The organism is Vreelandella sp. EE27, assembly GCF_968206495.1.
Genome location: NZ_OZ309109.1, coordinates 1,685,801 through 1,742,703 on the forward strand (window position 1 = coordinate 1,685,801; position 56,903 = coordinate 1,742,703).

General features: G+C 60.0%; 47 protein-coding genes, 2 tRNA genes and 3 rRNA genes (2 of these 52 running past the window's edge). 31 read left to right on the forward strand and 21 right to left on the reverse strand.

The window, feature by feature from the left end:
* Positions 1 to 2,004: the 3' portion of an AAA family ATPase gene (locus ACWHVV_RS08145; RefSeq protein WP_447928883.1), read on the forward strand. It extends 1,896 nt beyond the left edge of the window; 2,004 of the gene's 3,900 nt are visible here — the last part of the coding sequence; the start codon falls outside the window, past its left edge; the stop codon is at positions 2,002 to 2,004.
* 13 nt (positions 2,005 to 2,017) lie between these two features.
* On the opposite strand, the gene ACWHVV_RS08150 is transcribed toward ACWHVV_RS08145, so the two are convergent.
* Genes ACWHVV_RS08150 through queC form a run of 4 tightly spaced genes read right to left on the reverse strand, consistent with a single transcriptional unit; the run spans position 2,018 to position 4,501 of the window.
* On the reverse strand, positions 2,018 to 2,308 hold the full coding sequence (locus tag ACWHVV_RS08150; protein ID WP_447928884.1) for a YkgJ family cysteine cluster protein: 291 nt from the start codon (positions 2,306 to 2,308) through the stop codon (positions 2,018 to 2,020).
* Positions 2,309 to 2,311: 3 nt separating this feature from the next.
* Positions 2,312 to 3,145, reverse strand: coding sequence for a 6-carboxytetrahydropterin synthase (locus ACWHVV_RS08155; protein WP_447928885.1), 834 nt, complete (start codon positions 3,143 to 3,145; stop codon positions 2,312 to 2,314).
* Positions 3,145 to 3,789 (reverse strand): 7-carboxy-7-deazaguanine synthase, encoded by a 645-nt coding sequence (queE, locus tag ACWHVV_RS08160; RefSeq protein ID WP_447928886.1) that lies wholly within the window; start codon positions 3,787 to 3,789, stop codon positions 3,145 to 3,147. The genes ACWHVV_RS08155 and queE overlap by 1 nt, the downstream gene beginning before the upstream one ends.
* Positions 3,776 to 4,501: a 7-cyano-7-deazaguanine synthase QueC gene (gene queC, locus ACWHVV_RS08165; protein ID WP_447928887.1), complete on the reverse strand. Its 726-nt coding sequence runs from the start codon at positions 4,499 to 4,501 to the stop codon at positions 3,776 to 3,778. The genes queE and queC overlap by 14 nt, the downstream gene beginning before the upstream one ends.
* 218 nt (positions 4,502 to 4,719) lie before the next feature.
* Between queC and ACWHVV_RS08170 the strand changes: the two genes are divergently transcribed.
* Positions 4,720 to 5,136: an SRPBCC family protein gene (locus ACWHVV_RS08170; protein WP_447528607.1), complete on the forward strand. Its 417-nt coding sequence runs from the start codon at positions 4,720 to 4,722 to the stop codon at positions 5,134 to 5,136.
* The gene (locus ACWHVV_RS08175) at positions 5,129 to 5,797 is read left to right on the forward strand and encodes a TVP38/TMEM64 family protein (RefSeq protein WP_447928888.1); all 669 of its coding nucleotides are present in this window, start codon (positions 5,129 to 5,131) and stop codon (positions 5,795 to 5,797) included. The genes ACWHVV_RS08170 and ACWHVV_RS08175 overlap by 8 nt, the downstream gene beginning before the upstream one ends.
* Before the next feature lie 6 nt (positions 5,798 to 5,803).
* On the opposite strand, the gene ACWHVV_RS08180 is transcribed toward ACWHVV_RS08175, so the two are convergent.
* The 8 genes from ACWHVV_RS08180 to ACWHVV_RS08215 all read right to left on the reverse strand — a co-directional run bounded on the left by ACWHVV_RS08180 (position 5,804) and on the right by ACWHVV_RS08215 (position 14,238).
* The gene (locus ACWHVV_RS08180; protein WP_447928889.1) at positions 5,804 to 6,043 is read right to left on the reverse strand and encodes a DUF2789 domain-containing protein; all 240 of its coding nucleotides are present in this window, start codon (positions 6,041 to 6,043) and stop codon (positions 5,804 to 5,806) included.
* 190 nt (positions 6,044 to 6,233) lie between these two features.
* Positions 6,234 to 7,304 (reverse strand): asparaginase, encoded by a 1,071-nt coding sequence (locus ACWHVV_RS08185; protein WP_447928890.1) that lies wholly within the window; start codon positions 7,302 to 7,304, stop codon positions 6,234 to 6,236.
* 9 nt (positions 7,305 to 7,313) lie between these two features.
* Positions 7,314 to 8,528 (reverse strand): MFS transporter, encoded by a 1,215-nt coding sequence (locus ACWHVV_RS08190; RefSeq protein ID WP_447928891.1) that lies wholly within the window; start codon positions 8,526 to 8,528, stop codon positions 7,314 to 7,316.
* 5 nt (positions 8,529 to 8,533) lie between these two features.
* Positions 8,534 to 9,037, reverse strand: coding sequence for a hypothetical protein (locus tag ACWHVV_RS08195; protein ID WP_447928892.1), 504 nt, complete (start codon positions 9,035 to 9,037; stop codon positions 8,534 to 8,536).
* Between the two features lie 67 nt (positions 9,038 to 9,104).
* On the reverse strand, positions 9,105 to 10,355 hold the full coding sequence (locus ACWHVV_RS08200; protein ID WP_447928893.1) for a DEAD/DEAH box helicase: 1,251 nt from the start codon (positions 10,353 to 10,355) through the stop codon (positions 9,105 to 9,107).
* Between the two features lie 225 nt (positions 10,356 to 10,580).
* Entirely contained in the window at positions 10,581 to 11,168 is a 588-nt protein-coding gene (locus ACWHVV_RS08205) for a PqiC family protein (protein ID WP_447928894.1), read from the reverse strand.
* Between the two features lie 12 nt (positions 11,169 to 11,180).
* Positions 11,181 to 12,866, reverse strand: coding sequence for an intermembrane transport protein PqiB (gene pqiB, locus ACWHVV_RS08210; RefSeq protein ID WP_447928895.1), 1,686 nt, complete (start codon positions 12,864 to 12,866; stop codon positions 11,181 to 11,183).
* A complete protein-coding gene (locus ACWHVV_RS08215; RefSeq protein ID WP_447928896.1) occupies positions 12,859 to 14,238 on the reverse strand; it encodes a PqiA/YebS family transporter subunit in 1,380 nt (459 codons plus the stop codon). The genes pqiB and ACWHVV_RS08215 overlap by 8 nt, the downstream gene beginning before the upstream one ends.
* A 168-nt stretch (positions 14,239 to 14,406) precedes the next feature.
* Between ACWHVV_RS08215 and ACWHVV_RS08220 the strand changes: the two genes are divergently transcribed.
* From ACWHVV_RS08220 to rrf, 11 genes are all read left to right on the forward strand, one after another.
* Positions 14,407 to 15,381 (forward strand): calcium/sodium antiporter, encoded by a 975-nt coding sequence (locus ACWHVV_RS08220; RefSeq protein WP_447928897.1) that lies wholly within the window; start codon positions 14,407 to 14,409, stop codon positions 15,379 to 15,381.
* 199 nt (positions 15,382 to 15,580) lie between these two features.
* Entirely contained in the window at positions 15,581 to 16,996 is a 1,416-nt protein-coding gene (locus tag ACWHVV_RS08225) for a cytochrome ubiquinol oxidase subunit I (protein WP_447928898.1), read from the forward strand.
* Between the two features lie 2 nt (positions 16,997 to 16,998).
* Entirely contained in the window at positions 16,999 to 18,000 is a 1,002-nt protein-coding gene (cydB, locus tag ACWHVV_RS08230) for a cytochrome d ubiquinol oxidase subunit II (protein WP_447928899.1), read from the forward strand.
* Positions 18,001 to 18,004: 4 nt separating this feature from the next.
* The gene (gene cydD / locus ACWHVV_RS08235; RefSeq protein ID WP_447928900.1) at positions 18,005 to 19,681 is read left to right on the forward strand and encodes a thiol reductant ABC exporter subunit CydD; all 1,677 of its coding nucleotides are present in this window, start codon (positions 18,005 to 18,007) and stop codon (positions 19,679 to 19,681) included.
* Positions 19,678 to 21,402 (forward strand): thiol reductant ABC exporter subunit CydC, encoded by a 1,725-nt coding sequence (gene cydC / locus ACWHVV_RS08240; RefSeq protein WP_447928901.1) that lies wholly within the window; start codon positions 19,678 to 19,680, stop codon positions 21,400 to 21,402. The genes cydD and cydC overlap by 4 nt, the downstream gene beginning before the upstream one ends.
* Before the next feature lie 15 nt (positions 21,403 to 21,417).
* The gene (locus ACWHVV_RS08245; protein WP_447928902.1) at positions 21,418 to 22,416 is read left to right on the forward strand and encodes an adenosine deaminase; all 999 of its coding nucleotides are present in this window, start codon (positions 21,418 to 21,420) and stop codon (positions 22,414 to 22,416) included.
* Between the two features lie 264 nt (positions 22,417 to 22,680).
* Positions 22,681 to 24,213, forward strand: a 16S ribosomal RNA gene (locus ACWHVV_RS08250).
* 86 nt (positions 24,214 to 24,299) lie between these two features.
* Positions 24,300 to 24,376 (forward strand) — tRNA-Ile (locus ACWHVV_RS08255).
* A gap of 104 nt (positions 24,377 to 24,480) precedes the next feature.
* A tRNA-Ala gene (locus ACWHVV_RS08260) sits at positions 24,481 to 24,556 on the forward strand.
* A gap of 255 nt (positions 24,557 to 24,811) precedes the next feature.
* Positions 24,812 to 27,703 (forward strand): 23S ribosomal RNA (locus ACWHVV_RS08265).
* Positions 27,704 to 27,814: 111 nt separating this feature from the next.
* Positions 27,815 to 27,930, forward strand: a 5S ribosomal RNA gene (gene rrf / locus ACWHVV_RS08270).
* Together the 16S, 23S and 5S rRNA genes with 2 tRNA genes alongside form the textbook arrangement of a ribosomal RNA operon.
* A 577-nt stretch (positions 27,931 to 28,507) precedes the next feature.
* Here the strand turns inward: rrf and guaD are convergent.
* From guaD to xdhA, 4 genes are read right to left on the reverse strand one after another with little or no spacing between them, the layout of a single operon-like run.
* Positions 28,508 to 29,824, reverse strand: a complete 1,317-nt coding sequence (guaD, locus tag ACWHVV_RS08275; RefSeq protein WP_447928903.1) for a guanine deaminase — start codon at positions 29,822 to 29,824, stop codon at positions 28,508 to 28,510.
* A gap of 1 nt (position 29,825) precedes the next feature.
* A complete protein-coding gene (xdhC, locus tag ACWHVV_RS08280) occupies positions 29,826 to 30,692 on the reverse strand; it encodes a xanthine dehydrogenase accessory protein XdhC (protein WP_447928904.1) in 867 nt (288 codons plus the stop codon).
* Positions 30,689 to 33,112, reverse strand: coding sequence for a xanthine dehydrogenase molybdopterin binding subunit (gene xdhB, locus ACWHVV_RS08285; RefSeq protein ID WP_447928905.1), 2,424 nt, complete (start codon positions 33,110 to 33,112; stop codon positions 30,689 to 30,691). The genes xdhC and xdhB overlap by 4 nt, the downstream gene beginning before the upstream one ends.
* Positions 33,096 to 34,550 carry a xanthine dehydrogenase small subunit gene (gene xdhA / locus ACWHVV_RS08290; RefSeq protein WP_447928906.1) on the reverse strand — a complete coding sequence of 485 codons (1,455 nt, stop codon included), beginning with the start codon at positions 34,548 to 34,550 and terminating at the stop codon, positions 33,096 to 33,098. The genes xdhB and xdhA overlap by 17 nt, the downstream gene beginning before the upstream one ends.
* Before the next feature lie 180 nt (positions 34,551 to 34,730).
* Between xdhA and ACWHVV_RS08295 the strand changes: the two genes are divergently transcribed.
* Complete coding sequence (locus ACWHVV_RS08295) at positions 34,731 to 35,357, forward strand: TetR family transcriptional regulator C-terminal domain-containing protein (RefSeq protein ID WP_447928907.1); 627 nt, start codon at positions 34,731 to 34,733, stop codon at positions 35,355 to 35,357.
* A 16-nt stretch (positions 35,358 to 35,373) separates the two neighbouring features.
* Here the strand turns inward: ACWHVV_RS08295 and ACWHVV_RS08300 are convergent, their stop codons facing one another.
* Positions 35,374 to 35,703, reverse strand: coding sequence for a DUF6482 family protein (locus ACWHVV_RS08300; RefSeq protein WP_447928908.1), 330 nt, complete (start codon positions 35,701 to 35,703; stop codon positions 35,374 to 35,376).
* Positions 35,704 to 35,715: 12 nt separating this feature from the next.
* On the reverse strand, positions 35,716 to 35,925 hold the full coding sequence (locus ACWHVV_RS08305) for a hypothetical protein (protein WP_447928909.1): 210 nt from the start codon (positions 35,923 to 35,925) through the stop codon (positions 35,716 to 35,718).
* Positions 35,926 to 36,318: 393 nt separating this feature from the next.
* Between ACWHVV_RS08305 and ACWHVV_RS08310 the strand changes: the two genes are divergently transcribed.
* From ACWHVV_RS08310 to ACWHVV_RS08350, 9 genes are all read left to right on the forward strand, one after another.
* Entirely contained in the window at positions 36,319 to 37,353 is a 1,035-nt protein-coding gene (locus ACWHVV_RS08310) for a COX15/CtaA family protein (RefSeq protein ID WP_447928910.1), read from the forward strand.
* Positions 37,354 to 37,511: 158 nt separating this feature from the next.
* Positions 37,512 to 37,979 carry a DUF2489 domain-containing protein gene (locus tag ACWHVV_RS08315; protein WP_447928911.1) on the forward strand — a complete coding sequence of 156 codons (468 nt, stop codon included), beginning with the start codon at positions 37,512 to 37,514 and terminating at the stop codon, positions 37,977 to 37,979.
* A 298-nt stretch (positions 37,980 to 38,277) separates the two neighbouring features.
* Positions 38,278 to 39,150, forward strand: a complete 873-nt coding sequence (locus ACWHVV_RS08320) for an OmpA family protein (RefSeq protein ID WP_447928912.1) — start codon at positions 38,278 to 38,280, stop codon at positions 39,148 to 39,150.
* 361 nt (positions 39,151 to 39,511) lie between these two features.
* Positions 39,512 to 40,285 carry a DUF3450 domain-containing protein gene (locus tag ACWHVV_RS08325; protein ID WP_447928913.1) on the forward strand — a complete coding sequence of 258 codons (774 nt, stop codon included), beginning with the start codon at positions 39,512 to 39,514 and terminating at the stop codon, positions 40,283 to 40,285.
* Positions 40,282 to 41,643, forward strand: coding sequence for a MotA/TolQ/ExbB proton channel family protein (locus ACWHVV_RS08330; RefSeq protein WP_447928914.1), 1,362 nt, complete (start codon positions 40,282 to 40,284; stop codon positions 41,641 to 41,643). Before ACWHVV_RS08325 ends, ACWHVV_RS08330 begins: the two co-directional genes overlap by 4 nt.
* Positions 41,644 to 42,186, forward strand: a complete 543-nt coding sequence (locus ACWHVV_RS08335) for a MotA/TolQ/ExbB proton channel family protein (RefSeq protein WP_447928915.1) — start codon at positions 41,644 to 41,646, stop codon at positions 42,184 to 42,186.
* Positions 42,179 to 42,586 carry an ExbD/TolR family protein gene (locus ACWHVV_RS08340; protein WP_447928916.1) on the forward strand — a complete coding sequence of 136 codons (408 nt, stop codon included), beginning with the start codon at positions 42,179 to 42,181 and terminating at the stop codon, positions 42,584 to 42,586. The genes ACWHVV_RS08335 and ACWHVV_RS08340 overlap by 8 nt, the downstream gene beginning before the upstream one ends.
* Positions 42,583 to 43,338 carry a TonB family protein gene (locus tag ACWHVV_RS08345; RefSeq protein ID WP_447928917.1) on the forward strand — a complete coding sequence of 252 codons (756 nt, stop codon included), beginning with the start codon at positions 42,583 to 42,585 and terminating at the stop codon, positions 43,336 to 43,338. Before ACWHVV_RS08340 ends, ACWHVV_RS08345 begins: the two co-directional genes overlap by 4 nt.
* Before the next feature lie 2 nt (positions 43,339 to 43,340).
* Positions 43,341 to 44,420: a hypothetical protein gene (locus tag ACWHVV_RS08350; RefSeq protein ID WP_447928918.1), complete on the forward strand. Its 1,080-nt coding sequence runs from the start codon at positions 43,341 to 43,343 to the stop codon at positions 44,418 to 44,420.
* Here the strand turns inward: ACWHVV_RS08350 and xthA are convergent, their stop codons facing one another.
* Positions 44,421 to 45,248: an exodeoxyribonuclease III gene (xthA, locus tag ACWHVV_RS08355; RefSeq protein WP_447928919.1), complete on the reverse strand. Its 828-nt coding sequence runs from the start codon at positions 45,246 to 45,248 to the stop codon at positions 44,421 to 44,423.
* A complete protein-coding gene (locus ACWHVV_RS08360) occupies positions 45,248 to 45,496 on the reverse strand; it encodes a hypothetical protein (RefSeq protein WP_447928920.1) in 249 nt (82 codons plus the stop codon). Before ACWHVV_RS08360 ends, xthA begins: the two co-directional genes overlap by 1 nt.
* A gap of 146 nt (positions 45,497 to 45,642) precedes the next feature.
* On the opposite strand from ACWHVV_RS08360, the gene ACWHVV_RS08365 reads away from it, so the two are divergent.
* Complete coding sequence (locus ACWHVV_RS08365) at positions 45,643 to 46,917, forward strand: DEAD/DEAH box helicase (RefSeq protein ID WP_447895885.1); 1,275 nt, start codon at positions 45,643 to 45,645, stop codon at positions 46,915 to 46,917.
* Positions 46,918 to 46,922: 5 nt separating this feature from the next.
* The gene (dinG, locus tag ACWHVV_RS08370) at positions 46,923 to 49,052 is read left to right on the forward strand and encodes an ATP-dependent DNA helicase DinG (RefSeq protein ID WP_447928921.1); all 2,130 of its coding nucleotides are present in this window, start codon (positions 46,923 to 46,925) and stop codon (positions 49,050 to 49,052) included.
* A gap of 104 nt (positions 49,053 to 49,156) precedes the next feature.
* Here dinG and ACWHVV_RS08375 read toward each other — a convergent pair whose 3' ends face one another.
* Entirely contained in the window at positions 49,157 to 50,224 is a 1,068-nt protein-coding gene (locus ACWHVV_RS08375; protein ID WP_447928922.1) for a 3-deoxy-7-phosphoheptulonate synthase, read from the reverse strand.
* Positions 50,225 to 50,816: 592 nt separating this feature from the next.
* On the opposite strand from ACWHVV_RS08375, the gene rpoE reads away from it, so the two are divergent.
* From rpoE to lepA, 5 genes are all read left to right on the forward strand, one after another.
* On the forward strand, positions 50,817 to 51,416 hold the full coding sequence (gene rpoE / locus ACWHVV_RS08380) for an RNA polymerase sigma factor RpoE (RefSeq protein WP_447528644.1): 600 nt from the start codon (positions 50,817 to 50,819) through the stop codon (positions 51,414 to 51,416).
* A gap of 261 nt (positions 51,417 to 51,677) precedes the next feature.
* The gene (locus ACWHVV_RS08385; protein ID WP_447928923.1) at positions 51,678 to 52,433 is read left to right on the forward strand and encodes a sigma-E factor negative regulatory protein; all 756 of its coding nucleotides are present in this window, start codon (positions 51,678 to 51,680) and stop codon (positions 52,431 to 52,433) included.
* Between the two features lie 36 nt (positions 52,434 to 52,469).
* Positions 52,470 to 53,450 carry a MucB/RseB C-terminal domain-containing protein gene (locus ACWHVV_RS08390; RefSeq protein WP_447928924.1) on the forward strand — a complete coding sequence of 327 codons (981 nt, stop codon included), beginning with the start codon at positions 52,470 to 52,472 and terminating at the stop codon, positions 53,448 to 53,450.
* Positions 53,451 to 53,605: 155 nt separating this feature from the next.
* Positions 53,606 to 55,027 (forward strand): DegQ family serine endoprotease, encoded by a 1,422-nt coding sequence (locus ACWHVV_RS08395; RefSeq protein ID WP_447928925.1) that lies wholly within the window; start codon positions 53,606 to 53,608, stop codon positions 55,025 to 55,027.
* 259 nt (positions 55,028 to 55,286) lie between these two features.
* Positions 55,287 to 56,903, forward strand: the 5' portion of a protein-coding gene (gene lepA / locus ACWHVV_RS08400; RefSeq protein WP_447528648.1) for a translation elongation factor 4. 198 nt of this gene lie beyond the right edge of the window; the window shows 1,617 of its 1,815 coding nt (coding positions 1–1,617); its start codon is at positions 55,287 to 55,289; the stop codon falls past the right edge of the window.

Here is a 56,903-nt window from a genome sequence, read left to right on the forward strand (position 1 = left end):
GTGCTCAGCGGACTGCAGGCGCGGCTGGCCATCAACACCGCCTTCATGCTGGTGGCAAGCCACCACGGGCGTGAGCCGCTGCCGGTCAAGCTGCACTGGGATCAGCAGATCATGCTCGGCAAGCTCGATGCGGGCCAGGCCGGGCGACTCTTGGCCCAGCTGGCCAAACGCTATCAGATTCAGCTAAGCCCGCGGCTTCGCAACCAGATCGTCGAGCGCTGCGACGGCGTACCCCTTTACCTGCAGGAGATCTGCAGGCGGCTCGACATGGACCGTCGTGAAGGGCGCAGCGTACAGTTCAACGAGCTGCCCAAGGGGTTGCTTGGGCTGTTGGCCAGTCGGATCGACCAGCTGGAGCGCGACCGCGAGATCGCCCACGTGGCGGCGGTACTCGGGCGGCGGTTTCAGGTCGACATGCTCATCGAGAGTAGTCAGGTCGACAAAGGGCGGCTTCTCAAGGCGCTCGAGCACATGCGCCAGCTCGAGATCATCGAGCCAGTCGAATCCTCCGGCGTCGAGGCCGACTATCAGTTCAGCCACCAGCTGCTGCACGAAGCGGCGTACCTTTCCTGCCCGAAAGACGTGCGCACCGCGCTTCACCAGCAGGTCGTGACGTTGATCGAAGAGCGCTTCCCGATGTGGATCAGCCGCCGGCCCGGCGACTTTGCCACGCATCTGCGCCGCAGCGGTCACCACGCCCGCGCCGCCCGCTACTTCGAGCTTGCCGCCCGGGAGGCGCTCAAGGTCAGCGCCAACCGCACCGCGCTGCAGATGGCCGACTTCGGGCTTGGCTGTTTGAAGCATGTCGAGGATCGCGCCGAGCGCGAGGTGAGTCTTCTGACCGTCAAGGGTCAGGCCGCCTTCGCCCTGGAAGGGCACGGCTCGCCCATCGCCCACGAGTGCTTCGTGAGCGCCCGGGAGCTTTTGCGCACCAACGGCGACGACACCCCGGAAGACCCGGAAGACCTCGAGCAGATCTTTTTGGTGAAGTGGGGGCTTTGGCTGAGCCGTAGCCAACGCTACGCCCACGCCGATGCCTTTGCGCTGGCCGCGACGCTTTCCGATATCGCCAGGCGCCTCGAGGACCCGCGCTACGCACGGCTTGCCGACTCCGCCGGGGCCCAGTGTGAGTACTGGGCCGGGCGCATTGCTCAGGCGTTCGATCACCTAAACGAAATCGACCCGCTCAATGCCTCGATGATGATCGAGTGGCTGCCGTTCTCGGACCACCCCCAGGTGAGCGCGGCGAGTTTTCAGGGCTGGGCGCTTTGTTTGCGCGGCGACTACCAGCGCGCCGAGCGCCATATCGCTGCGGCGATTCGCCTGGCGGAAAAAATCGGCCACCCGGGCACGCTTGCCATGGCGCTGATGTTCGCCACCGCGCTTTACCGCCAGCTGGGTCACATTCACCTGGCCGCCCGCCACGCCGAACGCGCCGCGGCGATGACCGCAACGCCAGACCTGCAGCTTTGGCAGATATCCGCTCAGGGCGTGTTGGGGTGGCAACAGGCGCTAAGCGGCGACCCGGCGGGGCTTGTGAAGCTCAAGGAAAGTCTGGATCAGATGGCCGAGCTCAACGGGCGCGACCGCTTTCAGCGGCCGGTGCTCTGGTACGCGGATGCATGTATCGAACTTGGCGAGCTAGGCGCCGCCGAAGAGTACCTGGATCAATGCCTGGTGATTGCCAGGGAGCGGCGCACGCTGTTTCTTCCCGAAATTGCCACTCAGCTGGCGCGGGTGCGCCACCTCCAGGGGCGTCCATTGAGCGAGGTAAGGCCGCTGGCGGAGCTCGCTATCGACCATGCCCGCGAGCAGGGTAACCGGCATCACGAACTGGCCGCGCTCGAGTTTTGGCTAACGCATATTGCGCCGGAGGATAAAAAAACCCGGGAGCTCTTCCGTGAGCGGCTTTCAAACGTGAGCCATAGCGATGCGCCGATACTGGTGCGCTGGGTGAATCTATTGGAGCGGCGTTTACCGCAGCCTGCCGGCATAGAAAGCTAGCGCCGGCCTGGCCTCAGGTGCTCGCCTCGAGCCATGAAAGCGTGGCGAGCGCTTCGTCGCGGTGGCTGCCACATACGTCGCTGTCGAAGACGAACCGCGCGCAAACGTTGGGCCTGCGGGGGTCCTGGAACAGTTTGCACAGGTTGTCGTTATCCAACTGCACGCAGCGCTCGCCCGCGGGTTTGCCCTTGGGCATGCCCGGGATGGGCGAGCTAATGGAGGGCGCGATACAGCACGCCCCGCACCCGGCACGGCAGCCGCCGTTGATCTTGTCGGCCTGCTCCCTGGCAATCAGCGCCGCCATCGCTCAAACGCCCTCGGCGGCCGTGGCGCCCTTGTTGAACCCTTCGAAAGCGTGAACCCGGGTGGGCTCGCCGGTCTCCCGGGCGATCTCGGCGGCGAGCCAGCGGGCGATGTTCTCGACCGTGGTGGGATAGGGCAGCACCGCACAACGGCTCACCGGCAACGTGATGCTGAACGCGCCTTCACCGGCTACGTAGCGGCATTCGAGGGTTTTATCATCCTGCCAGGCGATATCGGCGCGCTCGAGCAGGTAGCGCTGGTCGAGCCACGCCGCCCACTGCCGCTCGAGTTCCTGCTGGCGTTCGCCGTGCTGAAATACCGCAACCCTTGAGCGGTGGCCGTGAGCGATGCGCTGGCAGTTGCCGTCGTGGCGCTTGAGGCCGTGGCTATAGCCGTAGGCCGCGCCGTCGATCACTTCATTGGTCAGCGTGAGGGCAACCCGGGCGACGTTTTCCGGGCAGCTTTGGGTAAGCGCCTGGCTTAGCGATTCGGTCAGCGCGTCAAGGGCCACTTCCTCGGTCTCGAGCAACGTAAACGCACTTGCCGGGCCGCGCACCTCAAACGGGTAGGGTGTAGTGGCGCGAACACAAAGCCCTTCCTCGCAGCGGCTAACGCTAACCCCCGGTGCCCTGGTCGGCACCAGCAGGGTGTGGTCGACGCCTGAGTCCAGCGTCTTCTTGATGAAGGGTTTGACCTTGCCGAAATCGAACAGCATGCCGTCTTCGCCAAGCTCACCGTCCAACACCGCATCTACCTGCCAGCTGCAGCCGGTCAGGCCTTTTTCGGGGCACCATACCGATACATCGATATGGCTTAATTGATCGACAAACAGCGCCATTATTCGAACCCTGCGATTTTGTGAGTCTGAAGCGAAAGCCGCCACTGGGGGTTCGCCATGCAGTAGGCGGTGGTGGCTTGAATCCGCGCCTGGTTGTCAAGCGAGCCCCCCTGGTCCATCGGCTGTAAGAAAAAGTGCGTAAAGCCGAGTGACTCGAAGCGCTCCGGTGCCGCCTCCGGCTGGGGGTACACAAGCTTTAGCTCGTCGCCGGTCAGGGCTTTCAGGGCGTTGCCCGCTTTGGGGCTGACGCACAGCCAGTCGATGCCCTCGGGCACGCTGACGGTGCCGTTGGTCTCCACGCCGATTTCGAAGCCGTTCGCTTTCACCGCCTCGATCAATGCCGGGTCGAGCTGCAAAAGCGGCTCGCCGCCGGTAAAGACCACGTAGGGCACGGCGTTTTTTCCAGCCTCGGGCCACAGCCTGGCGATATGCGCGGCAAGCGCCTCGGCGTCATCGAAGCGCCCACCGCCGTTGCCATCGGTGCCGATAAAATCGGTATCGCAGAAGGTGCAGCGCGCGCTTGCCCGGTCCACTTCCCGCCCGGACCACAAGTTGCAGCCGGTAAAGCGGCAAAAGACACTGGCGCGGCCGGCCTGAGCGCCTTCGCCTTGCAGGGTGTAGAACGCCTCTTTAACGTGATACATCGCTTTCTCCCACCGTGGTGCCACCGTTTGCGCTTTCATAGCGAAGCGGGTCGGTCACCCCGTTGGCTTCAAACGCCGCCAAACGCTCGCGGCAGCTGCCGCACTTGCCACAGGCAAGCTCGCGGCCTTCGTAACACGTCCAGCTGTCGCGATAGTCGAGGTTCATGGCCAGGCCTTCGCGCAGAATTTCGGCCTTGCTGACGCTTAGGTAAGGCGCGTTCACCTCGATCGGCTCGAAATTGGCGATGGCGGCGACGTGGCGCATGGCATCGACGAATTCCGGGCGGCAGTCGGGGTAGAGCACGTGATCGCCGCCGTGGGCGCCGTAATCCACGCGCGCCGCGCCGATGTTCACCGCCTTGGCAATGGCAAGCGAAAGAAGAATCATATTGCGGTTGGGCACTACGGTGGCGTGCAGATTCTCCTCGGCGTAGTCGGCGTCGGGCATGGTTTGGCTTGAATCCGTCAACGCGGAGTTATCGATCAGCCCATGGATGGCGCGTATATCCACCACCTGGTGGGGAACGCCGAGCTTTTCGCACACCTGGCGGGCGGTGTCGAGCTCGCGGCGGTGGCGCTGGCCGTAATCAAAGGACAGCGCATGCACCTTTAGGCCCTCTTTGAGAGCGCGGTGCAGTACGGTAAAGGAGTCCATGCCGCCGGAGTAGATCACGACGGTGGCGGGGGAGTGTGTACAGGAATCGACAGACATGCTAATACTCGCTGGCCGGAGAATTTATTGAGTGCCTTGAAGGCTAGAGTCCGGGGTCCGGTCCGGAACGCTGCGCAGTTTACGCATTGGCCAGCCACTTGGCTAGCCGCGGGTCTGATTAACGGGTCTGGTTAAAAGGCCGTCGCGTAAAAAGTGGGCCTGTGGGTCCGCGTAATTGGGCATGTTAAGCTCATTGTTCAAGCTTTAGAGATGCACCCATGGCAACCATAGAACATAGTGAGATTGTCCACGCCGCACCCGAGCGGGTGTTCGAGCTGCTTAAACGCGTGGAAGATTTTGCCGACTACTCCGATATGATCCACTCGATCGATACCCTGGGCGACAACCGCTACCGCTGGCACGTTCGCGCGGTGGGCATGGATTGGGCCTTCGACGTGGAGGTGACCGAAATCGACGCGCCCCGAACGCTTGCCTGGGAGTCCCTGGACGGGGTGAAAAACCAGGGCCGCTACCAGCTCGAAGCGGTGGACGAGGGCACGCGCGTCTCGCTCACGCTCACCTACGATATCCGCAACCGCCTGATGGAGAAAGCCGTCAATCGGGCGGCCAGGCCCATGGTGGGGAAGGTCAGCCGGCAGATTCTCGAGCGCGTCGAAGCGCGACTCAATGGCTAGACGCTGGCACCTTTCCTGGCGCTGGGTGACACTTTTTGCGCTGCTCATGATGGTGGGCTACGTGTGGCTCTGGTACTCGCCGGATTTAGCCGAACTCAAGCGCTGGGCCGCCGGGATGTCCCACCACCCGGCGGTCATTGTCAGCGTCGTTGTGGCCATGGCGGTTACCCTCGCCATTGGCCTTCCCGGCAGTATCGGCCTTTGGCTGATCGCGCCTTTTTATACGCCGTGGATGGCCACCCCCATGCTGACACTGGGGAGCGTGATAGGGGCGTTGGGCGCCTACCAGCTGGCCGCGCGGTTTCATGAGCGCATCAAACCCGGTGGGCTCACCGAAAAAGTGATGCATACCCTCGAGCAGCGCAGCGACATGCTCACCCAGTGCGCGCTTCGTATACTGCCAGGCTTTCCACACTCGGTGATCAATTACGCCGCGGGCCTCACCCGGCTGCCGCTGGGCCCTTATCTTTTGGCGGCAACGCTTGGGCTTTCGGTCAAATGGGGCGTTTACAGCAGCGCCATATACGGCGCCCTCGAAGCGATCGAGGAGGAGAACGCGTTGCAGTTCGATGTACTGCTGCCGCTCGTGGCGCTGGCGCTTTTGCTCTTGATCGGGGCGTGGTACAGGCGCCGCGTGGAAGCGGCGCGCAGGCAGGGGTAAGGCGAATCAGGCGGGCTGGTGCATGGCGGCGTCGAGATGGCCCACCACTTCCGCCCAGTCGGCGTCGTCTGCAATCGCCTCGCGCAGAAACGCCGCCTGACCTTCGTTCCAGCAGGGCGCTTCGGCAATCGGCATGGTGTCGGGCAGCGGACCGTTTTGCTTGATAAACGTCTCGATCGAGGCGCTATCCGAGTCAAGGCCGAGCTGCTCGAAAAGATCGCTGAATTCGTGTACGGGCTGTTCCATGATGTTGCTCTCCTTGGGTGATCGTCGATTGGCCGCTTTTATCGAAGCCGGCGGCAGCGGCTTGTAACTGAATCTAGCAAACCTTGTTCATCAAGCCACGTTCATGAACGTTTTTTCATCAACATGGCCCGAATACCCGGCGATGTCATAGTACCTGGCGATGCCATAGTGTCTAGCGATGCCATAGGGCCTAGCGCTCGCCCACCAGCGGGGTCAAAAAGCGTTGGCGGCGGTCCTCTTCCGGCAGTGGCTGGGCCAGCAGGTGCACCAGCTTGGTCAGTGCTGCTTCCGGCGTCATGTCCGCCCCGCTGAGCACGCCGGCCTCGCTTAAACCCGACCCCGCCGCGTAGGTGCTAAAGCGCACGCTGCCCTTTGGGCACACGCTGGTGGCAGCGATCAGCTTGCCCTCGCCACAGGCCTTTGCCAGCACCTCCAAAAGCGCCGGGTCACCGGGCAAGTTGCCCGCTCCCCAAAGTTGCAAAAGAGCCCCCTTGACGCGCGTATCGCCCAAAAGTGCTTCCAACTGCCAGGCGCTGATACCCGGCCACAGTGCCAGGCGGATCACTTCCCCCTGGGCCTGGCCTGCATAGCCTGGCAGTTCGAAGCGGGGCGCGCCGCGCTGGGTCGCACCGAGGCCGCGCCCCGGATAGACGATGAAATCGCTGTCCACGCGCTCGCCCAGAAGCGGGTAGCACGGGCTCACAAAGGCACCCGTCGCCTCGCTGTGCTGCTTGACGGCGCGCACGCCCCGCAAAAGCTTACCGGCGAAGTAGATCGCGACTTCTTTGAGCGTATCGCTTGCCCCAAAGCGCAGCGCGCCGTAAAGGTTGTCCAACGCGTCGCTGCCTGGCGCTTCGAGTGGCTGCATGGCACCGGTAAGCACCACCGGCCGGTCAAGTCCCTGTAGCTGGTAGGCAAGGCTTGCCGCGCTGAAGCTTAGCGTATCGGTGCCGTGCAGCACCACGAATCCTTTGTAAGTGCCGAAGCGCTCGCTGATCAGCGTCGCCAGCTGCTGCCAGGTAAGCGGGGTGGCCGCGCTCGAGTCGATCAAAGTGGCCAGGCTTAGCACGTCGAAGGGCGGCAGCGCGCTCTGCTTTGAAACCGGAAGCGTCTCGAAGGCGCGGTGCATACGCTGCTCGAAGGCCCCGCCCGGGGCGAGACCTGCGGCGCCGCGCTCCATGCCGATGGTACCGCCGGTATAGATGACCAGCAGCCGCTCGCCGAGCTCGGCGCTGTTACGCAGTTGCGGGGCCGCATTCATAAAAACTCCTTACGCTCGCCGGTCGCGTTGTTTTATAACGCAAAGCGTACCGGTCTGGTCGTCCAGCTGTTGGTGACGCCCCGCCAAAAAAGCGAACAAGTAGCAAAGGCCGATCAGGGCCAAAAGCAGCCAGGCGATATGGTCGATACGCGCGCCCACCTGGAGCAACAGACCGACACCGAAAGGCCCAAGCGCTGCGATCGTATAGCCGCCGCCCTGAACCAGCCCGGAGAGCTTACCGGCAAGGCCGGCGTTGGCGGTTCGCAGCACAAGAAGGCTCAGCGCCAGGCTGAAACAGCCGCCCTGACCCACGCCCAATAACGCAGCGCCTGGCCACTGCCAGCTAAGCGGGGCAACCATCAGCATGAAAAGCCCCAGTGCGGTAAACGTGAGCATGGCAAAAAGCGCTGGCCGCTGGTCGCGGCCCAGGCGGGCAAGCCAGGGAGCGCTTAGCGCCGAGCCCAGTTGGCAGATGATCGAGACCGCCATGGTGAACCCGGCCTCGCTTTCGCTATAGCCACGATAGACCAAGAGCGTGGGCAGCCAGCCAAACACGATGTAGGCCATGGAGGATTGAATGCCCATGTAAAGCATCACCTGCCAGGTCAGGGGCTGGCGCAAAAGCGCCTTGAGGGAGGTTTCCGAAACACTCGAGGTCACCTGCGCAGTCGGCCTGGGGGCAAGCGTCGACCACAGTAAAAGCGTGATGAGCGCTACACCGCCCCAGCTCACCAGGCTCAGCTGCCAGCTTCCCAGCAGGTTGGCCAGCGGCACGGAAAGTCCCGCCCCGAGCGCCCCGCCAAAGCAAAGTGCCATGGTGTAGAGCCCGGTCAAAAGGTCAGCACTTTGAGGGAGTTCGCGCTTGACCAGTCCCGGCAGTAGGGTGCCTGCCAAACCGATGGCAGCACCCGCCAGGGCCGTGCCGACGAACAGGGCGCCGGGCAGCGGCCAGGGGCGGATCAAAAGGGCGGTGGTGAGCAGTAAAAGGGCGGCGCTGAGCGCGCGCTCACTGCCGATTCGCCGCGCAATGAGCGGCGCAAGCGGGGCCGCCAGGCCCAGAAAGAGCACCGGCAGCGTGGTCAAAATACCCGCCGCCGCCGGCGTCAAGCCAGCGCTTTCCTGAAGGCGAGTCAAAAGCGGCGCCACCGATGAAAGCGCGGGGCGTAAGTTCAGCCCCACGACAAACATCAGCAGTATGAAACTCAGGGTACGACGGCTAGCCATGGCGGCTACTTGAGGTGCGTACGTAGATCGCCGCGGGCGGTGTCCATTAGGGTGATGAAGTGGTAATCACCCGGTGCTTCGAGGCAGTCGACGCGGGCGTCGGTACGCATGCCCCGGTTCATGTCGAGCCTTTCGAAAATCTCGAGGGTGACCTTGCGCGCCGGCTTGTCGCCCGGGGTGATGATCCCGTCTTCGAGGGTGAAGGACTCAAGCAGCGTGGCGCGAACGCGGGTGCTGTTCTCTTCGCTGAGCACGCGGCGAATAAACAGCCAGCCTTCGCAGACCAGTGCTGATTCTTCGTCGCTTTCGCGCAGAAACAGCGTGCGGTAGCAGGCGCCTTCGGTGGAGGCCTTGTCCGCCATACTGCGATAGGCTTCTACGACCTGTTTGGAGGTTACCTTTGCATCTTCGAGGCGCTGAACCACGCCTTGATGTTCACGGCTCAGCTGCTCCTGGCGTTGAAAAACCAGCCACTGCCGATAGTCATTGATAAGTTGAGACGACGCCATAATCACTCCCTGAACGTGTGGGCCTGGGCCAAAAAATCATAACCTTCGCACATTGCGCTTTTCGGCGCTAGCGGCGCCCGCCCCGACGCGAGGTGTTACCCGAGTTGCCGCCTTGCTCCTGGCGCCGGCCGGTGGGCTTGCGCTGACCGCGGCGGCCGTTTTCGATCGGCTGGGGCTTGGCGTTGGGGTCGGGTTCGAAGCCGGGCTCGATCTTTTTAGGCAGCGTTTGCTTGATCAGCCGCTCGATGCCGGTCAAAAGTGCATGCTCGTCGACGCAGACCAGCGATACCGCTTCGCCGTTGCTGCCCGCCCGGCCGGTACGGCCAATGCGGTGAACGTAGTCTTCGGAAACGTTAGGCAAATCGAAGTTGACCACAAAGGGCAGCTCATCGATATCAAGCCCCCGGGCGGCGATGTCGGTGGCGACCAGTACCTGGAGATCGCCACTTTTGAATGCGCCCAGTGCCCGGGTGCGCGCGCCCTGGCTCTTGTTGCCGTGGATCGCCATGGCCGGAATGTCTTGCTTGGAAAGCTGTTCGGCCAGGCGGTTGGCGCCGTGTTTGGTGCGCGTGAAGACCAGTACCTGAAACCAGCCGTGCTGGGTGATCAGATGCGCCAGCAGCTCGCGCTTTTTATCGCGATCCACCTGGTAGATGGTCTGAACGATCTTTTCCGCGGTGGTGTTGCGCGGCGCGACTTCGACCAGCGCCGGGTTGTCCAAAAGCTGGTTGGCCAGCGTCTGGATCTCGTTGGAGAAGGTGGCCGAGAAGAGCAGGTTCTGTCGCTTGTTCGGCAACAGCTTCAGGATGCGCTTGATATCGTGAATGAAGCCCATGTCGAGCATACGGTCGGCTTCGTCGAGCACCAGAATCTCGACCTGGGACAAATCCACGTGGCCCTGCTGCTGTAAGTCCATCAGCCGGCCGGGGGTGGCGATCAGCACGTCCAGACCTTCTCTTAGCGCTTGTACCTGGGGGTTCTGGCCGACACCGCCGAAAATGATGTGCGATTTCAGCGACAGATACTTGCCGTAATCGGAGACGCTCTCGCCGACCTGGGCGGCCAGCTCGCGGGTGGGAGTGAGCACCAGCGCGCGTACCTGGCGCTTACCCGGGCGCTTGCCGGTGTTCAGCCGCTGCAGCATGGGCAGGGTGAAGCCTGCTGTCTTGCCCGTTCCCGTCTGGGCGCTTGCCAGCAGATCGCGCCCGGCCAGTACCAGGGGAATGGCTTTTAACTGGATGGGGGTCGGCTGGGTATAGCCCTGGGTGCTAATGGCGCGTAGTAAGTCGTCCTGCAGACCAAGTTCCGTAAAGCTCATGCGTTCTCCGCCATTGCACGGCAAGAGCGCGTGTGCGCTGTTACCAGGCTAGGGTTCTAAATTGGTTAAAAACACGCGGGTAAGCCCCGCGCGGCAGCGAAGTTTGCCAGATAGCGCGCTTGGCTGCGAGGGGCTTTTGAGAATGTCGCGATTTAGCGGGCGGCTCGAAACCCTGCGCGCCGGTCGAAAATCCCGGCGCGCCAAGGGTGTTGGTCGTTGAGAGAGTTAGAAGTAGCCGCCGGTGCGAAGCTCTTGGGCGATGCCGATGGCGGTCTCGTCAAGGCTTTGGCCAAGGGCGCGTACCAGTGCCGGGTAGCCGTCCTGCGTGAGCTCGGTCTCGGCGGAGAAACTCTCCATGGCTAAAAGCTGATTGCCCGCACCGCGCAGCTGCCATTGACCGCTGACCACCGCGTTGCCATCAAAACGCCCCTGGAACTGGTCCACCTCCACCGACAGCGTGACGCCGGTGGCCTGGCCGCCCTCGGCGCGCACCACCCGCACCAGCGGAAGTTCCTGGGAGAGCCGCCCGCGCAGCGCCCGCTCGATCTGGCGACCCAGTTCTTCCGCCCACTGGTGTTCGCGAGCCGCGTTCAAGGTGATGTCATCGAGCTGCATGACGATGCCGTCGACATCGAGATAGTGGGCCAGCCGCGGCGAGCGTATCTGCAGCGTGTGCTCGGTGGGCGTTGCTGGGCTCGTGACCTGGGCGGTCGGCAGCATGTAGCGCGCTGGCGGCGACACGCTCGAGGCGCAGCCGCTCAACAGCAACCCAAGACCCAGCAGCGCTAGCATTTTTAGTGTTCCATAACGCATGGCGTCATCCTTTTATCGAGGGGCCCGTGGAATCGGGTCCTGCGTGTCCAGGTTGTCGAAAAGCAGCGCTCGGGGATTTTCGTTGAGCGTGCGCGTCAGCGGCTGTAAATCCCGCATCAGGCGGTTGAGCTGTTCGATGGCCGAACTGAGATCCTGGTAGGCCGGCGAAGAGGGCGATAGACCTTCAAGGGTTGCGCGAAGCTCCTCGAGGGTGGCATTCACGTTGCCGCCGAGTGCCTGGGTGTCCGGATCGCTCAGGATGGCGTTGAGCGAGGCGCTGACCTCGCGGACCTCGTTGAGTACGCTTTCCGACGCCTGCAGGTTGCGATCGAGCCCGGCCAGCAGCGGCTCGACCTCGAGCGCATTGAGTTTGTCCAGCAAGCTGGTGACCTGACCCTGGATTTGTGCAAAGCCGCCCGCCACGGTGGGGAAGACCTTGCGCTCGGAGAACATCTCCAGGGCGTAGTCACCGGCCAGGTCGCGCTGGAAGTTAAGATCGACGAAGAGCGCGCCGGTCAAGAGGTTGCCGTTTTTGAGCGAGGCGCGCAGGCCCAAGTCGAACATGCGGTTAAAACGCGTTTCCCACTCCTCCAGGTCGATATCGTCGCTTTCGATCCCCAAACGCTGTGGCTCGATGCGAATCAGCACCGGGATGGCAAACTGCGAGCGCGCGTTGGGCTGGGGGGCGGTAAAGTTCCAGGGCACTGCGGCGACGCTGCCCAGCCGCACGCCGCGAAACTCGACCGGCGCGCCGCGGGAGAGCCCGCGCACGGTGTCGTCCACCAGGAGTACGTACTCGAGGTAGCGATTGAACGTGCCTTCGCGGGCGTCGTCTTCATCGCTATAAAGCGTAAAGCGGGCGTTATTGCTCACCGGCTTGCCCATGGGCACGTCTTCGGGGACGCCAAAGGTGACGCCGCCGCCCAGCAGCGCCTCGATCGACTCGACGTTGACCCGCACGCCGTTGGAGTCGAGGCGAAAATCGATCCCGCTGGCGGTCCAAAAGCGCGTGCTTTCGGTCACCAGTTGGGCGTAGGGCTCTTCGATGAAGACCTGGTGTTGCATGGTGCGCGACTCCGGGTCAAAGTTGTTGTCTTCGACCCGGCCAACGGTATAGCCCTGATACGACACCGGGTCGCCGACGCGCAGCGAATTGCCAAGCTGGCTGACCAGGCTGATCTGAAGCCCTGCTTGACCGGCCACGGCCACCGGCGGCACATCGCTTAGCTCGAACTCCCGGTGGGGCTCATCGGAGCGGCCGGGCTGAAGCTGGATGTAGGCACCGGAGAGTACCGTGCCCAGCCCGCTGATACCTTCGCGGCCGATACGCGGTTTGACCACCCAAAAGCGGCTATCCTCGCGCAGCATGGCTTCGGCTTCGGGCTGAATGCGCGCGGTCATGACCGCGTGGGAGAGGTCGTCCGAAAGCCGTACGCTTTGAACCAGACCGATTTCCACGTTGCGGCTACGAATCAGGGTATTGCCGGCTTCGATCCCTTCGGCGTTGTTGGCGGTCAGCGTAATCAGCGTCCCCCGGCTGGTATAGTTGTCGTACACCAGCCAAAGCCCGATCACCAGCGCCACGATAGGCACGATCCATATCGGCGAAAGACGCGTTTGGCGCGACGCCTTGGCCCGATTCGGGTCATTCTCTTCCGGCGCTGGCGCTTCGTCGTTCGGGGGTAAATCGTCAGCCATCCACTGATTCCTTGGTCGCAATGTTTAACCGGGTCACGCGCTTGAAACGCGCAGCGCGTGGGGGAGAGGTGTCCCATAAAAGGCGCGGGTCGAAGGTCATCGCCGCCAACATGGTCAGGACCACTACCGCGCCAAAGGCAAGTGCTGCCGGGCCCGGTGTGATCGACATCAAAGAGCCGGCGCGAATTAGCGCCACCAAAATGGCAACGACGAAGACGTCGACCATCGACCAGCGTCCGATGAACTCCGTCAGCCGATAAAGCCGGGTGCGGCTTTGGGCGTGTAGTTCGCTACTGCGCCGAACGACCAGGCAGAGCCAGGCCAGCGCGAAAAGCTTGCCTACCGGCACGATGACACTGGCAACGAAAATAACGGCTGCCACCGGCCAGGACCCCATCTGAATGAGCTGCACCACCCCGCCTATGATCGTCGAAGGTGAGCTGCTGCCCAGGCTCGTGGTGGTCATAATAGGGTAAAGGTTGGCCGGAATATACATGACGGTGGCGGCGAACAGCAGCGCCCAGGTGCGCTGCAGGCTGTGCGGTACGCGCTTGTGCAGCTTTTCATGGCAGCGCAGGCAGCGCGCCTTGCCCTTGGCCGGCATACGGTTGACCAGCCCACAGGTGGGGCAGCCGGTCACGTTCTGAACGGCGGCGGTCATGCCGGTCTGGGTGCCCTCTGGTGCCAAGGGCTCGCCTTCGAGTGAAAACCACATCCAGTCGGCGTCCAGCGACTGGCTGGTTTTCAGCAGTAAAAGGGCGAAGATGCAGAACGCCCAGAAGGAGATCCCCAGCTGGATTTGGGCAAGCCCGGCGACCTTGATCAAGCTCACCAGGGCGCCAATGATGAACACGTCCGCCATCATCCAGGGCACGAAGTGGGCAAGCGAGCGGGCGATATCGCGGCTAAAGGGCATGTGGTGCCCGCGCAACAGCCCGTACTGTAGCCAAATCACGCCGAACAAGTAGAGCGCGGGGAGCACCACGATGGTCATGATCACCGCGATGGCAACGACCGGCTGGTGAAATGCGATCAGCGTGGTGGCCGTTTGGGAAAGCTCGATGCGGTTGCTCACGCCGCTGACGTTGAAGCTGACAAAGGGGAACGACACCGCGATGATCAACGCGATCAATGACGCCACGGCCAGGGCCATGCTGCGTTGGGCGGGGTAGCGGTGACGCTTGACCAAAACGTGGGAGCAGCGTGGGCAGGTGGCTTTTTCACCGGAACCCAGCGGCGGTAAAGCGCTCACCCAGTCGCACTCATGGCAGGCGCGCAGGCGCCGCCGTCTTGGCGTTTCCGGTGGCTGGGTGTCGACCAGCGGCGGAGAAAGCGGGAGATAGGGCCGTGCCTTGAATCGGGAGTAGCGCAATTCAATAGTCTCAACGTTGCCTGGTGGTCGATTAATACGTTGGGCGGGCAGGGCTGTCAAACGCTTGCGGGCGTATTTGAATCAACGGCGTGCTTGACCCGGCCACCACCTTGGACAACGATGCAGGCGCGTTCGCCTTCTCTAGCCTACCCATATTAAGGAACTGCCATGTTGCTTGCCTGTTTAGCGGTCGTAATCGGATTGGTGCTGCTTATATGGAGCGCCGAAAAATTCATCGATGGCGCCGCCGCGACTTCCCGCTGGCTGGGGCTCTCTCCGCTCTTGATCGGTATGCTGGTAATCGGCTTTGGTACGTCGGCCCCGGAGATGATGGTCTCGGTGCTGGCGGCATTACAGGGTAACCCGGGCCTGGCGGTGGGTAACGCTTATGGCTCGAACATTGCCAATATGGGGCTGGTGCTGGGTTTCGTTGCATTAATGGCGCCGCTGGCGGTGCATTCGAGCGTCATTCGTAAAGAGATGCCGCTGCTGGTGGGGGTCATGCTGCTGACCGGTTATATGTTGTTCGACGGCTGGGTGACACGTATCGAGGCGGTCATTTTGCTGGTGGCGTTGACGCTATTTATCGGGATAAGTATCTGGCGCTCGCGCGCTCAGCATGCGGACCCTCTCGAGGCGGAGGTGGCCGAGACGCTGGATCAAAAGCCCATGTCCAGGGGCAAGTCGATCGCTTGGACGCTGATCGGGCTGGTGCTGTTGATTGCCAGCTCGCGCATGCTGGTGTGGGGCGCGGTCGAAATAGCGGGCGCGTTCGGCGTGAGCGATTTGATCATTGGCTTGACGGTGGTGGCGGTGGGGACCTCGCTGCCCGAGCTTGCCTCGAGCATCAGTGCGTTGCGGCGCAACGAGCACGATATGGTGCTGGGTAACGTCGTGGGGTCGAATCTATTCAACAGCCTGGCGGTGGTAGGACTCGCTGGCGTGATCGCCCCGATCGAGGCGGGCCGCGAGGTACTGGTGCGCGATTGGAGCGTCATGAGCTGCATGACGCTCTTGATGGTGCTTTTCGCGTTCTCCTGGCGCGGCAGACCCCGGCGTATCAATCGTTTAGAGGGCGGCGTGCTGCTCGCCTCCTTTTTGGGCTACACCGGTTATATGGTCAGTATCGTGGTAATGAGCTGACGAATATCAGCGTAAATTGATGTGTGTCATTGTGACACGCAATAACGCATAGAGAGCGTTTCAGGTGGGCGTTTAAGCCAGTAAGATGGGCCCGTGAGTAAAGATTAGCCAGGTCTTGATAAAAACAACCGCCCCAGGGCACGACCAGGCTGTTATTACCCATGGGCGTCATACTATTCCCCGGTTTCAGGAGAGCGTCATGGAACTCGACCCCTTAATGCTTTCGCGACTACAGTTCGCGTTCATTGTGTGTTTTCACACTATCTTCCCCGTCTTCACGATAGGGTTAGCGTCCTACATTGCACTACTGCACGGCCTGTTCTTCAAAACCGAGAATCCCGCCTGGGACCGCTTGGCACTTTTCTGGACGAAAGTGTTCGCGGTGGTGTTTGCCATGGGCGTGGTGTCGGGCATCGTCATGTCCTTTCAATTCGGTACCAACTGGAGCAACTTCTCGTTTGCGGCGTCCAACTTCATTGGGCCGATGCTGAGCTACGAAGTGGTTACCGCCTTCTTCCTCGAAGCAGCCTTTTTGGGGGTTTTGCTTTTTGGGCGTGGCAAGGTGCCGGAAGGCGTCCATCTGTTCTCGGCGGCCATGGTGGCGTTGGGCACCTTCATCTCTGCGTTCTGGATTCTTTCCGCTAACAGCTGGATGCAAACGCCCGCCGGGGTCGAGCTGATCGATAACCGCTTCTACGTCACGTCCTGGACCGAAGCGATTTTCAATCCCTCCTTCCCGTATCGCTTTTTCCATATGGCCATGGCGTCCTTCATTACGGGTGGTTTCGTGGTAGCGGGCATCAGTGCCTGGTTTTTGCTACGCGGCCGCGACGTGCCGGCCAATCGCCGGGCGCTCTCCATGTGCCTATGGATGCTGCTCTTTCTGGCCCCCGCTCAGGCGGTGATTGGCGATTACCACGGCCTCAATACGCTCGAGTACCAGCCCACTAAAGTGGCCGCCATGGAAGGACACTGGGAAACCACCTCCAACGTGCCGCTTTTATTGTTCGCCCTGCCGGATCAGGACGCGCAAGAGAACCGCTTCGCGCTGGGGATCCCTAATCTGGCGAGCCTTATCCTGACCCACTCCCTTGATGGTGAGATCCCGGGCATCAGCGAAGTACCGCCGGAAGAGCAGCCGCCGGTCGCGCTGGTGTTCTGGTCGTTTCGTGTGATGGTGGCAATCGGTCTTTTGATGATCGCTGTAGCGCTTGCGGGATTGCTGCTACGTCGTGGTGGCCGTATATATGAAAACAAAGCGTTTCTTAAAACGCTGGTGAGTATGATTTCACTGCCGTTCATTGCCGTGTTGGCCGGGTGGATCGTGACCGAATCCGGCCGGGCACCGTGGCTGGTCTACGGCATGATGACCCAAGCCCAGGGGTTGACGCCGTCGCTGACTGGCTGGATGGCGCTCGCTACGCTGATTGGCTACGTGCTGGTGTACGCGGTGGTGTTTTACGCCGGCCTTTACTACCTCACTCGCGTGGTGCGTAACGGTATGCTGCCCAACGCGGCTCAGGCCGAGGTCGACCCCGACGCCAACCGTCCCAAACGTCCGCTTTCCGCCGCACACACTCCGTTTGACGACGACGTCGAGCCGGTAAGGAGCTAGTCATGGAAATGTTCGATTTATCTATCATCTGGGCCGGCATTATTGGTTTCGGCGTGATCATGTATGTACTGATGGATGGTTTCGATCTCGGGGTGGGGATTCTCTTTCCCTTCGCCCCGGACGAAGATTCCCGTGACGTGATGATGAACTCGGTCGCCCCGGTATGGGACGGCAACGAAACCTGGCTCGTGCTGGGCGGGGCCGGGCTTCTCGGCGCCTTCCCGCTGGTCTACTCGGTCTTTTTGCCCGCGCTCTATATTGGCGTATTCCTGCTGTTGGCCGGGCTGATCTTTCGCGGTATCGCCTTCGAGTTTCGCTTCAAATCGCGGCGTAATCGCAGTTGGTGGAATTGGTCGTTCGCTGGCGGGTCGATGCTCGCCTCGTTTGCCCAGGGGGCCGTCGTGGGTGCCTACATTCAGGGCTTCCCGGTAGAAGACTTCGTCTATGTCGGTGGTGCGTTCGACTGGTTGACGCCGTTCTCCGTGCTGACCGGGCTTGGCCTGATGGCCGGCTACGCGCTGCTGGGGGCGACCTGGATGATCATGAAAACCGAAGGCTATATCCAGGCATGGGCGTATAAAATCACCCCGATACTGCTCGTTGCGGTACTGGCCGTGTTCGCGATCATCAGCGTCTGGACGCCGTTTATCGACAACATGGTGTGGGAGCGTTGGTTTGGTTCCTTGCGCTTTATCTGGATCTTCCCGGTGCTGGCGCTGCTGTGTGCGTTCGCCGTCTTCAGAAGCGTTCAGAACAAGAGCGAAGGGGTACCGTTCGTCGCCACCGTCGGCATCTACATCTTTACCTATCTGGGCCTGATCTTTAGCAAGTGGCCGATCATCGTGCCGCCCAACTATACGCTTTGGGACGCCGCCTCGGCGCCGGAATCTCAGCTGTTCCTGCTCATCGGTGTGCTCTTCGTGATCCCCGTCGTGCTGGCCTATACCGCCTGGACCTATTGGGTGTTCCGCGGCAAGGTACGCGTTGGCGAGGGGTACCACTAAGCCTATGAGGGGTAATAACCAAAACCCTGAGCTGGTAACGCCGCGCCACTTTCTTAAAACGCTAGCCCAACAAGAACGAAAAAGGCTAGCGGGTGCGGCGGCCTGCGGGGTGTTGGCCGGGACCAGTACCGCCATCATGCTGGTGGGGCTGGCTTGGCTGGTCGATCAAATCCTTTTGCAGAACCGGCCACTGGCCTCGCTTGGCGAGGCCTTTTTAGCGCTTATGGGCTTGGTCGTACTGCGCGCATTTTTTCAATGGGGTCAGGAAGTATTGGGGCTCGAGGCAAGCCTTCGGATTCGCCAGCGGGTTAGAAAAGAGCTGATGGCGAAGCTTTCAAGCCTCGGTCCCTTGTGGCTGACCCGTCACCAAAGCGGGGCGCTTGCCACCCAGGTGGTCGAGCACGTCGACGCGCTGGAAGGCTACTTTGCCCGCTTTCATCCCCAACTTCGTATCGTGTTGCTGGTGCCGCTGATTATCGCTTGCATCGTTGGCGCTCTCGATTACCTGGTCGTCATTTTCCTGTTGCTTTCCGCGCCGCTCATCCCGGTTTTCATGGCGCTGGTGGGGATGAGTGCGGAACGCCTGAACCGCGAGCAGTTCGGCGCGGTCTCGAGGCTCTCGGCCCACTTCGTTGACCGGGTACGGGGCATGAGTACACTGCAGCTTTTTGGGCGCACGGCGAAAGCGCGCCGCGACGTGTGGTATGCCACCGACGAGTACCGCCGTTTGAGCATGAAAACATTGCGTCTTGCGTTTCTCTCTTCGGCGGTGCTCGAGTTCTTTGCTTCTGTGGCGATTGCGGTGGTGGCCATGTACGTCGGCTTTGGCCTGCTTGGTTACATCGATTACGGCCCGGCGGCCTCGTTAACGCTTTTCTCCGGGTTGGGTGTGCTGTTGCTGGCGCCGGAGTTTTTCCAGCCGCTGCGCACGCTCTCCCAACACTACCACGACCGCGCGGCGGCGCTGGCGGCGGCGGAAAGCCTGGTGTTCATCCTGAACGAGCCCGACTGGCTGGCAGTACCCGGCAATACCCCACAAAGCGCCCAGGCGCTTTGCGAACTCGATGATGTCAGCGTGGGTTACGGCCAGAGCGAGCCCATTCTGAGTCGGGTGTCGCTGGCGCTTGCCCCGGGCGACGTCGTTGCTCTAACCGGGGCCTCGGGCAGCGGCAAGTCATCGCTTTTAGCGCTTTTAGCGGGCTTCATGCCCCCCCGTGAAGGTGAGCTTCGCTGCGCGCAGGGGCTAACGGTTGCCTGGCTGGATCAAAGCCCCTGCTTGCTGCAGGGAAGCCTTGCGGAGAACCTGAGGCTGGCCAATCCGGGCGCAAGCGAAAACGATCTGTTCGATGCGCTGACGCGTGCAGGGCTCAAGGAGCTTCTGGCTGCGCTTCCCGAAGGGCTCGATACCCCGCTTGGCGAGCGCGGCGTAGGGCTCTCCGGCGGCCAGGCCCAGCGCCTGGCCCTGGCGCGTGTCTATTTGAGCCCGGCGCCGCTGGTGCTGCTCGACGAGCCGACCGCCAATTTGGATAACGCGACCGAGGCGCTGGTGATCGAAGCGCTCCAGGCGTGGGCAAAAGCAGGGCGCACGCTGGTCATCGCTACCCATCACCAACAGGTCATGTCGATCGCAACCCGCCATTTTCACTGTGAAAGCGCCCATGTGCGGGAGGTAGCTTTATGAAAGACCTTTACCAGGCGTTCCGCCCCTGGCTTTTTTTGCTGACGCGCCGCCGCCGACCCTTTTTCGTGGGCGCGCTGCTGCTGCTGGTGACGCTGCTGGCTGGGCTTGCGCTTTTAGGGCTTTCGGGCTGGTTCATCACCGCCTGCGCGCTGGCTGGTCTTGCGCTGGCGGCGGGGCTGCCGACGACGCTCGATATCTACGTCCCCGGGGGCGGGATCCGTTTTTTTGCACTGCTACGCACCGTCGCCCGCTATGTCGAGCGGCTATATAACCACAATACGGTGCTGACCCTTTTGGCCGATCTGCGCCACAAGGTGTTTGGTTATCTGACTCATATGGATGCCGCCACCCTGGGCCGCCGCCGGGCGAGCGATTGGCTCACCCGCCTCACCGCAGATATCGACACCCTGGATAATTTCTATCTGCGTCTTTTGATACCGCCCTTCGTGGCGCTTGCGGCGATTATCGTCGTGTCGCTATTTACGGCTCTTTGGCTGCCCGGGCTTGCGGTCGTCGTTGGGCTGACGCTCGGCGCGCTTTGGATCGTGCTCACCCTGGGTTTTGCCTGGCTGGGGTTTCGTCAAAGCTATCAGCAGGTGCGCGACCAGGGGGCACTGCGCAACCTGGTGCTCGATCAAATCCAGGCGCGCGCGGAGCTTACGAGCTATCAAACCAATGATTGGCACCAGCAAAAAATCGATGCACTCGAGGCGCGGGCCGCCACCAATCAGCGGCTTTTAGCACTAAAGGCGGCGTTGGGTAATGCGCTGATCCTTCTGGTCACGGGGGGGCTTTTAGTCGGCGTGATGTGGTTTGTAAGTCAGCCGGATATTCAGCAAGCGGTCAGCGCTCCTATCGCGGTGATGATACTGCTGCTCGTTTTGGGTAGTAGCGAGATATTCACCGCGTTGCCTTCCTCCTTTATCAAGCTGGGGGCAAGCTATGCAAGTGTTCAGCGTCTGAATCAGCTCACGCCTTCTCAGGCCGAGGAAGCGGAGCCTGCCTCATCCGTACTACCCGCCGACCAAACGGGCTACGCGATCGCCCTCGAGCAGGTAAGCTACTGCTACCCGGGCATGCTGGAGCCGGCCCTGGAAGGCGTATCCTTTGACGTTCCCGCCGGCGCGCGCATCGCGATTACCGGCGTGTCCGGGGCGGGTAAGTCGACGCTTGCTCATCTGCTTCTCGGGCGTATCGCCCCGAGTAAAGGCAGCGTGAGCGTTGCAGGCCAGGCCGCTGACGCGCTGGCTTTTGAGGAGCGCGCTCAGCGCTTCGCGTTTCTGTCCCAGCAGGTTGACCTTTTCGACGCCACCCTTGCCGAGAACCTGCGCCTGGCCGATGAGTCCGCCGATGACCAGGCGCTTTGGCAGGTGTTGGCGCGTGTTGGTCTGGAAGACTGGGCGCGTCGCCAGCCCAATGGGTTACAAACGCCGGTAGGCGAGAAGGGGCGTCAACTTTCGGGCGGCCAGGCGCGCCGGGTGGCACTGGCAAGGCTTTTTCTTCGCGACCCGCAAGTGGTGCTGCTGGATGAGCCGTTTGCCGGTGTCGACAGCGAGACTGCCCGCCATCTTGCTGACTCCCTCGCCCAGTGGCTTACAGGGCGAACGGCCATCTACTTTATTCACCAGGTCGATGATGTATCGCTGTTACCCGGGCTCACGTATAGTTATTCGCTTCGCCACGGCCGGCTCATAAGTGGCCAGCGCATGGCGGCGTGTTAGCAATAGGGGAATGTAATGCAAGAGTTTTTACGCCAACTGCCCAAGACAGAGCTCCACTTACATATCGAGGGCTCTATCGAGCCGGAGCTGATGTTCGCGCTTGCCAAGCGCAACGGCATCGCGCTCGATTACGCCACTATCGATGATGTCAAAGCAGCGTATCGGTTCGAAAACCTGCAGGGGTTTTTGGATCTCTATTACCAGGGCATGAACGTACTACGCACCCAGCAGGACTTTTATGATCTAGCGCTTGACTACTTCAAGCGTGCCCGGGGTGAAGGCGTCGTGCATATCGACATGCACTTCGACCCCCAGGCGCACCTGAGCCGGGGCGTAACCCTCGATGTCGTTATGGGCGGGCTGCTTCAGGCCAAACAGGAAGCCGAGGCGTCGCTGGATCTTTCCGTGGGGATGATCATGGCGTTTCTTCGCGACCGTTCGGCCGACGAAGCGTTGGACGTGTTTGAGAGGGCCGCCCCTTACTGGAAAGAGCTCGACGCCGTTGGACTCGATAGCGCGGAGTACGACAACCCGCCTGGCCAGTTCAAAGCGGTTTTTGATCGCGCCCGGGAAGAGGGCATCCGCTGCGTTGCCCACGCGGGGGAGGAGGGCCCAGCGGCGTACATTCGTCAGGCCCTCGATGAGCTCAAGATCGTTCGCGTGGACCACGGTGTTCGCTGCCTGGAAGACAGTGAGCTGGTCGAGCGCCTTCGCCGTGAGCAAACAGTGCTGACGGTCTGTCCGCTCTCCAACGTGAGCTTGAAGGTGGTCGATCAGCTTCATCAGCATCCGCTGCCCAAATTGCTCGAAGAGGGCTTGAAGGTAACGATCAGCTCGGACGATCCGGCCTATTTTGGCGGTGGCCTGCTTGCCAACCATATTGCGTGTCTGAACGCGTTTGGCTGGAGCAAGGCAACGTTTCATCAGCTAAACCGTAACGCCCTCGAAGAAGCCTTCATGAACGAGGAGCGCCGGCAAGTGTTACTCGCACGTCTGGACCAGGCAATTAATTGAGAAAAGCACACGCCAAAGGGTTGACGTATAACCATAAGTGAGTAGAATACGCACCACATCGAACGGGCAGCGCCCTTCGGTAGCTCTTTAACAATTTGATCAGGTAATTCATGTGGGCGTTTGCCGATGAGGGTGACAAGTCACCAAATATCAAGGCAAGCGCACAAGAAGAATTTTCGAATTCTTCAAATTCGTTTGAACCTTGAGCCAGGATTGATTCGCCTCTGTTGCTTTCGAGCGACAGGCAAGAATCACAATGATTTTAAACTGAAGAGTTTGATCATGGCTCAGATTGAACGCTGGCGGCAGGCTTAACACATGCAAGTCGAGCGGTAACAGGTCCAGCTTGCTGGACGCTGACGAGCGGCGGACGGGTGAGTAATGCATAGGAATCTACCCGGTAGTGGGGGATAACCTGGGGAAACCCAGGCTAATACCGCATACGTCCTACGGGAGAAAGGGGGCTTTGGCTCCCGCTATCGGATGAGCCTATGTCGGATTAGCTGGTTGGTGAGGTAACGGCTCACCAAGGCAACGATCCGTAGCTGGTCTGAGAGGATGATCAGCCACATCGGGACTGAGACACGGCCCGAACTCCTACGGGAGGCAGCAGTGGGGAATATTGGACAATGGGCGCAAGCCTGATCCAGCCATGCCGCGTGTGTGAAGAAGGCTTTCGGGTTGTAAAGCACTTTCAGCGAGGAAGAACGCCTGGCGGTTAATACCCGCCAGGAAAGACATCACTCGCAGAAGAAGCACCGGCTAACTCCGTGCCAGCAGCCGCGGTAATACGGAGGGTGCAAGCGTTAATCGGAATTACTGGGCGTAAAGCGCGCGTAGGTGGCATGACAAGCCGGTTGTGAAAGCCCCGGGCTCAACCTGGGAACGGCATCCGGAACTGTCACGCTAGAGTGCAGGAGAGGAAGGTGGAATTCCCGGTGTAGCGGTGAAATGCGTAGAGATCGGGAGGAATACCAGTGGCGAAGGCGGCCTTCTGGACTGACACTGACACTGAGGTGCGAAAGCGTGGGTAGCAAACAGGATTAGATACCCTGGTAGTCCACGCCGTAAACGATGTCGACCAGCCGTTGGGTGCCTTGTGCACTTTGTGGCGAAGTTAACGCGATAAGTCGACCGCCTGGGGAGTACGGCCGCAAGGTTAAAACTCAAATGAATTGACGGGGGCCCGCACAAGCGGTGGAGCATGTGGTTTAATTCGATGCAACGCGAAGAACCTTACCTACCCTTGACATCCTGCGAACCCGGAAGAGATTCCGGGGTGCCTTCGGGAACGCAGAGACAGGTGCTGCATGGCTGTCGTCAGCTCGTGTTGTGAAATGTTGGGTTAAGTCCCGTAACGAGCGCAACCCTTGTCCCTATTTGCCAGCACGTAATGGTGGGAACTCTAGGGAGACTGCCGGTGACAAACCGGAGGAAGGTGGGGACGACGTCAAGTCATCATGGCCCTTACGGGTAGGGCTACACACGTGCTACAATGGCCGGTACAAAGGGCTGCGAACTCGCGAGAGTAAGCGAATCCCATAAAGCCGGTCTCAGTCCGGATCGGAGTCTGCAACTCGACTCCGTGAAGTCGGAATCGCTAGTAATCGTGGATCAGAATGCCACGGTGAATACGTTCCCGGGCCTTGTACACACCGCCCGTCACACCATGGGAGTGGACTGCACCAGAAGTGGTTAGCCTAACTTTGGAGGGCGATCACCACGGTGTGGTTCATGACTGGGGTGAAGTCGTAACAAGGTAGCCGTAGGGGAACCTGCGGCTGGATCACCTCCTTAAACGATGCGTCACTCTCCCGGCAAGCGCTCACAATGAATTACCTGATCAAGTGATAGAGCAAACGGTTGATGCACGATCCCCTCTTGGGTCTGTAGCTCAGTTGGTTAGAGCGCACCCCTGATAAGGGTGAGGTCGGCAGTTCGAGTCTGCCCAGACCCACCAAATTTCATCCATCGCTGCGTTATTTCATGACTCGCATAGAAGGCTATGCTTCGCCATGAAATGCCTTGTGCTGAATGAAATTCCGAGAGGCAAGTGCCAATAATGGGGCCATAGCTCAGCTGGGAGAGCGCCTGCCTTGCACGCAGGAGGTCAGCGGTTCGATCCCGCTTGGCTCCACCATTATCTCCACTACCGTTTGTTTGTTTCGTGACCATTGATAAGTCGCACGTCGTACGTCGCCTTATCACTGTTCATTGAACAGTCGCTCTTTAACAATGTATATCATGCTGACAGTATCGAATGACGATACGAAGACAAAAGCCCCCGGGCTTGCGTGTTCGTGACGTGATCTCGATACGCAATTGTTTTGTGATACGTTTCAAGCGTATCCGGCAATCGTTGTCATTGCGGGATCCAGACTCCTTCGGGTTATAGGGTCAAGCAATGAAGCGCACACGGTGGATGCCTAGGCAGTCAGAGGCGATGAAAGACGTTGTAGCCTGCGATAAGGTTCGGTGAGGTGGCAAACAACCTGCGACCCGGACATCTCTGAATGGGGAAACCCACTGACCACAAGGTCAGTATCGTATCCTGAATACATAGGGATACGAGGCGAACCGGGGGAACTGAAACATCTAAGTACCCCGAGGAAAAGAAATCAACCGAGATTCCCCCAGTAGCGGCGAGCGAACGGGGACCAGCCCTTAAGCATGTGAATGGCTAGACGAACGGATTGGGAAGTCCGGCCGTAGCGGGTGATAGCCCCGTAGTCGAAAGTCTGATCATGTGAAATCGAGTAGGTCGGGGCACGAGAAACCCTGATTGAAGACGGGGGGACCATCCTCCAAGGCTAAATACTCCTGACTGACCGATAGTGAACCAGTACCGTGAGGGAAAGGCGAAAAGAACCCCGGCGAGGGGAGTGAAATAGATCCTGAAACCGTGTGCGTACAAGCAGTAGGAGCAGACTTGTTCTGTGACTGCGTACCTTTTGTATAATGGGTCAGCGACTTATATTCAGTGGCGAGCTTAACCGATAGGGGAGGCGTAGCGAAAGCGAGTCTTAACTGGGCGACCAGTCGCTGGATATAGACCCGAAACCGGGCGATCTATCCATGAGCAGGGTGAAGGTTGAGTAACATCAACTGGAGGCCCGAACCAGGATCTGTTGAAAAAGATTTGGATGACTTGTGGATCGGAGTGAAAGGCTAATCAAGCCCGGAGATAGCTGGTTCTCCTCGAAAGCTATTTAGGTAGCGCCTCACGTATCACCACCGGGGGTAGAGCACTGTTTCGGCTAGGGGGCCATCCCGGCTTACCAACCCGAGGCAAACTCCGAATACCGGTGAGTGCAGCGTGGGAGACACACGGCGGGTGCTAACGTCCGTCGTGAAAAGGGCAACAACCCGGACCGTCAGCTAAGGTCCCCAAATCCTGGTTAAGTGGGAAACGATGTGGGAAGGCTCAGACAGCTAGGAGGTTGGCTTAGAAGCAGCCATCCTTTAAAGAAAGCGTAATAGCTCACTAGTCGAGTCGGCCTGCGCGGAAGATGTAACGGGGCTCAAACCAGGTACCGAAGCTACGGGTTCATCCTCTGGATGAGCGGTAGAGGAGCGTCGTGTAAGCCGATGAAGGTGGATCGAGAGGTCTGCTGGAGGTATCACGAGTGCGAATGCTGACATGAGTAACGATAAGGGGAGTGAAAAACTCCCCCGCCGGAAGACCAAGGTTTTCTGTTCGATGCTAATCAGAGCAGAGTGAGTCGGCCCCTAAGGCGAGGCCGAAAGGCGTAGTCGATGGGAAACGGGCTAATATTCCCGTACCGGATGTCATTGCGATGGGGGGACGGAGAAGGCTAGGTGAGCCAGGCGTTGGTTGTCCTGGTGAAAGCGAGTAGGCCTGGGTCTCAGGTAAATCCGGGACCCTTTAAAGCCGAGACGCGAGACGAACGGACCAAGGTCCGGAAGTCACTGATGCCACGCTTCCAGGAAAAGCCTCTAAGCTTCAGATGACATGCGACCGTACCCCAAACCGACACAGGTGGTCAGGGTGAGAATCCCAAGGCGCTTGAGAGAACTCGGGTGAAGGAACTAGGCAAAATGGTGCCGTAACTTCGGGAGAAGGCACGCCGGATTAGGGTGAGAGGACTTGCTCCTTTAGCCCGAACCGGTCGAAGATACCAGGTGGCTGCAACTGTTTAGTAAAAACACAGCACTCTGCTAACGCGCAAGCGGACGTATAGGGTGTGACGCCTGCCCGGTGCCGGAAGGTTAAGTGATGGTGTTAGCCCTCTGGGCGAAGCTCTTGATCGAAGCCCCGGTAAACGGCGGCCGTAACTATAACGGTCCTAAGGTAGCGAAATTCCTTGTCGGGTAAGTTCCGACCTGCACGAATGGCGTAATGATGGCCACGCTGTCTCCACCCGAGACTCAGTGAAATTGAAATCGCCGTGAAGATGCGGTGTACCCGCGGCTAGACGGAAAGACCCCGTGAACCTTTACTATAGCTTCACACTGGATACTGATGTTGCCTGTGTAGGATAGCTGGGAGGCTTTGAACTCCGGACGCCAGTTCGGAGGGAGCCAACCTTGAAATACCAGCCTGGCATCATTGGTGTTCTCACTCGGGTCCGTTATCCGGATCGAGGACAGTGTGTGGTGGGTAGTTTGACTGGGGCGGTCTCCTCCCAAAGAGTAACGGAGGAGCACGAAGGTACCCTCAGCACGGTCGGACATCGTGCAATGAGTGCAAGAGCATAAGGGTGCTTGACTGCGAGACAGACACGTCGAGCAGGTGCGAAAGCAGGTTCTAGTGATCCGGTGGTTCTGTATGGAAGGGCCATCGCTCAACGGATAAAAGGTACTCCGGGGATAACAGGCTGATACCGCCCAAGAGTTCACATCGACGGCGGTGTTTGGCACCTCGATGTCGGCTCATCACATCCTGGGGCTGAAGTCGGTCCCAAGGGTATGGCTGTTCGCCATTTAAAGTGGTACGCGAGCTGGGTTTAGAACGTCGTGAGACAGTTCGGTCCCTATCTGCCGTGGGCGTTGGATGTTTGAGAAGGGCTGCTCCTAGTACGAGAGGACCGGAGTGGACGCACCTCTGGTGTTCCGGTTGTCACGCCAGTGGCATTGCCGGGTAGCTATGTGCGGACGGGATAACCGCTGAAAGCATCTAAGCGGGAAGCCCCCTTCAAGATGAGACATCCCCGAGGCCTCGAGCCTCCTGAAGGGCCCAGCGAGACCAGCTGGTTGATAGGCACGGTGTGGACGCGCTGCAAGGCGTTGAGCTAACGTGTACTAATGGCCCGTGAGGCTTGACCCTATAACACCCAAGGGGTCTGGTCCTGCAGTGACAACGACGCTCGATAGAGCACCGGATACGCAAAAAAGAAACGATCACAAGACAGTCAGCCGATATACATTGAAAGTTACGCCTGACGACCATGGCTTGCGTGAACCACCCGATCCCTTGCCGAACTCGGAAGTGAAACCGCAACGCGCCGATGGTAGTGTGGGGTCTCCCCATGCGAGAGTAGGTTATCGTCAGGCACCTCTTCGAAAAAGCCCCGAGCACTTTGTGTTCGGGGCTTTTTTATGCGTGCAGGAAAAAGGCCCGGGAGAAGACACGGGCACTGGCAGGGGGCATAAAAACTATCAGTGCCACTTAGCCCTTGTAGGAGCCCAATTCATTGGGCGATGGCGGCGCCCGCCGCCCGGGGTGGAATCCGGCACAGTGCCTGCCGTCCACCCCGGCGGCGCGGTGCGCCGCATCGCTGGCTGAAGCCTGCTCCTACAAAAACGGGGGGCACAACAAGGGTATCGTGCCTCCGTACCTCTGTAGGAGCCCAATTTTATTGGGCGATGGCGGCGCCCAGCCGCCCGGGGTTGAATCCGGCACCGTGCCCGCCATCCACCCCGGCGGCGCGGTGCGCCGCATCGCTGGCTGAAGCCTGCTCCTACAAAAACGGGGGGCACAAGGGCCTCGGTGCCACCGCGCCCTTGTAGGAGCCCGATTCATTGGTGGTCCGACACCTCGGCGATGGCGGCGCCCGCCGCCCGGGGTTGGATTCGCCACCATGCCCGGCATCCCCTCCGGCACCGTGAAGCCTGCTCCTACACTACGTTTTTACCAAGCCTCACGGGCATGCTGGCAGCGACCGTTCGACCAGGTTTCAAAAATAGCGCGGTCATCACCTAGCATCATTAGCGCGAACAGGCGCTCGCCAAGGGTTGTGCATCGCTTTATGCGCCGCGTTAAAAGCGGGGTGGCGGCTGGGTCGATCACCACAAAATCTGCTTCCATGGAAGGCTTGAGCTGGCCGATCACGTGATCGAGCGAAAGCGTTTTAGCGTTACCGTGCGTCAGCCCGTAAAAACCCTGCCAGGCAGTAAGTGGCTGGTCGACAAGCTGGCCCACCTGATAGGCACTTTTCAACGTCGCAAAGCCGGTCAGGTCCGTACCCGCGCCGATGTCGCTTGCGTAGGTAAACGCCATGCCGGTTTTGTCCGCAGCATCTCGATCGAAAAGCCCGCTACCTAAAAAAACATTGGAACTCGGGCAAAAGGCGATGCTGGCACCCTGCGCTGCCAAGCGCTGTCGCATGCTGTCATTGAGATGTACGCCGTGGGCGAAGGTGCTTTTAGGACCGACCAACCCGGCCTGCTCGTAAACGGCCAGGTAATCCTTACTACCGGGAAAGAGTTCCGCCACCCATTCGAGCTCGCCGCTGTTTTCAGCTAAATGTGTTTGTAGCCAAAGTGTAGGGTCGTTACGTAACAGTGCGCCGGCCGCATCCATTTGCGCTTGGGTCGAGGTCGGCGCAAAGCGGGGTGTGACGCTATAGCCAAGTCGGTCTTGACCGTGCCAATCGGCGATCAGCCTTTCGGTATCCGCCACGCCGCGAACGCCATCCAGTAGTTGCTGTGGCGCATTGCGATCCATCATCACCTTGCCCGCGAGCATACGCAGCCCGCGCTTCTGGCAGGCAATAAAAAAGGCGTCGACCGAGGGTGGGTGGCTTGAGCCAAACACCTGAGCCGTCGTCGTTCCGGCACGCAGCATTTCATTTAAAAATGCCTGGGAAAGCGCCTCGGCGTGCGCGGGGTCTTGAAAGCGGCACTCTTCAGGAAAGGTGTATTCGTTCAACCAGTCCAGCAGCTGACGCCCATAAGAGGCCATGATATCGAGCTGCACGTAGTGCACGTGGCTATCGATAAAGCCGGGCATGATGAGCTTGTCGGAATAATCGAGAATGTTCGCCTCGGAGGGGAGGCGGGCGGTCAGCTCGTTGAAACGGCCGACGGCGTGGATATGGCCGCCCTTGAGCCATAAAAGGCCGTCCTCGAAATGTTCGACGCTGCCTGGGGCTGGTTTATCGCCATGGCCGGGGTTGTCAGCGAAACTTAAAATTTCGGCGCGTATTAAAGTATCGTTAGTCGTCATATCATTTATAGGATGGAGAGTCTTTGAAAAGCGGTTTCAATGTGGTGCTCTCGAGACCGCGTATGGAAGTGGGCTGCTCGCAGTCGGTAAGCCAGAGCAGCTCCGTCACGGCGCTTAGCGCAATTGCGTAAGGCGCCTTGTTGTAAAGTTTGGCGCCGTTGAACGCACCAATGGGGCTTCTTACCCGTTCGATCTGCTCAGTACTATGCCCTGCACGCTCAAGTCGGCCTTTGAAGCTGGCCCACTTGCTTTCTGAGCCGATCAGGCCGATCGAAGCGGCATCTTCTCGCTCGATGAGTGCTTCAATGAGCGCGTAGTCCTCATCGTGGCTGTGTGTGACCACGATGGCGTGACAGTGGGGTGGAAGCGCCTGAATAGCGTGAACAGGGTCGTCGAGTAACGTCTGATTCAAACGTGGCGCGTCCGTGTCTCGAGACAGAGTATCCGGGCGGCTGTCAAACCAGTAGCGCTGCCAGGGAAGTGGATGGGTGAGCTCGACGATATGCCGGCCAATATGGCCCGCGCCGAATACCGCAAGGTGCGTTTTGGCGCCCGCGAATACTTCCAGCATGATATTGACGAAGCCACCGCAGCACTGTCCACTTCGCCCCCCCAGCGAGAACGCTTCGAGATGAAACCCGATCTCCCCGTCGCGCAGGTAGCGCCGCGCCGCCTCGATGGTTTGCCACTCGAAAGTCCCGCCGCCCAGCGTATCGACCACACCTTCCAGCGTGATGACCATGCGCGCGCCGGGCTCACGAGGAGTCGAGCCCATGGCGGTGACCTGGGTGGCCAGCACATGGGGCAGGGCGTTTCGCTGGCAGTAATCCAGCGCGGCGTGCCAGGTGGAGAGCGTGGCCTCTTTCATAGCGCTTTTGGCCTGATGGCTTGGGCGGCCAGCATTACCCGCTCGGGGGTGGCCGGGGTGTCCAGTGCCGGTGAACACCGGTATTGGGTCAAGCTCGAAAGCGCGTCACGAAGCGCTGACCAGACGCTGATACCCAGCATGAAAGGGGGCTCGCCCACCGCTTTGGAGCGGTAAAGGCTTGCCATCGAGTTGGGGTGGCCTTCCATCAGCGCCACGTTGAACACCGGCGGCAGGTCGCCGTAGGTGGGGATCTTGTAGGTGGCCGCGCTGCTGCTCATGAGGGCGCCCTTGTCACTCCACTTGAGTTCCTCACTGGTGAGCCAACCCATTGCCTGGATAAAACCACCTTCGATCTGACCGATATCGATGGCGGGATTCAGCGCATCGCCCACATCGTGCAAAATATCGACCCGATCCACCTGGTATTCACCGCTAAGCGTGTCGACGCTCGCCTCCGATACCGCCGCGCCGAAAGCGAAGTAGTAAAACGGGCGTCCTTGACCTGTGGCCCGGTCGTAGTGAATCAGGGGGGTGGCGTAAAAGCCTTTTTCCGAAAGCGATACCCGGTTTAGGTAAGCCGTTTGCACGAGCTCGCCCCAGCCAAGACGGTACTCACTTTCGCCAGTGCCGGCAATCAGCATCCCGTCTTCCAGGCGCATACCTTCACGGTCGAGCCCGCCTTCGAAATGCCCGGCGGCAAAATCGAACAGCCGCTCGCGCAGCTTGCTGGCCGCATCTCTTGCCGCCATGCCGTTCAAGTCAGCGCCACTGGAGGCCGCGGTAGGCGAGGTGTTGGGCACTTTGTCGGTGCGCGTAGCGCTAATACGAACGTTATCCAGATTGAGCCCCAGCTCACGCGCTACGACCTGGCAAATCTTGGTATGAAGCCCCTGACCCATCTCGGTGCCGCCGTGATTGATCATCACACTGCCGTCGGTATAGACGTGGAGCAGGGCACCTGCCTGGTTCAAGTGCTGGGCAGTGAAAGATATGCCGAACTTCACCGGTGTCAGCGCCAGGCCTTTTTTGATGATCGGGCTCGAATCATTGAAGGTTTTTACGCTTTCGCGGCGTGCCCAGTAGTCACTGTCGTGTTCGAGGGTTTCGATCAGTGTGTGCAGCAATGCGATCTGATCGACTTTCTGTCCGTAATGAGTGGTATCGAAACCTTCGCGGTAAAGGTTGCGCTTGCGCACGGTGAGCGGGTCGACGTTGATGCGACGGGCAATATCGTCCATGGCTGCTTCGATGGCCATCATCCCCTGGGGACCACCAAAACCACGAAACGCCGTGCTCGAAGCCGTGTTGGTCTTGGCCCGGTGGCCGGTAACCCGCGCCGCGTTCAAGCAGTAAGCGTTATCGGCGTGGAACATCGCGCGGTCGACGATAGCGTCGGACAGATCCGGCGAGTAGCCGCAGTCGCCAATGAGGTCGATATCGCCGCCCTGAATAACTCCTAGCTCGTCGATAGCCAAGCGGTAGCGATTGTGGAACGGGTGGCGTTTGCCGGTGGCCTGCATATCCGCAGTGCGTGGCAGGCGAAGGCGCACAGCTTTGCCCGTACGCCGGGCAACGATAGCGGCGATACACGCCCAGGGCGACGCCTGGGTCTCCTTGCCGCCAAAGCCGCCCCCCATGCGGCGTACTTCCACGGTCACACTATGAAAGGGGATACCCAGCACCTCGGCCACCAGCTTTTGTGTTTCGCTGGGGTGTTGGTTGGACGTATGCACCACGACACCCTCATCCTCGGTAGGCAGTACCACGCAAGCCTGACCCTCGAGGTAGAAGTGTTCCTGACCGCCGACGAACAGTGCCCCTTCGATAACGTTATCTGCGCGCTCCAGCGTTTCGCGCCACTCGCCGCGCTCTTGCACGTGGGTAGGGCGAACCAGCTCGTTGCGCTCGGTGGCCGCGACCGGGTCGAGGCGTGCCGGCTGCTCGTCGATCTCCACCCGTGCAAGCGCCGCCGCCTGGCGCGCCGCCTGATACGATGTGGCCGCTACGGCGAACAGGCACTGACCGGCGTAGCTGATCTCTCGATCAACGAAAATGGGGTCGCCGGGAAAAACCGGGCCAATGTCGGTATGCCCGGGAACATCGGCAAACGTGATGACATCCAAAACGCCGGGCGCGCGGCGCACCGCCTCAAGATCGAGTCGTGTCAGCGTACCAAAAGCCGCAGGCGAAAGCCCCAATGCGACGTGAAGCGCATCGGCCGGGGTCTTCAGATCATCGATATAGCTTGCCTTGCCGGTAACATGCTTGCGGGCGCTTTCGTGATAGCTCGACGAGCCCGCCTGGCGGTGGCCATCGCTTTCCACGGTGTGGCGCGCCAGCGGGCCGGAACCGGTAATATGATCCTTGAGTTCGCGCCGGGCGTGGCGACTTTCGCTGTCGAGCTTAGTGAGCGTACGCATGAAGCATTACCTCCTGATGGGGAGTGCTGAGCGTCACGTAAAGTCGCTCCAGTAGATTCGCCGCCGCCTGCTCGCGATAGTGCTGGCTGCCACGCACATCACTCATGGGTTGAAAGTCCTGTAAAAGCGCGCGTTGCGCCGCTTTGAAGCTTGCCCCGGACACCACCTGGCCTTCGAGCGCGGCTTCGGCATTCGAGGCGCGTTTGGACGTAGCCGCCATACCTCCAAAACCGAGGCGAACATTGGTGAGTACGTCGTCTTCAAGCGTATAGTGAAACGCCCCCAATACGGCAGAGATATCGTCCTCGCGGCGTTTGGAGAGCTTCCAGACGCGAAGCGAGGCGTTGTCATTCAGCGCCGGGATGAAAATTCGGCTAATAACTTCACCCTTTTCCAGAACGGTCTTTTTGTAATCGATAAAAAAGTGCTCGAGTGGGAGCGCGCGAACCCCGCTTGGCCCGGCGAGTTCCAGCCACGCCCCCAGTGCCAGCAGTACCGGCGGTGTATCGCCAATGGGCGAGGCGTTAGCGATATTACCGCCCAGTGTTCCCCGGTTGCGAATCTGGCGTGAGCCCAACCGCTCCAGAAGGTGGCCAAAGGCGGGGAAGTGACGTTCGAAAAGTGGCTCGAGCTCGGTATAGGTCACTGCGCTACCCACCCACCAGCCCGAAAGGGATTGATAGCTCGCCTCTTCGATAGTGCGGAGTTCACCAACGCGGGTAACATCGATAAGCTGTTTGAGCGGGCGAAGCTGCTGGGTGGTTTCAAGCCATAAATCCGTGGCACCGGCCACTAGTCTCGCCTCTGGGTAACGTGCGCGTAGCGCTACCAGTTCATCGAGCGACGTCGGCGCTGCAAAAAAGTCGGACGCATTAGCCGCCAGCTCGGCTGAGCCGGATGAGCTTTGGGGCTTGGCGGCGACGTCGAACCAGTCGGGGGATTGCCAAGGGTGTTCCTGCATCTTGAGAGCCGCATCTCGAATAGGCCGGTAGCCGGTACAGCGGCAAAGATTACCCCCTAAGGCCCCTTCGAGCATTGCGCTAGAGTAGGGTGCGTTCGAGGTAGAGCCCTCATGAAGTGTGAACAGCGACATGACGATTCCCGGCGTGCAGAAGCCGCACTGACTGGCGTGGCATTCGATCATGGTTTGCTGGGCGGGGTGTAGCTCATTGCCCGCCTCGAGGCCTTCGACAGTGATAAGGAACTTGCCCTGTAGCTGGTGGGCCGGGGTAATACAGGCGTTCAGGCTCGAGAAGCCCGCATTAGCCTCATCTGAGTCGCGAATGGCAACGGTGCAGGCGCCACAGTCGCCAGACGCACAGCCCTCTTTTGTCCCGGTTTGCCCGAGGGTTTCGCGTAAAAGCGTTAAGGTACTCGTCTCCGGCGCTACGTCGCACTGCGTTTGAACGCCATTTAGTACAAACTCAATGGTTGCCATCGGCTCCCCCCATTTTATTCTGACCAATTGGTCAATAGAGTAGAGCCTGGGTTAAAAGATAGCGTTGTGCAAGACTTTGTTGTATGCCTCTATGTGGTGCTAAAACGGCCATTTTTGGGGCGTTTTGGTGCATTTCGACGGTATGCAGCCGACCATAGTGTGTGAAGGAATCATCTTTAAATGAGCAGCCTCTCCTTGAAAGAAAGAAGTAGCCGCGATGGCGTTGAGCAATCCATTCTCGATGCGGCGGAACACGTGTTTGCGCTTCACGGATACCGGGGGGCGAGCCTTCAATCGATTGCCGACCGGGCCGGGTTACCCAAGGCCAACGTGTTGTACTATATGGGCAGCAAGCAGGCGCTTTATTTAAAGCTTCTCGATAAAATGATGCAGCGATGGAACGCGGTACTGGAGGACATTACCCCTCATAGCGACCCCAAAGTGGTGTTGAGTAACTTTATACGCACCAAAATGATGCTAGGGCAGCGCTACCCGGAAGGCTCCCGCCTGTTTGCGTTAGAAATTTTAGCCGGCGCGCCTTTTTTGGAAAGCTACCTGGAAGGGGAGCTTCGCGCGTGGGTCGAAAGTCGAGCCGCCGTCATCCGCCAGTGGTCCGCTATGGGAAAAATGGATGATGTCGACCCGCGATACCTGATTTTTCTGATTTGGTCGTCTACCCAGCACTATACCGAGTACGGCGCCCAGGTGAACGCCATACTGGGGCGCGAGCGGCTAAGCGACGAGGATGTCGCCAGCGTAACGGCATTTTTGGAGCATGTGATTTTAAAGGGGTGCGGCGTGGCCTGACCCTAAGCCGCTGTGCTCAGGTTCGAAGCGCGACCCGGGTGCCAAATTCGAGGCGTTGCTCTGCAGAGACCGTTTGAGTCGGCGCGCCGATCATTTCATCGAATACATCGGCGTGGGTCAGTACGGCCTGGTGAAAGCCCAGCGGGCGCAGCGAGCGGCTGACCCATTGAGGGCCGGTGAAAAGTTGCGTGCTACCCTTTTCATCGATCAGTTCTTTAACGCCTCTGGCGTGATGAAGTCGCACGATATACCAGCCGGTATCCAGTGCGTAGATCTCCACGCGGTACGTATCGAAGGGGGCGCGCTCTTTAGCGAGCGCGCTTAACGTGATCGTGTCGCGTTGCATGAGGTGGCAAGCCTACTCGGGCGGCTCGGCGTCAACGCCTGGCACGCGGTAACGGGCGCCTTCGGCACGCTGCTCTTCAAAGCGCTGGTTCTCGTCTTCCGGTACGACGCCTATAACGGTCTCTTGCGAGCCATCTGGCCAGGTGTAGGTCGTGCAGCCATTCAGGCCCAGCAGCAGCGCCGCGCTGAGCGAGGCCGTTAGTAAGGTACGGCGTTGAAACATCAAACACTCCCTCGATACATTATATTTCGAATAGCAGATTCGATAACACGGGTAGCCCTTCAAAGCGAGGCATCGATGCTATCCTGTGGCCTGCGCTAACGCTGTAAACTATAGCGGATACCTTCGTTAAATATAACGCAATTTATCCCAGGGTAAGAATTCGACGCTGATCCTTGCCGATGCGGGTCAGCGGTCGCGACGCTATAGCGCAGGCCAGAAACCTATGCATTGGCGTATGATCGGCTCGCGCCGTTTCTGCCGAATCAAGCCGCACTGCTTCAAACAGACAGTTCTATTTTAAGCGGTTCTCCTTTTTAAGCGGTTTTACTTTGGCTGGTATTACGAAGGATCGTTAGCAACGCACTATGGGCCGTACGTAGGTAAGGAAACAGTATGCAAGACGCCATGGAAAATCGGTTGCGATGGCTTGGCTATCTCACGTTATTCGGAACGCTTTTGACCGCCTGCGTCATTTTATTGGGTGCCTGGACGCGTTTGGTCGATGCCGGGCTTGGCTGCCCGGACTGGCCCGGCTGCTACGGGCGCTTGCTGGTGCCCAATAGCGAAGACGCCGCGCTGATACATCCTGATGCGCCCCTCGATCCGGCCAAGGCATGGATGGAAATGATTCATCGCTATATGGCTACGCTTTTAGGCGCAGTAGTCGTGAGTATCATCGTGTTTGGGCGAAAACTTCGCCACCTGGAGGGCTACCCCTGGCCGTTGAGTTTAGCGCTACTCGGGGCGATTGCGATTCAAGGTGCTTTTGGCGCCTTTACCGTCACGCTCAAGCTCTGGCCTCAGGTAGTCACGCTGCATCTTTTAGGCGGTCTGGGCGTATTGACGCTTTTTTTATGGCTTCATCTGCGCGTTCGTCACAATGTTCATAAAAGGCGCTTGAAGCGGCGCCCGATCAATGGGCTTTGGGCGGTGGCGGCAACGTTTTTGTTGCTCCAGCTTGCGTTGGGCGGGTGGGTGACCAGCAATTATGCCGGGCTTGCCTGCCAAGGGGTGCCGACGTGTAACGCACAGTGGTGGCCACCGATGGACTTCAGCGAGGCGCTGCACCTAACCCAGACGGTAGGGCCCAACTACCTTCATGGCCAGCTTCATTTCAAGGCGCGCACGGCTATACAGGTCATGCACCGTGGCGGCGCGCTGCTTTTAGGGCTCTCGCTTTTGGCGCTTTGGTGGCGTTATCGCCACATTGCGGCCTTGAAAGGCGTGCTTACGCTCGCGCTCGCCACTTTTATAACCCAAGCCGCATTAGGCGTAGCCAATGTTTTGATGTGGCTGCCACTATGGCTTGCGCTCCTGCACACCGCCGGCGCGGCGCTGCTTTCAGTGAGCGTGTGTCTAGCGTGGTGGCGCTGGCGTCAGCTAAGCGACAGCGAGTATCGACACATCCAGAAAGCCCCTTCGCGTTAGAAATTTCTTCGCGTTGAATAGGGCGTAGATAAAATTGGTTAAATCAACTATATAGGGTGTACAATTATCGCATAGTTATTGGTTAATGCCGGATCAGGGCTTTTCGGGTTTATAAGTAGCATCAGACCCTGTTGGCAAAAACTCATCAAGGAAGCCGCATGAATTCTATTTTAGCGCTAGTATTACTGTTGGTGGGCGCTGCGGTCGTGGTGGGGTTGGGCATTTATGCTTTGACCCTGCGCAAAGAAGTAAAGCGCCGCGAAGCGTTTCGCATTGAAGAAGACCAGCGCGCTCAGCAAAACAGTTTGGAAAACCTGGACTACGTGGCAAGCGCGTTGGTACAGGAACAAGTCGATATTACCGAAGGCTGCTGGCGCTGTAAGGTGCTGCTCGAGATCGTTGATCCGAGTTTGACCGAGCGCGACGAATTCCGGCCCTTCGCCGATGTATATAGCCGCACGCGCCACCTTAAAACGCATTCGGCAAGAAAGCAGCTCTCCCCGCGGGAGCGTATGAGCGAAGATAAAGAGCGCATCGAAGTCGAAAACGAGATGCGCCCGGCAGTATTGAGTGCGGCGAAAGCCGTACTCGAGTGGCGAGCCCAGGGCGGTTCGGCACTGCATTGATATAGCGATCACTTCTCTATAGACGTGCCGGTGAAGTTAGCGTACTTTTCTTGGCGTCGATAATGAGAGTTTTGCTATGCTTGAAATGCCGGTATCGGCAAGAAGTTGATATCACGGCATGGATGCGGTCTAGTCTGCCTTGGTAGGCAGGGGATGATTGGCACACCGACCGGGTTGAAGAGCGTTTCGTTCGTTCGACACCGGTCAAACGAAAAAACGGATGCTCTCGTTATATAAAAAGCATCGGATAAACGTGGTTAAACGACCTCGTTAGCATTGGATCAAGAAGGAGTCTTGCATGAAAAAATCAACGACAGGCTTGCTCATCGGTTCGGCTTTGGTAGTGGGCCTTTCCGGCTGTGCTAGCTCTGCTTCCCAATCGTCTGGCCAGGCAAGCGCAAGCAGCACCGATCGCGACTGGTACCAGCATCCGCTCGTTTGCGGTATCGCAGGCAGTTTGATTGGTGGCGGTATCGGTTACGGCGTCAGCGGTAGCTCCGATGAAGAAAGCGGCGCAGCGACCGGCGCAGCAGTCGGTGGCGCTATCGGCGGTCTGCTTTGTGCTGATCGTACACCCGAGCCGGTTGCACCGCAGTGCCCGACTTACGGTGAAGTACCGGCCGGCGTTGCAACCGATGCTCAGGGTTGCCCGCTGGATTCCGATAACGACGGTGTTCCGGATTACCGCGACCAGTGCCCGGGTACGCCTGCTGGCGTAGAGGTTGACGCTGTAGGTTGCCCGATCGATTCCGATAACGACGGCGTTCCGGATTACCGCGACCAGTGCCCGAACACCCCGGCGGGTGTTGAAGTCAATGCGCTGGGTTGCCCGGAAAGCGTTGTTCTTCAAAACGTAAACTTCGAGTTCGACTCCGCTCAGCTGACCGCTGGCGCTCAGCAAGTACTCAACGGCGTTGCAGAGCGTCTGGTTAACAACCCCGACGTTCGCGTTAGCATCGAAGGTCACACTGACTCTGTAGGTTCTGCAGAGTACAACCGTGAGCTTTCTCAGCGTCGCGCCGAGTCTGTTGCAAGCTACCTCGCCCAGCGTGGCGTACCGGCTAACGACATGCGCTCCATCGGCTACGGCGAAGATCGCCCGGTTGCTACCAACGATACAGACCAGGGCCGCGCGCAAAACCGTCGCGTTGAACTGGACGAGTGGAACTAAGCGACTCGTCATGTAATGGCCCTTTTTGGGCCGTTACTCACTAAAGCCAGCCCCTTGGCGGTTTTAGTCTAAATAAAGCGTCGGCCTCGTGCCGGCGCTTTGCTGTTTAAGACCCAGGTGTCGACCACCGCACTTGCTACCCGCACCCACCCCCGCCAGCTACTTGTTATCTCCCGCACGTTAAAACTTTCAAAAAAGCAGTATCTTTAAAGTTAGCTCTTTGAATGTTAATGATAAATATTGTCATTTGTAGAATTAGTGTTACGCTATGCAGGCGAAGGTAAACGCAAATGGTTCTTATATCTAACAGGTTTTTAGCGCTGCAGTGAACGCTAGCGCTTACCAGTGATGGAGATTTAACGTGCTGAAAAGGCCCTTCTTAAGCTTGCCAGGATGCCTGGGTATCGCTTGGGTGTTGCTAAACGCTCACGCGGCGGCAAGTGATGAAACCATCGGTCAGGCCGCGCAAGGCGTTGAGGCCCAGCAAACCCAGTCGGCCCTTCAGCAGCAGATCGACCAGGCCGACGAGCAGACGCGCAGCGCCCTCGAGGAGCTCAGAGCCCTAGAGCGTGAAACTCGCACTCTCCAGGCGTCGAACGCATCGGCCAGCGCGCGTTTGGCCGCCGAGGCCGAGCGCCAGCAGCGTTTAAGTAGCGCCCTGGATACGGTCAGCGAGACCCGCGCGGCGCTTCCCATCATAGAGCAGGATATGACCGAGCAGCTCGTCGCGTTTATCGAAAACGATTTACCTTTTTTACACGGCGAGCGCCTGGCGCGAGTGGAAAGCCTTCAGGGCGAGGGCGGTGCCGAGCGCATCGAACAGCTTTTGGAAACCTGGCGCGCCGAGCTCGAGTACGGCCGCACCGTCGACCATTGGCGCGGCCGGCTGACGCTTGACGAGGATTCACCTCGCGAGGTCGACTATTTGCGCGTGGGGCGCATTGGCTATTACTACCTGACGCCGGACGGGCGGGAAGGCGCTGTGTGGGACAGCGAAAGCGGGCAGTGGCAAGCACTGGACGAGCGTGAGCGCCGCGAAGTGCGCAATGGCCTGCGCATCGCCGACGAGCAGCGCACGCCCGAGCTCATCACCCTACCGCTATCGATCACCGCCGAGCAGGAAAGCCAGTCATGATCACATTGCAGCTCAAGCGCCGGCTCACATTGAGCGCTCTTGTCATGGCCGGTTGCCTTCTAGCCGGCCCGATCTTCGCACAATCCAGCCAGGTGACTTCGCTGAGCGAGGCGCGCCAGGCCGCCGAAGCCCGCGACCAGGCGCGGCTGGAGAGTTTTTTAAACGACCAGCAAGCCCTCGATGAGGCGCTCGAAGAAGCTCGCGCCGCTAACGACGAGGCGCAGGCGCAGCGCGACGCACTTCAGGCCCAGCAACAAGAGCAAGCGGAGCAGGCGAGCGAGCTGGCCAGCCGCCAGGGGGAGCAGGGAGAAGAGCTCTCGACTTTGCTGGCGAGCCTTGCGCGCCAAAGCGACGAAGTGCGCAACGAGCTGGGCGAGCAGAGCCTGCTTACCCTGGGCGATGCGGCACTTCCCCCGCGCCTCGATGGCGTCGAGGTGCTCGAACGCGCCCAGCTCGAAAGGGTCGTCGACAGCCTGGCCACGCTGAGCGCTCAGACCGGGCGCGCCGAACGGCTGACCCTGCCGGTGGCTAACGAGCGTGGCGACATCGAACCGCGCGATATCGTACGCTTGGGTGATTTCGCCGCCTTTACCGAGTCAGCGCTAGTGCGTATGAGCGGTGAGGAGGGCGCGCTCTCGGAAATGCCGCGCACCCCGGCAGAGATTCAGACGACGCTGGGCGAATATCACCGTGGCGAGAGCCGTCAGTTTGCCATCGACCCTTCCCAGGGCAGCGTGCTGGCCGCGCTCACCCAGCGCCCCAGCCTTTGGGAGCGCTTCCAGCAGGGCGGCTACGTGGGCTACGTAGTGGTCGTGCTCGGTGTCATCGGCTTGCTGGTCGCGCTGGCACAGTACCTCTACCTGTGGGTCGTCAGTGCGCGGGTCAAGCGCCAGCGCCGCTCGCTGGATAATCTCGACCCTAACAACCCCCTGGGGCGCGTTCTTTACCGCTTCAAGGATATGGACAAGCACCAAACCCCCGAGGCGCTCGAAGCGAGGCTCGACGAGGCGGTGCTGGCGGAGCTTCCGCGTATCGAGCGCGGTCAGCCCATGGTCAAGTTGCTGGCCGCCATCGCGCCCTTGCTGGGGCTTCTGGGCACCGTGACGGGCATGATCGTCACTTTTCAGGCCATCACCGTTTTCGGTACCGGCGACCCGCAGTTGATGGCCGGCGGTATCAGTCAGGCGCTGGTGACCACGGTGCTGGGCCTTGTCACCGCGGTACCGCTACTGTTTGCGCAAACCGCGCTGGCCAGCCGCAGCCGTTACCTGACCCAGGTCATCGAAGGCGAAGCAAGCGCTACGCTGGCCAATCATTTGGAAGCCCAGTCGGCGCACCATGGCGCGGTGGTGAACTAAATGCCGATGCTTCCACTTTGGCTCGAGCCCGTAGAACGGCTGATCGAAGCGGGCGGGGTCGTGCTGGTCGTGCTCGCGGTAGTGGCGGTCATGGTGTTCGCCATGGCGATCGAGCGCTTTTGGTACTACCGGGTGACCTGGCGTTTGGCGCGCCGCCGGCTTCTCGAGCGCTGGGCCAGCCGCCAGGATCACCGCAGCTGGAGCGCGCGAACCCTGCGCCAGGTCTGGTCCGAGGCGCTGGTGGGCAAGCTTCGCCGGCCGCTGCCTTGGCTAAAGCTTTTGGTGGCGCTTTGTCCGTTGCTCGGGCTTTTGGGCACGGTCACCGGCATGATCACGGTATTCGACAGCCTTTCCTATAGCGATACCCACCAGGCGCGCGCCATGGCCGATGGCGTGGCCCGGGCGACGCTGCCGACCCTAACGGGCATGGCCATTGCCGTGGTGGGGCTTTTATTTATTAGCCGTCTTGAGCACGTGATCCGTCGCGAGGACCAGCGTCTTCATGACCGTTTGGCGCGTGCCCTGGAGAATAACGATGCGTAGACGTCATTCGTCAGACAGTGCCGCGGACAGCAACGAGGTCAACCTGACCCCAATGCTCGACGTTGTGTTTATCATGCTGATTTTCTTCATCGTCACCACCAGCTTTATCAACGAAAGCGGTATCGAAATCGACCGTCCAGAATCCAGCGCAGCGAGCTCGCGTCCGGACGCCCAGGTACTGGTCGCGGTCACGCCGGAAGGCGCGGTGTGGGTCGATGGAAGCCCGGTGGATATCCACCGAGTCGGACAGCAAGTCGCGGGGCTTTTAAGCGCCGACGGCTCGGTCGTGATTCAGGCCGACCGCGACTCCACGACCGGGCTTTTGATCGAGGTCATGGACCGCTTGCAGCAAGCCGGGGTCGAGCAGGTAGCGGTGGCAGCGAGTCGGAGCACGCAATGATTCGTCGTTTGCTTTCGCTCGTAGCCGGTGCGGCGCTGGCGATGGGGCTCTTTTTGTGTCTTGCATTATTGGTGACTCCGCCAGAGCGCCCGCCGGAAGAGCCGGAGATGACCATGAGTATGGACATGGTGGAAGCGCCGGATGTTGCGCCCGAGCAGCAAGCGCCGGCGCCGGCCAAGGCGCCGCCGCAAGAGGCAGCGCCCCCGCCCCCGCCGGCACCGGAGCCGGTTGCCGTATCGGATAGCCCGATCACGCTACCCGATACACAGCTGCCCGAGGACCCGGTAGAGCCCGTCGAGCTCGATAGCGAGCTTCCAGAGCTTACGGAAGTCACGCCAGCGCCGACCCCCGAACCGGAACCGGCGCCGACTCCCGAGCCTACGCCCGCGCCAGCTCCTTCGCCCCAGCCCGCGCCATCACCGGCACCGGCTGAGGCGCCGGCAGAAGCGGCGCCGCCCGCCGAAGCACCGGTCTCCAACGAGCCGGTCAACGTGGGCCAGATAGCCGCGACCAGCAAGACGGATCCGGTGTATCCCAACCGTGCGGTACGCCGGGGGATGGAAGGCTTCGTCGAGGTGCGTTTTGTCGTTCGTCGAGATGGCAGCGTAGATGCGAGCACCATCGAGATCACCAACGCGCAGCCCCGGCGGGTGTTCGAGGATGCCGCCCGGGAGGCCATTGCTGGCTGGCAATTTCCGCCGAGCGAGCAGGTACGCCTTACCACCCAGCGTGTCGAATTTCAGCTGAGGTAGTCATGAAACGTTTAGCGCTTTTGATGTTTAGCGGCTGGGTCGCCTTTGCCCAGGCGAGCGAGCCGTTGCCAGGCGATATCATTCAGGATTTAAACGCGCTGCAAAGCGAACTCTCGAACGCGGTACAGTCTGATGAAAGCCGCCTGGAAAGTGTCGCTGCCCGGGCTACCCGGCAGGCAGAGCGGCTGCAAGGCGGCAACCGTTCGGATCAGTGGGCAAGCGCGCTTTACTTTCAACTAGCGGCGGGGGCGTTGTCGCGTCAGGGTAACGCTGAGGCCGCGGCGGACCAGTTGGCTCGCGCCCGGACACGCAGTAGTGTAAGCGCCGAGCAGGCTAGCCGGTGGCTTCGCGAGGAGGCCACGCTAAGGCGCGCTGCCGGGCAGCGCGTTGAAGCCATCGCGCTCTACGAGCAGTGGCTTTCAAGCAACAGCGACCGTCAGATGAGCTGGCATCTGGTGCGCCTGCTGGCTGGGAACGACCAGTGGGACGCCGCCGCCGAGCGCCTGACGCCGCTTTTGGAGCAGCAGGATTCGCTCGATGAGGCGCAGCAGACGCTAACGCTGAACGTACTGCGCCGCGCCGAGCAAGATGGCCAGGCGCTGGGTTGGCTGTTGAACGGCCTTAACGTAGAAAGCAGCGCCGATGAGTGGCGCCAGGCCGCCGGACTTGCCCAGCAGGCCGGGCAGGCGGGTATGGCCGCAGGGCTTTGGGAAATGGCCTGGCAGGTGGGGGCGTTTGAAAGTAACGAGGATTTCAATACGCTCGTCGAGCTGCATATGGCCGGGGGAACACCGGCCAGGGCCGCCGAGCATTTGGAGCAGGCGCTGGAAGCAGGACGCCTGGCGCGCGACGAGGCCACCCTGCGCCGTCTGGCTCGCGCCTGGGACCAGGCCAAAAACAGCCAAAAAGCGCTGGATGCCTGGCAGGCGCTTGCCAAACAAAGTGGGCAGAGCGAGGACTGGCGCCGCTACGGTCAGCTCGCCTATGCCTGGGGCGATGAAGAACGTGCCGAGCGCGCCTGGCAGCAGGCTCAGGCGCTCGGCGATGAAGAGGCCGGTGAGTGGCTTGCCACGCTGCGCTAGTTAGTTTGCAAGCGTCAGCGAAAAGTCGCTCCAGGTCGGGGCGTGGTCTGAAGGGCGCTCCATGGCGCGCAGTTCGTAGTCGATGCCTGCGCCGGTGGCCGTGTCGGCAAGCGCTCTAGTGACCAGAATATAGTCGATACGCAGCCCGCGTTTTGGGTCGCGATCAAACGCCTTGGAGCGGTAATCGAACCAGCTAAAGTGCTCGGCATCCGCCGGGTGGCAGACCCGGTAGCTGTCCTTGAGACCCCAGGCCTTGATGCCCTCGAGCCACTCGCGCTCGATGGGTTGAAAGCTGGTTTTGCCCTCGCGCAGCCAGCGCTTGCGATTTTGCTCACCTATGCCGATATCCCGGTCTTCCGGCGAAATGTTGAAATCGCCCATGATGGCCAGGCGCTCGTCGGCTTTGTGATGCTTGTCGAGCAAGTGGGCGAGCTGCTGATAAAAGCGCTCCTTGTGCGGAAACTTCACAGGGTGCGAAATACTCTCGCCCTGGGGGAAGTAGCCGTTATAAATCGTGACCGGTTCGCAGTTTTCGTCTTTTAGCGTGACACTGATCATGCGCCGTTGGGCGTCGTCTTCATCATCAGGGAAACCGTAGGTGACCGACGCCGGCGCCTGGCGGCAGAGCATCGCCACGCCGTAGTGGCCTTTTTGCCCATAGTAAACGACGTGGTAGCCCATCGCCTCGACCGCCTGTAGGGGAAACTCGCTATCCTGTACCTTGGTTTCCTGAAGCCCGATCACGTCCGGCGCGAGGGTATCGATAAGCGCCTGCAGTTGATGTAAGCGTGCCCGAATACCGTTGATGTTGAACGAGACCAGGCGCATCAGGTGTCATCCCCCGGCGAGGGTTTGTCCTTGCTGTCGGGATGGATCTCGATGGACTGACCCTCTTGCTGGCGGGCCAGCTTGCGCACCGCTTGAAGCTTGCGCTGCTGCTGCTTCTTGGCCACGAACCGGCGCGAAGAAGTGACCTGGTCGGGGTTATCCTTGCGCCACTTTTTGTAATCTTTACGCCGGCCGGTACGAATGGTGACTTTATCCGCGAGCGAGCGGGTTTTTTTCTTACGCGTCATGTCGCGCTCCTTCGTTAATTTGGCCGTCATTCTAACAGGCAAGCGGGTAGGGAACACGCCAGGGCGCGCTCTTATTGCGATGCCCTGTGATATACTACGCGCGTCGTGATGCCTAACATCCACCGTAATGGACAGATAGAAAGCCTATGAGCGAGTCGGAACAGACCACAGCATCGGCCCAGAACCGCAAGCCCAAGCGCCGTCGCCGCAAGCCGCGCCGCCGCCAATCCGGCTGGGACCTTCGTCAGTTTCAGGTGCCCGCCGTGGCCGGTAAGTGGCGCTTTCATGACTTCGATTTGCCGCTCCCGCTGATGCGTGCCATTCACGCCCAGGGGTTCGAGTACTGCACACCGATCCAGGCCGAGGCGCTGCGCCAGACGCTATTGGGTGGCGATATCGTTGGTAAGGCACAAACGGGCACCGGCAAGACCGCGGCCTTTTTGATGTCGACCCTTGCCTACTTTTTGGAAGAGCCGGTTCCCGATGGCCAAAAGCCGGGCGCGCCCCGTGCGCTGATCATTGCTCCTACTCGGGAGCTTGCGCTACAGATCGAGAAAGACGCCAAGGCTCTGGCCCGCTTCACTCAGTTGAACGTGGCCAGTGTCGTCGGCGGTATGGATTACCAAAAGCAGCGCGAAAGCCTGACCGGTAACGTCGATATTTTGGTCGCGACCCCGGGTCGGCTGCTGGACTTCCATCAAAAGCGTGATATCGACCTTTCCGAGGTCGAAGTGCTGGTGCTCGATGAAGCCGATCGTATGCTCTCGATGGGGTTCATCCCGGACGTGAAGCGCATCATTCGCTACACGCCCAAAACCGAGCAGCGTCAGACCTTCCTTTTCTCGGCGACCTTTACCGACGATATCCTGAGCTTGGCCAGTCAGTGGACGGAAAAGCCCGCCCATGTCGATATCGAAGTGACCGTCGACAACCAGGCGGATATCGACCAGCGCGTCTATATGGTCTCCGATGACGATAAGCAGCAGCTTTTAATCAAGCTTTTGGAGCAAGAAAGCTTCGAACGCGTCATGGTATTCGGCAACCGCCGTGACCTGGTGCGCAAGCTCGATTCCGCGCTGAGAAAGGCAGGCGTAAGCGTGGCGATGCTCTCCGGCGATGTGCCGCAAAATCAGCGCATCACTACGCTCGAGGAGTTCCGTGAAGGCAATATCCAGGTGCTGGTAGCCACCGATGTGGCCGGCCGCGGCATCCACATCGAAGATGTGAGCCACGTCATCAACTACACCTTGCCCGAAGACCCGGAAGACTACGTTCACCGCATTGGCCGGACCGGCCGGGCCGGGGCCAAGGGTGTATCGATCAGTTTCGTCGGCGAAGAGGATGCGTTCTCGCTGCCCGAAATCGAGCGCTACATCAACGGCAAGCTACCCTGCGAGCATCCGCCGGAAGGCCTGCTGTAACGGCAATGCTGGATAACGAACTCAAGTCGAGTATCCAGGAGGCGTATCGAAAGGTCGTCGAAAACCTTTCCCTTACGCCGCGCTACGGCCAGCGACTGATGATTGCCGAAATCGCCCGCACGCTGGGCGATATCGAGGTCGACGACGAGGGCAAGCGTAAAAGTGATCGCCACGTTTGCGTGCTGGAAGCGGGTACCGGTACCGGTAAAACGCTGGCGTATCTGATTTCGGCACTGCCCGTGGCCAAGGCCCAGGGTAAGCGCCTGATCGTCTCGACGGCCACGGTCGCGCTTCAGGAGCAGGTGCTCAACCAGGACCTGCCGGCACTTGCAAGCCACAGTGGGTTGGCCTTCAAGTATGCCCTGGCCAAGGGGCGCGGGCGCTACGTCTGCGTGGCACGCCTCGACCAGGCCCTGGAAGGCGTCGAACCCAACCCGACGCATTCGCTTTTCGAGCAATCCCTGGCCGAGCAAAGTAGCGATTTTACCTTGCTGGCCACGGATATGGCCGAGGCCTACGGCAGCGGCAAGTGGGAGGGGGACCGGGATAACTGGCCGGTAACCATCGACGACAGCCATTGGCGGCGGTTAACGGTCGATCACCGCCAATGCACTGGGCGCCGCTGCGGCCACTTTGGCGCCTGTGCCTTCTTTCGCTCGCGCCGGGAACTCGAAAACGCCGACATCATCGTGGCCAACCACGACCTGGTGCTGGCGGATTTGGCGCTCGGCGGTGGCGCTATTTTGCCAGACCCCGCCGAGTGCATCTTCGTGTTCGACGAAGGCCATCACCTGCCGGATAAGGCGCTTTCCCACTTTGCCCACCGCTTCGCCGTCAACGGGTGTCTGCGCTGGCTGAAAACGCTGAAGTCGAGTCTTTCTGAGCTCAATACCGGCCTTGGCGGGCAACCCACTATTGCAAGACTTTTGGCCGGGTTACCCGAGCTGCTCCACACGTTGGAGCCCGCGCTTGGCGACGTATTTAGCCTTGGTTATCAATTAGCGGGACGTGAGCGGGGTCTGGGGGATGAGGAGTCCCTTCACCAGTTTCGTTTCGAAAAAGGTGAGCTTCCGGCAGCGCTCAAGGAGCAAGCCGGCCAGCTTCTAACGCTGTTTGCTACCCTGGCGCGAAATCTTGAAAGCATTAGCGATATTCTGCGCGAAACCCTGGATCCGGATAAGCAAACCGGGCTTGAACGGGAGCAGGCCGAAAGCTGGCTGCCGTTGATGGCGCTTTTGCATGGGCGAAGCCTCGAGGCGCACGCCCTTTGGCAAAGCATGAGCGAGCAGGACGCGCCGAACGCACCGCCCAGTGCGCGTTGGATCACGCTGAGCCAACCGACGGGGGAGCCGGAAATCGAGTTTTCGGCAAGCCCGGTATCGGCGGCGCATACGCTGGCCAAGCACCTTTGGGGGCGTTGCCATGGCGCGGTGGTGACCTCCGCCACGCTGACCGCACTTGGGCGTTTTGACCGCCTGCAGGAGCGGGCCGGGCTTGCCAATCGCTACCGCTATCAGGCGCTACCCAGCCCCTTCGACTACGCCAATGCAACGCTTCGTGTCCCCCGGGAGGCCACCGACCCGTCGGATCGCGAAGGCCACGAGCGCGCTATCGTCGAGTTTGTCAAAAAACTGGGGGAGCGCGAAGCCGTGCTGGTGCTGTTCTCCTCGCGGGCTCAGCTGCGCGCCGTGGCAAAAGCGCTGCCCGCGGCGGTGCGCGAGCGCGTGCTCGCCCAGGATGAGCTGCCCAAGCGTGAATTGATAGAGCGCCACCGCGCCGCGGTGGACCGCCGCGAGGGAAGCATCATTTTCGGGCTGGCAAGCTTTGCCGAAGGAATCGACCTGCCGGGCCACTACCTGACCCACGTGGTCATCACGCGGTTGCCTTTCGCGGTGCCGGACGACCCGGTCGGCGCAACGCTTGCCGAGTGGATCGAAAGCCAGGGAGGGAACCCGTTCATGCGCATCAGCGTGCCGGATGCCTCGATCAAGCTGGTGCAGGCTTGCGGGCGCTTGATTCGTAAAGAGAGCGATGAAGGCGTAATCACGCTGCTGGACAAGCGGGTCATCACGCGCCGCTACGGCCAGGCGCTGCTCGACGCGCTGCCGCCGTTCAAGCGTGAGATAAGCCCCTAAGGCGGTCAAAAAGGAATGGGGATGAGCAGGGGCTGAATCCGGAAAGCCCAAAAGTGAAAGGCTCGAAATGAAACGCCCCGCGGTTTGGCCGCGGGGCGTTTTGATTAGCGCTTGGCGAGCACCGGGGCGAGCTGGTCGTTCATCTTCTTGAAAGCTTCTTCCGTAGTAGCCCAGTCGATGCACGCGTCGGTGACCGAAACGCCGTAGGTGAGCTTGCTCAGGTCATCGGTAAGCTTCTGGTTGCCCCAACCGATGTTCGACTCGACCATCAGGCCGATAATCGACGTATTGCCTTCGAGAATCTGGTTGGTGACGTTTTCCAGTACCAGCGGCTGCAGTGCGGCATCCTTGTTGGAGTTGGCATGGGAGCAGTCGATCATGATGTTGGCCGAAAGGTTGGCCTTGGCGAGCTCTTTTTCGGCCAGCGCAACGCTAACGCTATCGTAGTTGGGCTTGCCATTACCGCCGCGCAGCACCACGTGGCCGTAGGCGTTGCCCCGGGTGCGAATGATCGCCACCTGGCCGGCCTGGTTGATCCCCAGAAAGTTGTGCGGGTTGGCGACGGATTCCAGCGCGTTGACCGCCACGTCGAGGCTGCCGTCGGTGCCGTTTTTGAAACCGACCGGGCATGAGAGTCCAGAAGCCATCTCGCGGTGGGTTTGCGACTCGGTGGTGCGCGCCCCGATGGCCGACCAGCTGATGCAGTCCTGAAGGTATTGCGGTGAGATCGGATCCAGCGCTTCGGTGGCCAGTGGCAGGCCAAGTTCGGCAAGATCCACCAGCAGCTTGCGCGCGGTGTGCAGGCCCTCGTCGATTTCAAACGAGCCGTTCAAGTGCGGGTCGTTGATCAGTCCCTTCCAGCCCACGGTGGTGCGGGGCTTTTCAAAGTAAACGCGCATGACGATATAGAGCGAGTCGCTGACCTCGTCGGCCAGCGTGCGCAGCTTGCGCGCGTAGTCGAGGGCGGCGTCCACGTCGTGAATCGAGCAGGGGCCGACGACCATCAAAAGGCGCGGGTCGCTGCCGTCGAGGATGTTCTGAATGACCCGGCGACCTTCGACGACGGTTTTTTCGGCTTTCTCGGTCAGCGGAACGGCGCTTTTCAACGCTTCCGGTGTGGTGAGAACGTCCTGAGCCAGGACGTTGAGATTGCTAACCTCTTGATCTGACATGATGCTACCTGTGTGGGGCGGTGGGCAAAAAGTGGGCCCTACTATCGCGCGTTAAGGGAGCAAAAATCAATTGTTACGGAACCATGCTAAAGCACGTAGTGTCTGCCCATGGGTTCTGGGCCGCGCGGCAAGATGCTTGATGCGCCAGGCATAACGCGTAACACTACGCACAGTGGCACCTCGTTTACTTACACTGGCCGAAGATGATGGTAGGCCTTGCCCCAGGCGATTGGTGTAAGACGGCGCCGCATAAGGCTGGCGCAAGCCCTGGTTTCAATAGAGGGCTTCGATAGATAGTTACATGAGGCGGGTGTAAGAAATAGCGATTAGAAAAGGTTACAAGGTATAGCGGTTGCCCAGAGGTGGCCGCTATACCGGTTTATTGCGCCGGACAACGGCGTAGGGTCAAAGCCACCCTTCAAGCGCTTGTCATCGAGCGGCGAGGCAAACTGACTTGTTATCTTCTTTGTTAACGACCGTTTTTACTAAATTTTGCCCAAGGGACGCTATGTTGCATGCTGTTAATGCCCGGTTAGGAGGGCGAAAAGAATCAAGGCTCGGCACGGGGTGTTCGAGCGAGAGGGGCGTGTGAATGGGCACTCGTGAAACAGACCAGCAGCTTGTGGAACGTGCCCAAAAAGGCGATACGCGCGCTTTTGATCTACTGGTTAAAAAATATCAGCATAAAATCATCGGTTTGATTGGCCGCTACGTGCACGACCACGCCGAGGTGCAGGACGTGGCGCAGGAAGCGTTCATCAAGGCGTATCGGGCGCTGGGTAAATTTCGCTCCGAAAGCGCGTTTTATACCTGGATGTACCGTATTGCGATCAATACGGCAAAAAATCATCTGGTCTCTCGCGGGCGCCGCCCGCCGGGCAGCGACATGGATATCGTCGATGCCGAGGTGCTCGACCAAAGTGGGCGGCTGGCGGATAGCGAATCGCCGGAAGCGTCCATTGCCCGCGACCAGCTCGAAGCCGCGGTGTACGAGGCAATCGAAAAGCTGCCCGACGATTTGCGCACCGCCATCACGCTTCGCGAGCTCGACGGCTTGGCTTACGAGGATATTGCTCAGGTCATGCAGTGCCCGGTGGGCACGGTACGCTCGCGCATATTCCGGGCGCGGGAGGCGGTGGACGAGCATATCCGCCCGCTGGTGAGCACGGCGCGTAACAGCCGCGACGATTAGAAATGGCGCGTTTGAGCAAGGCGTAAATTAGCAGTGATTTGATTTTTTAGTGAACTGTCAGTGGCTAAAGGCGTCATAAGCGTTGACCAGTTTGGCCAGCTTTAAAAGGCAAGTATGATGCGCTGCCGGGTTTTTCAAGCGACTTTGTAAGCAGCTGGCGGTGCACATAAAACTCAAGTTTTGGCCTGTGGAAACGCTCGCGGCCATACACATAAATGTTGGCTTGTGACGTTTTCTAAACACAGCGTGAGGGTGTGAAGTATGAGTTTAAACACACGGGAATCACTTTCGGCGTTAATGGATGGTGAGAGTGACGAGCTTGAACTGCGCCGGGTGTTAAAGTCGTTACCCGAAGAGGCCGGTGCGGCCGATACGTGGCGGCGCTACCACTTGGCACGCAGCATGATGCAGCGCGAGCGCTCGGTCGATGTAAGCGCCGATCTTTCCGCCGGTATCATGGCGCGCCTTGAGAGCGAGCCTGCGCCATTGCTTGGTGAGCAGGATGTGGAGCAGCAGTCTGTAACGGCCAAGCCCGGCCGGGTCTCTTTTGCCCGGGGTGCGGGCGTGGCAGCGGCTGTCTCGCTCATGGTGATTACCGGCGTACAGTTTTTGAATAGTAACGGTAATCCTTCCGAGCCGCAGGGTGCCACAGACTTGGCCGCCGCGCCTGCCAATAGCGGGGCGCAGGTCCAGCCGGTGAATCTCGCCGCAGGCAACGCCATGCCCGCAACGGACATGCCAATGTTCGAGCCCACCGCCTTTCGTATGAACGGTCAATCCGGTGGTAACGGTTTCATGAACGTTAGCGAGTCCGGTTTTGGCGGCGCTCAGGCGCCCTCGGTTTCGACGGCAGCGCAAACGTTCTCGAACCAAGGCAGTGCCATCGACGCTGATCAGATTCGTCTGCTGCAGTCTTATCTCGAGCAGCACGCCCAGGGCGCCGCGGCGGGTAGTGGCGACAGCTGGATGCCGCTAATGCGCTCATCCTCCGTTGCCGAGCCGCTGGGCCAGCGCTAAACGCGTTCAGACCAATCGGAGTATTCAAGGGTGAACGTGAGCAGCGATAAAGACGTGTGGTTGCAAAAACTTTTGATCAGTTCCGGTGTTATCGCGATGGGCGCGCTTTCTTTTGCCGCCCAGGCAAGTGATGAGCCCGCCGGACAAAGTGCTCGCCCATCCTGCGACACGCCCAGGCTAACCCAGGCCCCAGAGGGCATCGAGCAGTGGCTGGTGCGCAGTATGCTGGCCAGTCACTGTTTCGAGTACCAGGCCCGCGCCGTTTCTATCGACAGTATTGGCGTTCGCACACTGGCACTTTCCCACCGTGTCCAGGATGGGGTTCGCCAACAAGTCGTGCAGCACCTGGACGGTCCTTCCATTAGCGTCGAACGGCGCTCCCAGGCAGGGCGGCTTGCCTGGTCGCAGCCGGAACAAGCCGGTTTCGATATCGACTCGACCCCGGAGGCCTGGGCGGAGCACGTCGAGGCCTATTACGACGTTACGCTGGAAAACGAAGAGCGCGTTGCCGGACGTGTTGCCTCGCGGCTGCAGTTCGAGCCCCTCGACGATAATCGCTACGCCCATACCTGGTGGGTGGACGAAGAAACGGGGCTTTTGCTCAAGCACGAGCTAAGCGATGCCCAGGACCGCGTCGTCGAAACCTTCCAAATGACCCAGCTACAGTCGCCGGAACTCTACGACGGCCCGCTAATGGAAGAGGGCGCCCCGGCCAGCGAACAGCCCCCCTGGCAGGTGGGTTGGTTGCCCGAAGGCTTCGTTCCTCAGCCCGCCGAGATCACCAGCGATAACCCGTTAGCCCAGCGCTTTTATAGCGACGGGCTTTCATCGGTTAGCGTCTTTGTCACCGAAGCGGACGATCAAGCCCTCGAGAAAGGGGCTTACAGTTTGGGCGTGTCGGCGGTGGCCATCGAGTTAATCGAGTCTGAGGATACGCGCTGGCAATTGGTCGGCGTTGGCGAACTGCCGGTTGCCCAGGTGCGGCGCATCGTTCAGTCCATCGAGCTTGACGAGTAGTATTTCTTTTGGTGACGTTGGGTGTTTGACGACGTTTGATAAGACGGATTTGCAGGCCTTTGAAACGCGCTTTAAAGCAGGGCATTGGCCTGCTTGTCGGCTCTTCGAGCCAATTCCTTCCCCGGTTAGCAGTTGTTTGATTAGGAGCTTTATCCATGAGGCGCTTGGTTGTTTCCTACTCGCTTTGGCTATGCCTTGCCACGCTATTGGTGTTCGGTCAAAGCGCTTACGCGCAGAACCTTCCCGATTTTACCGAGCTGGTCGAAGATGCCGCCCCGGGCGTCGTCAACATATCGACCAGCCGAACGATTCAGCGAAGCGGTCCCGATATGCGTGGCTTCGGTGGCCAGGATATCCCGGAAATTTTCCGCCATTTCTTTGGTGACAACTTCCCATCGCCCCCGGGCCAGGGCGGGCAAGGCGGTCGCGAGCGTAGCGAAGAGCGCCAGTCCCTGGGGTCGGGGTTCGTGATCAGCGCCGATGGGTTTGTCTTGACCAACGCCCACGTGGTGCAGGATGCCGACGAAATTCTGGTGCGTTTGAACGATCGTCGTGAGCTCGAAGCGGAGCTGATCGGTAGCGACACACAAACCGACGTCGCGCTTTTAAAGATCGACGCCAACAACCTGCCGGTACTCAATCTGGGCAACTCCGATGATCTGCGGGTCGGTGAGTGGGTGGCCGCTATTGGCTCGCCCTTTGGTTTCGATCACTCGGTAACGGCGGGAATCGTCAGCGCCATCAATCGCACGCTCCCCCGCGATGCCTACGTGCCCTTCATCCAAACTGACGTCGCCATCAACCCCGGAAACTCCGGTGGGCCGCTTTTCAACCTCGATGGCGAAGTCATTGGAATCAACTCCCAGATATTTACCCGCAGCGGTGGCTTCATGGGACTGTCGTTTGCGATTCCGATCAACGTCGCCATGAACGTCGCCGATCAACTGCGTGAAGATGGTCACGTCAATCGTGGCTGGCTTGGGGTGATGATTCAGCCGGTTTCCCGGGATTTGGCCGAGTCCTTTGGCATGGACGATGCAATTGGTGCACTCATTGCCGACCTGGACCCCCAGGGCCCAGCCGCCGAGGGTGGCCTGCAGGCCGGCGATGTGATTACCGCCGTCAACGGCGAAGAAGTCGATCGTTCCAGCACGCTGCCGCGTTTGATCGGCCGGGTAGCACCTGGCAGTGACGTAACGCTCACCCTGATGCGCGACGGCGAGCAGGTCGAAGAGACCGTCGAGCTGGGCGACTGGCCCGACGCGGGGCAAGAAGGTAACGCCAATCGCAGCGACGAGCAGGTGCGTTTGGGCGTCAGCGTCGGCGAGGTGGAAGCCGAGCTCAAGGAGCGCCTGAACATTAGCGGCGGCGTGGAAGTGCGCCAGGTTGAGTCAGGCAGCGTGGCCGCCGACGCCGGGCTACTTCCTGGCGATATCCTCGTCAGTGTCGATCATCGCAGCGTTTCCAGCGCCGAGGAGCTCGAAAGCATCGTCGAGGAGCTTCCCAGCGACCGGGCTATTCCCATTCGTCTCTATCGCGAAGGCCGCTCGCTGTTCGTGGCGCTTCGCCTTGAGTAGGCAGTGGTTCAAAGCCCGCGCGTAGCGGGTGCGATCAAAACGCCCCGGCCTGTCCGGGGCGTTTTGCCAAGTGGCAACGGTCAGGCGCGTAACGATGTAAACGGGCGTTTGAATGCGCCGCGGGCAAGGGGTGAGATTGGAATGAACATAGCACCCACGTCTTGCTAACGGTACAATGCGAACAAATTTTTAATGCGACTATCTGCGCCGCTTGGTAAATCGTTCAGAGTTGCGACCTCATACCGGATTTAAACGGCTAATGACCCAAGAAAACACCAGTAAAATTAAGCACATACGAAATTTTTCGATTATCGCTCACATCGATCACGGCAAATCCACGCTGTCGGATCGATTGATTCAAACCTGTGAGGGGTTGACCGAGCGCGAGCTCAAAGAGCAGGTGCTCGACTCGATGGACATCGAACGTGAGCGCGGTATCACCATCAAGGCGCAATCGGTCACGCTCAATTACACCGCCGCGGATGGCCAGGTGTATCAGCTCAATTTCATCGATACGCCGGGCCACGTGGACTTCTCCTATGAAGTATCCCGCTCGCTTTACGCCTGCGAAGGCGCGCTTTTGGTGGTCGACGCCGCCCAGGGCGTCGAGGCGCAGTCGGTGGCCAACTGCTACACCGCCATCGAGCAAGGCCTGGAAGTGCTGCCGGTACTCAACAAAATCGACCTCCCCCAGGCCGACCCGGACCGGGTGGCCCAGGAAGTCGAAGAAATCATCGGCCTGGACGCCACCGACGCCTGCCAGGTATCCGCCAAAAGCGGTATCGGTATCGATGCGCTGTTGGAACGGCTGGTGCGTGACATTCCGCCGCCCAAGGGCGACCCGGACGGCCCGCTTCAGGCGCTGATCATCGACTCCTGGTTCGACAACTACCTCGGCGTGGTTTCTTTGGTGCGCCTTTTCGACGGCACGCTCAAAAAGGGCGACAAGATTCGTATCAAGTCCACCGGGCGTGACTGGAATACCTCGGAAGTGGGGATTTTCACGCCGCTTCGAAAAGAGACCGGTGTGCTGCGCGCCGGCGAGGTGGGCTTCATCGTCGCCGGCATCAAGGAAATTCACGGCGCGCCGGTGGGCGATACGATCACCCATACCAAAACGCCGGACGTTGCGCGCCTGCCGGGCTTTCAGAAGGTGAAGCCCCAGGTCTACGCCGGCATGTTCCCGGTCAGCTCCGACGACTACGAAGACTTCCGCGACGCGCTGGAGAAGCTCGCCCTCAACGATGCCTCGCTGGATTACGAGCCGGAAAATTCCGACGCCCTGGGCTTTGGCTTTCGGGTCGGCTTTCTCGGCACGCTCCACATGGAAATCGTTCAGGAGCGCCTCGAGCGCGAGTACGACCTGGACCTTCTGACCACCGCGCCCACCGTGGTCTACGAGCTCGCCATGAAAAACGGCGACACGCGCTATATCTCCAACCCCTCGAAGCTACCCGACATGGCCGACGTCGAGGAGATGCGCGAGCCTATCGTTCGGGCGAGCATTCTGGTACCCCAGGAGTTCGTGGGTAACGTGATCACCGAGTGCGAGCAGCGCCGCGGTTTCCAGAAGGACATGCAGTTTCTGGGCAGCCAAATCCAGCTCAGCTATGAGCTGCCCATGTCCGAAGTGGTCATGGATTTCTTTGATCGCCTAAAGTCGATCTCCAAGGGCTACGCGTCGCTGGAATACAACTTCGAACGTTTCGAAGAGGCCAAGCTGGTGCGCCTGGACGTGTTGATCAACGGCGATAAAGTCGACGCGCTGGCGGTGATCATTCACCGCGACCATGCCCATTCCCGCGGTCGATTGCTGGTCGAGAAGATGCGCGAGCTGATTCCACGCCAGATGTTCGATGTGGCGATTCAGGCGGCC

Excerpts from the sequence above, each read along its gene's own strand:
- ACWHVV_RS08295 (WP_447928907.1), top strand. The coding sequence starts at position 34,731 with ATGAGCAGCCTCTCCTTGAAAGAAAGAAGTAGCCGCGATGGCGTTGAG.
- ACWHVV_RS08305 (WP_447928909.1), bottom strand. The coding sequence starts at position 35,925 with ATGTTTCAACGCCGTACCTTACTAACGGCCTCGCTCAGCGCGGCGCTG.
- ACWHVV_RS08200 (WP_447928893.1), bottom strand. The coding sequence starts at position 10,355 with ATGAGCTTTACGGAACTTGGTCTGCAGGACGACTTACTACGCGCCATT.
- ACWHVV_RS08225 (WP_447928898.1), top strand. The coding sequence starts at position 15,581 with ATGGAACTCGACCCCTTAATGCTTTCGCGACTACAGTTCGCGTTCATT.
- ACWHVV_RS08310 (WP_447928910.1), top strand. The coding sequence starts at position 36,319 with ATGCAAGACGCCATGGAAAATCGGTTGCGATGGCTTGGCTATCTCACG.
- xthA (WP_447928919.1), bottom strand. The coding sequence starts at position 45,248 with ATGCGCCTGGTCTCGTTCAACATCAACGGTATTCGGGCACGCTTACAT.
- queE (WP_447928886.1), bottom strand. The coding sequence starts at position 3,789 with ATGTATCACGTTAAAGAGGCGTTCTACACCCTGCAAGGCGAAGGCGCT.
- ACWHVV_RS08185 (WP_447928890.1), bottom strand. The coding sequence starts at position 7,304 with ATGAATGCGGCCCCGCAACTGCGTAACAGCGCCGAGCTCGGCGAGCGG.
- ACWHVV_RS08300 (WP_447928908.1), bottom strand. The coding sequence starts at position 35,703 with ATGCAACGCGACACGATCACGTTAAGCGCGCTCGCTAAAGAGCGCGCC.
- ACWHVV_RS08195 (WP_447928892.1), bottom strand. The coding sequence starts at position 9,037 with ATGGCGTCGTCTCAACTTATCAATGACTATCGGCAGTGGCTGGTTTTT.
- ACWHVV_RS08220 (WP_447928897.1), top strand. The coding sequence starts at position 14,407 with ATGTTGCTTGCCTGTTTAGCGGTCGTAATCGGATTGGTGCTGCTTATA.
- ACWHVV_RS08150 (WP_447928884.1), bottom strand. The coding sequence starts at position 2,308 with ATGGCGGCGCTGATTGCCAGGGAGCAGGCCGACAAGATCAACGGCGGC.
- ACWHVV_RS08385 (WP_447928923.1), top strand. The coding sequence starts at position 51,678 with ATGAGTTTAAACACACGGGAATCACTTTCGGCGTTAATGGATGGTGAG.
- ACWHVV_RS08335 (WP_447928915.1), top strand. The coding sequence starts at position 41,644 with ATGCCGATGCTTCCACTTTGGCTCGAGCCCGTAGAACGGCTGATCGAA.
- ACWHVV_RS08245 (WP_447928902.1), top strand. The coding sequence starts at position 21,418 with ATGCAAGAGTTTTTACGCCAACTGCCCAAGACAGAGCTCCACTTACAT.
- ACWHVV_RS08350 (WP_447928918.1), top strand. The coding sequence starts at position 43,341 with ATGAAACGTTTAGCGCTTTTGATGTTTAGCGGCTGGGTCGCCTTTGCC.
- pqiB (WP_447928895.1), bottom strand. The coding sequence starts at position 12,866 with ATGGCTGACGATTTACCCCCGAACGACGAAGCGCCAGCGCCGGAAGAG.
- ACWHVV_RS08375 (WP_447928922.1), bottom strand. The coding sequence starts at position 50,224 with ATGTCAGATCAAGAGGTTAGCAATCTCAACGTCCTGGCTCAGGACGTT.
- ACWHVV_RS08360 (WP_447928920.1), bottom strand. The coding sequence starts at position 45,496 with ATGACGCGTAAGAAAAAAACCCGCTCGCTCGCGGATAAAGTCACCATT.
- xdhA (WP_447928906.1), bottom strand. The coding sequence starts at position 34,550 with ATGGCAACCATTGAGTTTGTACTAAATGGCGTTCAAACGCAGTGCGAC.
- rpoE (WP_447528644.1), top strand. The coding sequence starts at position 50,817 with ATGGGCACTCGTGAAACAGACCAGCAGCTTGTGGAACGTGCCCAAAAA.
- cydC (WP_447928901.1), top strand. The coding sequence starts at position 19,678 with ATGAAAGACCTTTACCAGGCGTTCCGCCCCTGGCTTTTTTTGCTGACG.
- ACWHVV_RS08365 (WP_447895885.1), top strand. The coding sequence starts at position 45,643 with ATGAGCGAGTCGGAACAGACCACAGCATCGGCCCAGAACCGCAAGCCC.
- ACWHVV_RS08330 (WP_447928914.1), top strand. The coding sequence starts at position 40,282 with ATGATCACATTGCAGCTCAAGCGCCGGCTCACATTGAGCGCTCTTGTC.
- ACWHVV_RS08180 (WP_447928889.1), bottom strand. The coding sequence starts at position 6,043 with ATGGAACAGCCCGTACACGAATTCAGCGATCTTTTCGAGCAGCTCGGC.
- ACWHVV_RS08155 (WP_447928885.1), bottom strand. The coding sequence starts at position 3,145 with ATGGCGCTGTTTGTCGATCAATTAAGCCATATCGATGTATCGGTATGG.
- cydD (WP_447928900.1), top strand. The coding sequence starts at position 18,005 with ATGAGGGGTAATAACCAAAACCCTGAGCTGGTAACGCCGCGCCACTTT.
- ACWHVV_RS08205 (WP_447928894.1), bottom strand. The coding sequence starts at position 11,168 with ATGCGTTATGGAACACTAAAAATGCTAGCGCTGCTGGGTCTTGGGTTG.
- xdhB (WP_447928905.1), bottom strand. The coding sequence starts at position 33,112 with ATGCGTACGCTCACTAAGCTCGACAGCGAAAGTCGCCACGCCCGGCGC.
- queC (WP_447928887.1), bottom strand. The coding sequence starts at position 4,501 with ATGTCTGTCGATTCCTGTACACACTCCCCCGCCACCGTCGTGATCTAC.
- ACWHVV_RS08190 (WP_447928891.1), bottom strand. The coding sequence starts at position 8,528 with ATGGCTAGCCGTCGTACCCTGAGTTTCATACTGCTGATGTTTGTCGTG.
- ACWHVV_RS08395 (WP_447928925.1), top strand. The coding sequence starts at position 53,606 with ATGAGGCGCTTGGTTGTTTCCTACTCGCTTTGGCTATGCCTTGCCACG.
- ACWHVV_RS08175 (WP_447928888.1), top strand. The coding sequence starts at position 5,129 with ATGGCTAGACGCTGGCACCTTTCCTGGCGCTGGGTGACACTTTTTGCG.
- ACWHVV_RS08340 (WP_447928916.1), top strand. The coding sequence starts at position 42,179 with ATGCGTAGACGTCATTCGTCAGACAGTGCCGCGGACAGCAACGAGGTC.
- xdhC (WP_447928904.1), bottom strand. The coding sequence starts at position 30,692 with ATGAAAGAGGCCACGCTCTCCACCTGGCACGCCGCGCTGGATTACTGC.
- dinG (WP_447928921.1), top strand. The coding sequence starts at position 46,923 with ATGCTGGATAACGAACTCAAGTCGAGTATCCAGGAGGCGTATCGAAAG.
- ACWHVV_RS08320 (WP_447928912.1), top strand. The coding sequence starts at position 38,278 with ATGAAAAAATCAACGACAGGCTTGCTCATCGGTTCGGCTTTGGTAGTG.
- ACWHVV_RS08315 (WP_447928911.1), top strand. The coding sequence starts at position 37,512 with ATGAATTCTATTTTAGCGCTAGTATTACTGTTGGTGGGCGCTGCGGTC.
- cydB (WP_447928899.1), top strand. The coding sequence starts at position 16,999 with ATGGAAATGTTCGATTTATCTATCATCTGGGCCGGCATTATTGGTTTC.
- ACWHVV_RS08170 (WP_447528607.1), top strand. The coding sequence starts at position 4,720 with ATGGCAACCATAGAACATAGTGAGATTGTCCACGCCGCACCCGAGCGG.
- ACWHVV_RS08345 (WP_447928917.1), top strand. The coding sequence starts at position 42,583 with ATGATTCGTCGTTTGCTTTCGCTCGTAGCCGGTGCGGCGCTGGCGATG.
- guaD (WP_447928903.1), bottom strand. The coding sequence starts at position 29,824 with ATGACGACTAACGATACTTTAATACGCGCCGAAATTTTAAGTTTCGCT.